The organism is Peribacillus sp. Aquil_B1 (assembly GCF_022603275.1).
GTDB lineage: Bacteria > Bacillota > Bacilli > Bacillales > DSM-1321 > Peribacillus.
In genome coordinates this window covers 519,044-576,714 of sequence record NZ_JAKXEE010000003.1, presented here as the reverse complement: position 1 = coordinate 576,714, position 57,671 = coordinate 519,044, and the positions used below count along the sequence as shown (strand labels likewise).

Genomic DNA, 57,671 nt, shown 5'->3' with positions numbered 1-57,671 from the left:
ATGGCTTCAAGTGCTGTTGGAGGTGCTGCCATTCATAGAACTGCAGAGGGTGCCTTCACGATTGTTACGGGTCAGCCGCTAAGTGCTGTCTTGGCAGCAGTGATTGCAACATATATAGGTAAGCGCCTAATCGGCAAAACGAAGTTGGACATCATGGCCATCCCAATGGGAGCAGTTCTTGTAGGTGGGGTTTCGGGATATGGCCTGGCTCTTGTCACCACTCCGCTCCTAACATGGATAAGCAGTCAAACCACGGCTGCGGTCGAGGGTTCTCCCTTAATCGGTTCCATGGTCATAGCCTTGGTATGGAGCATTTTATTGATGACACCGGCGTCTTCCGCTGCACTGGCGATCGCCCTGCAATTAGATCCCGTTTCCAGTGCTGCAGCTCTAATTGGATGTACCGTTCAGTTTGTCGGGTTCACTGTCATGTCTTATAAAGATAATGATATGGGCGGGTTCCTGGCACAGATGGTCGTTACGCCAAAAGTCCAATTTCCTAACCTGATCAAAAAGCCTTTATATGTAATTCCTCCTTTTGTGGCGGCAATCATCTGTGCACCTATCGCAACCTTGGCATTCGATTTTCAAGTGCCGTATGAGCTTGGTGGAATGGGGTTAAGTTCAATGATTGCACCGATTGCCATCATAACTGGTCAGGGGTTGTACACGTTCTTGGTTTATGTGGCAGTGGGCATGGTATTGCCAGCTGTGATCACACTTGCCTTGCATCGGGTATTGAAGATGATGGGTAAAGTTAAGCCAGGCGATCTTCATTTAGAAGTTTCATAATCAAAGTTTTCTTGGAAACCAGCCTGGTTAAGGAACCGGGCTGGTTTTTATTTATAAAGGGATTAGGGTAAAATGGGGAGGAAAGCATTTGCATAGATAGGATGATATAGATGGGAAAAGAAATAGATATAAAAGTGAAAGCTAAGTTCGTGAGTAAAATCAGCAAGGGTTTTCCCTTGATTGTTAAAGAGTCGATAGCCAACCTTAATGACCTTCAGGAAGAGGGGGCCTTGGTGCGTTTGGTGGATGAAAACAACCGCTTTCTGGCAAAAGGTTATTATGGTAAACAGAATAAGGGCTATGGCTGGGTATTGACCCGAAGAGAAAATGAAAAAATCGATCAATCCTTCTTTAACGGCAAAATCCAGGCAGCATATGAATTCCGGAAGTCTTTTTTTGAAGATGGTGAGACTACAGCTTTCCGCTTGTTTAATGGGGAAGGCGATGGGATTGGCGGTTTAATCATTGATCATTATGATGGTCACTATGTCATTAGCTGGTATAGCAAAGGGATATATTCCTTTAAAGACTACATCATTAAGGCATTGCAGGAAACGGTCGAGGTCAAATCGATTTATCAAAAGAAACGCTTTGATACAAAGGGGCAGTACGTGGATGAAGACGATTTTGTCATGGGCGAACAGCCGGCATTTCCGCTTCTTGTAAAGGAGAATGGAGTCCATTTCGCTGTCTATCTGAATGATGGGGCCATGGTCGGTGTCTTCCTTGATCAACGCGATGTCAGAAGGAAAATCCGGGATGAATATGCCAAAGGGAAAACCGTGTTGAATATGTTCTCCTATACTGGGGCATTCTCCGTGTTTGCCGCTTTAGGCGGTGCTGTTAAAACAACTAGTGTCGACCTGGCGAACCGTAGTTTACCAAAGACGATCGAGCAGTTCAGTGTTAATGAAATAGACCCCGAAGCCCACAATATCGTGGTGATGGATGTTTTTAAATATTTTAAATATGCAGTGAAGAAAGCTCTGAAGTTTGAAATGGTCATCCTCGATCCGCCCAGCTTTGCCAAATCGAAGAAGTTTACTTTCAGTGCCGGAAAAGACTACACAAATCTATTGAAAGATACCATTTCCATTACGGAAGACAATGGGGTCATTATCGCCTCAACTAATTGCAGTACGTTTGATATGAAAAAATTCAAGAGCTTCATTGATGTTGCTTTTAAGGAAATGGATGGAAAATACGAGATCATGGAAGAATTCTCATTACCGGCTGATTTTAAAACAATAAGGGAGTATAAGGAAGGGAACTATTTAAAAGTAGTCTTCATTAAGAAAATTAAAGGGTGAAAAAGGGCGTCCACAGTTCCATTAGAGCTGAGGATGCCTTTTTTAATGAAAAATTGTTTCATGTGAAACGAACGGATCCTCGAAAATCAAAGGTTTGGCCGTTCACTTTTCAAACCTTTCGATAAATGAAAAGGAGGATTCATGCGAATGCTGTTAGCGATGCAAAACTGGGCTGCATAGTAGGTAAGCATGATCAGTGGACCAGAATAGGCAACATCATCGATGAATTTGTTCCAAGATAAAATGGAGTCTGAAATCACGAACAGGACCCCGCCGATGATTGCGGCCGTATTTCCGGTCATGAATGCCGCCCAGCCCATGAGGGAGATGACCGTTACATAACAGATTACAGGGATGATGAGGGTATGTTCACCTTTTTCAATTAAAGAATGTACAATTTCACGGCCAATCCAAGTGGAGTAAATGCAAATCGGAACAATCGTCGCAAATCGAAGCCATGAAAAGCTCCATAGTCTAAAGAATGCTGAAATATAGAAAAGGTGGCCAATCAAGAAGGCGGAAAGCCCGATGACGAACCAGATTAACAAACCATCTCCAAGCATGCAAAAGAATAAACCAAGAAGTATCAAGGTTTGGTAACGATTCCGTCTTCCCACAGTTGTGTAGGCATAGAGCAAAATCAATAACATGGGGATGACCTTGAACATGATTTTAATCATTAAAGGCTCTTCCGGTATAAAAAAAATATATAATAGCCCCGTGATAGTGATTGCGGCAGGTAAGCATTTCATTAACATTCATTTCCCTCCTTCACCTTTAATTCTATGCAAGGATATGGAAACCCTGTCAATTAAAGAACTGTATACAAGAAAGTCGTCAAAATGAAAAAAACTGACTCCCGATTAACCAGGAGTCAGTTCAGTTATAGAATCATACAGCTTCTTTAACGAATGCTTGTTTTAACCAGTTTTTTCCCTCAACAAGCCGTGTGACAAGCATGGCACAAACCGTGTTTCCCGTTGAGTTGAGCAGTGTAGCGGGAGCATCGATGATCGTGGATATAACGGCAATGATCGGCAGGACTTCAACAGGGAAGCCGAATACACTAAGAATCAACATTTCCCCAATCATGCCGCCCCCAGGAATGGCACCCATAACAGCTCCTACCAAAAAGGCAACAGCAAGTATACTTAAAATGCTAGAAATGCTTGTCATATCCTTTCCAAATAAGCTGAATAGGAAAACGATTTTCAATACACCGCCGAATACCGAACCATCTTTATGGGTGTTGGCTCCGAGTGGGATGACAGTCTCCGCTATATCCTTAGGCACGCCCATTTTCTTGACTGATTCAAGATTGACTGGAATGGATGCGGCACTAGAACAAGTTGCGATGGCTGTAATGGATGGTGTCAGGGCATTTTTCCAAAATAGTTTAACTCCATCTTTCCCGCCTGCAATAAAGGCATACAAAGTGAAGAAGCCGAAATAATAAATCAAGGCCAAGACTAGATAAAGAATGAAAGTGCGAGCGTAGCCTTCTAAAATCTGCGGTCCAAGCTGCCCGATAATCGCCGCAAAATAAGCACCAAGTCCAATTGGAGCATAGTACATGACGATTTTGACAACCTTCATCATGACAGCTGTACCCGCTGTCAAAAACTCAGTAATCGGTCTTGCCTTCTCACCGACCAGTGCAGTGGAAAGTCCGATTAGTACAGAGAAAACGATAAGCTGAAGCATATTGCTTCTGGAGAACAATTCTGGGAAATCGGAAACGGTTACCGTGTTGACCAGTTGACTGAAGAAAGATACTTCTTCGATGGTCTCTTCAGGGGAACTGTTTTCCATCAGTTCTTTAATGGCTGTCGTATCTGTGCCTTCCAACGGATTGACAATGGTTGTCCCAATAAATCCAATGACGGCGGCCAAAGCGGCTGTTGTCAGGAATACGAGAACGATACTTCCCATGATTTTTCCGAGACGCTTCATTCCGCTCATATTGGCAATCGCTGAAGCAATGCTGAAAAATACCAATGGCACGATGATCGTGAACATCAGATTTAAGAATAAGTCCCCTAGAGGCTGTATGATCGAGGTTTTATCCCCGAAAACGACACCCGCTATCCCGCCGATAATAATGGCGGTGAGCAGTATTAAAGAGGATCGATAGTTTTTGATAAAACTCTTCATTAAAATTCCGTCCTTTCAGGATGAAGATATCAATAAAAATATACTTCATTATCAACTCTAAAATCAGGTTTGACAATATATTTTTATAGGAAGGAATGTTAAAAGAAGAAATGCAATAAATAATAATGGGGAATGGATGGTGAAAATATGAAGAAGGAGGGATAGAATAGCATTTATTGAGGTGGAGGAAGGCGTTCGGTTGTTTTATGAAGAAAAGGGCCAGGGGAAACCGATTATTTTTATCCATGGTGTGTGGATGAGCAGCCGGTTCTTTAAAAGGCAGCTTCCGTACTTTTCAGAAAAATATAGAACGATCTTACTTGATTTAAGAAGCCATGGCCAGTCAAATCATGTACATTACGGAAATACGGTCTCCGTTTATGCAAAAGATCTTCATGCGTTCATAGGTGAACTGGGATTAAGGGATGTCATACTTGTAGGCTGGTCGATGGGGGCATTTGTCGTCTGGGAGTATCTTAAGCAGTTCGGTGAGGAAAATATTCATTCAACCGTGATTGTGGATGAATTGGCATCTGATTTCAAGTGGCCCGATTTTAATATCGGCGCATTTGATATGGACACGTTGATTGCCTTCATGACTGAAATTCAAACGAATCGTTCCCCATTTTTGCAAAGCTTCCTTGCTTCCATGTTCAACAATGAATTATCTGCAGAGGATGCAAGCTGGATGCTTGGGGAAGTGACCAAAATGCCGGAATCCATCGCCAGTAGCATTCTATTTGACCAATCGATTGTGGACTATCGTGAATTTTTGCCAGAAATCAATATTCCGACACTTCTCTGTTTTGGAAGGCATGAAAAGGTCATTCCTGTAGCTGCAGGGGAACATTTGCATAAAAGCATTCCGAATTCCAAACTAGTAATCTTTGAAGATAGCTGTCATTGTCCATTTATGGAAGAAAGCGATTTGTTTAATGAAACAGTGGATTGCTTCATTCAAAAAGGAGTATAGTCGTACAGGGTAAGAAAAAAGGGGATGCAGTGACCGTGCCTGCACTCCTTTTCATTATGGATATAATTGAATTTTCTTTCAACTAAACGGTTTCGGCAGGAAATAAAGGGAATACTGGTACTAAGGAAGATAGTAGGGAAGGTTAATGGAATTGATAAATTAAATAGGTAATATTTTTATATCCTTTTCACAGGAATTGGGCTATTATGAGGTGGATTTAAATTGGTGTGATCGTTATCTGTTATTGAGAGAAACTCATGCAGGAAGTGATGGAGAGGATAAAATGGATGATCGTTTACCATACAATGAAATTATAGATGTATGTTTACTTGCGGGAAAAATCATGCTTCAGAACGGAGCGGAAACGTCAAGGGTGGAAGATACGATGGTTAGGATCGCTGCAGCGTTTGGGTGCGGTGAATCACACAGTTTTTCGACCCCTACTGGAATTATTTTTTCGCTGGATGGCATGCACCCAGCTTCAAAATTGATCCGGGTTTCCCAACGATCTACAGATTTACATAAAGTGACGCTGGTTAACAGTATATCCCGAAGCATTTCCAGCAAGGAAATGACACCGGAGGAAGCATATTTACGGTTAAAGCAAATCGAAAAGGCCGGGATGGGGTATCCCATGTGGGTACAGGTCTTTGCTGCATTCATCGCGAGCGGCTGCTTTTTAATCATGTTCCAAGGACAGTGGAATGATTTCATCTGGTCCTGTATAGCTGGAGGAATGGGATTCTCATGCCTGCTTTATTTGCACTGGTTACTGGAAGTTCGTTTTTTTGCTGAATTCATCGCCTCTTTAGTCGTAGGATTAGTAGCTATGTTTTTTGTCCAGATTGGAGTTGGGAGTCATTTGGACACGATAATCATCGGAGCGGTGATGCCGCTTGTGCCAGGACTGTTAATTACGAATGCAGCCAGGGATTTAATTGCAGGGCATTTGGTTTCGGGTCTATCCAAGGGTGCTGATGCAGGTTTGACTGCTTTAGCCATTGGGGCAGGAATATCGGCTGCGTTTGTTTTCTTATGATTTTAGGGGAGGAAGAATGATGATTGCACAGCTTATTACAAGTTTCATTGCCTCAGCAGCCTTTGGAGTCATCTTCAATGTACCAAAAAATTCATTGTTTCATTGTGGTTTCGTAGGGATGTTAGGGTGGATAATATATTTTGTTCTGGTTGAAAATGAGATAAACACCATCATTGCAACATTAACGGCTGCATTTATCGTTGCGGTTATCAGCCAGTATTTTGCTAAAAGGTATAAAACGCCGATTACGATCTTCAATGTATCGGGAATCATCCCCCTTGTGCCTGGAGGTTTGTCTTATGATGCGATGAAGCATTTTGTCGGAAATGATTTTTATGTCGCCGTTCAGCTGGCAGCCAAGGTCTTCATGTTGGCTGGTGCCATTGCGATGGGGCTGATCTTTGCAGAAGTCATGAACCAGGTAGTAACTAAGTACAATAGAAGGAAGTTAAGATTGAGAAGCTAGCGGGAATCTTCCTGATGAATATGTTCTAAATAAAGAGAAAGGAGAGCAGGTCGAAAACCCTGATCTCCTTTCTCTTTTTGATATTTTAAAATAATAATAAATCTAGCTTATATAGGATCTTTCATCCCGGTGTTAGCCGTGACCAGGATTTCGTCGTATTTTTTGGCATCAGCTTTCTTGCTTGACAGAAGTGTTCCGGCGATGGCTGCGATAAAACCAATCGGGATGGAGATGATGCCTGGATTGGCAAGCGGGAATAATGGCTCCCCAACGAATATTGCCGCTCCTTCTACAGGTGACCAGACATTGGGACTTAGGAACACAAGCAATAAAGAACTGACCAGTCCAACTATCATGCCCGTGACAGCCCCGGCTGTGTTAAAACGCTTCCAGAATACCGTGAAGACAATGATTGGCAGATTGGCACTGGCAGCGACGGCAAAGGCAAGTGAAACAAGGAAAGCGACATTCATGTTTTGGGCAAATAAGGCAAGGATGATGGAAAGGACGGATACTCCAATGGATGCCCAACGAGCAGCAACGACTTGTTCCTTGTCAGTGGCTTCGCCTTTCCGGATAATGTGGCCATAGAAGTCATGGGCAAAAGCAGATGCTGCCGATAGGACGAGACCTGCTACAACCGCTAAAATGGTTGCGAAAGCAACAGCAGAGACGAAGGCGAACAGGAAGTCACCCCCAATGGCTTCGGCAAGCAGCGGAGCAGCCATATTACCGGCTGCATTCGCGGCAATGATTTTGTCGTATCCAACAAAAGCTGCCGCTCCAAAGCCGAGGAAAATGGTCATTATATAAAAGATGCCAATGATCCACGTGGCATATACTACGGACTTACGGGCTGTGATGGCGTCTTTCACCGTAAAGAAACGGATGAGAATGTGAGGCAGTCCAGCTGTACCGAGTACAAGCGCTAAATTAAGGGATAAAGTATCCAAAGGATCCTTGAATTTGTTACCTGGGTTGAGGAAATCCCCGCCCAAAGGAGTGGCTGTTTTCATTTGCTTGAACATCTCGATCACGCTAAAGTCGAATTTCGCCAACACGATGATGGAGATGATGAATGTACCTGCCATCAATAAAACGGCTTTAACGATTTGGACCCAACTGGTGGCCGTCATACCGCCAAATACGACATATACGGTCATTAAAATACCTACAATGATGACGGAGTAAAGATAATCAATTCCAAGTAAGAGTTTTATAAGGGCACCTGCACCGACTAATTGGGCGATCATATAAAAGGTTGAAATGGAAATGGTGTTAAGGGCAGCAACCCCGCGTACTTTCTTTTCATTGAAACGGGCAGCGATCATGTCTGCCAATGTATACTTGCCAAGGTTACGGAGCGGTTCGGCCACGATATAAAGAACGACCAGATACGCAACGAGAAAACCTATGCTATAGAAGAAACCATCAAATCCAGAGAGTGCGACCATGCCGGCTATCCCCAAAAATGAGGCGGCGGACATATAATCTCCCGCAATGGCCCAGCCATTCTGCCAGCCAGTAAGGCTGCTGTCAGCCGTATAAAAGTCCGCGGTCGTTTTGGTGCGCCGTGAAGCAAAATAGGTAATGATCAATGTTAGTCCGACAATGATTAGAAATAATATAAAAGCAAGTATATTCATTGTGAATTCACCTTTTATCCTTTCGCTTCTTTAACGATTTTTTCTACTAATTGGTCAAATGTCGCAGCTTTTTTGGAATAGAGGATGCATAATGTCCAGGTCATGACAAATTGAGCGAAGGCAAAAATCCAGGCCCAGCTGATTGTCCCGAAAGCAATTGAGTTAAGAACTTTAGAATAGGAAGTTAGTATGGGTAGGGTGAAATAAAAGACCATGAAAAAGATGGATAGCGGGACGATGAAATTGCGTTTTTTCCTTAAGAGCTCTTGAAAAGATTGTGATTGGACGATCTTGGTGTAGTCCGTGGAAGCGCTCGCCTCGGTTTCCTTAGCAATTGAATCGTTTGATGCCAAGTTGGTTCCCCCTTCATCATTAATGATTTGGTTTTCATTACCAATTTCCGATAACAGTATCAGTATATAATTTTCAGAATATATTGTAAATTTAAATGCTGAAAATAAAGCATTTTTCGTTCGACATAGTTTTTTATGGTTACGTACAAGCAAAAGCTGCTTGCTGATTGAAATCAAACACGTGGCCATTAAGGAAAAGTTAAGCTTCTTTCACGATACTGGTTTCAACGAAGGAAATCTGAAAGGAGAAAAGTGATGAAAAAGTTGATAATGATAGGTACGGTTTTAGTGCTGGCGATTGGGGGATGCGCTTGGTTTTTCATGAAGGACAATGCTGAGCCTGTCATTGCAAAGTCGGTGACGGCTACAGTTGAAAAGGGAGATCTTGAAGTTCAAATAAGCGGTTCCGGATCGGTCGCCGCAATCAATAGTGAGGACATCACTTCCTCGGTAACGGATGAAGTGGATGAAGTCCTTGTAGCGAAGAATGAATTGGTTGAGAAAGGTGATGAACTCATTACCTTCACGGATGGAAGTGACCCGGTAACGGCGCCATTCGATGGTACAGTGACAACATTGGATGTAGAAGAAGGAGATCGTGTATCAAGCAGTGAAGTGGTGGCACATGTTACGGATTATAAAAAATTGAAAACCACGATCAGTGTTGATGAATTGGATGTTCCAAGCGTTAAAAAAGGACAAACAGTTGAAATTAAAGCCAGTGCTTTTGAAGATGAAACATTTACGGGGGAAGTGACCAGTGTAGCAAAGGAAGGTACATATGAGAATGGAGTTTCTACGTTCGATGTCACGATCAAAATTGACAAACCCGGCGATATAAAAATTGGGATGTCGACTGAAGTGAGCATTTTGACAAATCGTGTAAAAGATGCTTTATATGTTCCGATTGAAGCAGTCCAAATCGACGGGGAAGAGAAGTATGTGAATATACAACAATCCGGTACAACTGAAGGAGCTGCCAGTACAAAGAAAGTGGTTAAGACTGGGATCAGCAATGATAGGTATATTGAAATAACTTCAGGTCTGGAAGAGGGCCAGTTTGTATCATTGCCTATTACCATCAATGAAAGCTCAACTGGCAGTGACGGCGAAGGAATGAGGGGAGGCCAAGGAGGCGAAATGAGAATGCAGAGTGGCAGCGGAATGCCGAGCGGCGGGATGCCAAACGGCAAGGGAGGTCAGTAAAATGGCGAAACCCATCATAAAAATTAAGAACATGTCTAAATCATATGAGTTAGGCGGTGAAACGGTTAAGGCCCTTCAAGATGTCTGTCTTACAATTGATAAAGGCGATTTCATTTCCATCATCGGACCTTCCGGATCAGGGAAATCGACGTTCATGAATATGATTGGCTGTCTTGACAAGCCTGACAAAGGTGAATATCTTCTTGATGGAAAAGAAGTGGAAAAGATGAAGGGTAATGAGCTGGCTGCCATACGTAATATAAAAATTGGATTTATCTTTCAAAATTTTAACCTGTTGGCAAAACTGACAGCGTTGGAGAATGTCGAACTTCCCTTGGTTTATAGAGGGGCAAGCATGAAGGAAAGAAGGGAAGTGGCCAATGCATGCCTTGATAGGGTCGGTCTGAGTGACCGGAAGAATCATCTGCCGACCCAACTGTCGGGTGGACAACAGCAAAGAGTTGCGATTGCAAGGGCACTTGCCGGTAACCCTCCCGTTTTATTGGCGGATGAGCCGACGGGGGCACTTGATAGTAAAACGAGTAAAGAAGTGCTGCAGATGCTGAAGGAATTGAATGAAAAGGGACAAACAATCATTCTTATAACCCATGATTTGGAAGTGGCAAAAGAAGCAACTCGTGTCGTTCGGATACAGGATGGTCAGTTATTTGAAAATGGAGGTGATTGGATTGAACCTGAGCGAATCAATGAAGATGGCTATACGCAGTATCAAAACCAATAAAGTCAGAGCATTTTTAACCATGCTTGGAATCATAATTGGTGTTGCCTCCGTAATCGTTCTGGTTTCGATCGGGCAGGGTTCCTCACAGTCCGTTCAAGATGAGATAAATAGCCTGGGAACGAACCTGATAACGGTAAGTGTCACGGATACCGACTCCGTGGAGCTGACGAATGAAACAATTAAACAGTTCAAAGAGATAAGCGGGATATCGGAAGTGGCGCCTGTGGTCACTGGACGCGTTTATGCTAAAAATGGAGAAGCTTCGGCACAGGTTTCAATGACCGGTGCAACTTCATCCTACTTATCAGTCAGGGATCTGGAGCTTAGTCAAGGCCGGTTTTTGACGGATATGGAAACGGAATTACGCTCCAAGGTCGTTGTCCTGGGATCAGATACAGCCGCCACGCTTTTTGAAAATCAAAAAGCGGTGGACCAGAACGTTCTCATCGGCGGCGTTTCCTATCGCGTGATCGGTGTGCTGAAATCGGTAGGCACCTCAATGGGATCGAGCGGGGATGATGTAATCATTGCACCGATCACCACTGCCGAGCGGGCTGCAGGCAGCACAACAATCGGAACCGTATATTTAAAAGCGGAGAACGAGAATATCATGGATATGGCGATGTACCAGGTACAAGGTACGATGACCACATCATTCCCGGAACAGAGTGATAACTATTCGGTGTCCAATCAAGAAGATCTGATGGATACAATGAGCTCTGTGTCGGATACGTTCACTCTCATGCTTGGCGGCATTGCCAGTATTTCGTTATTGGTAGGCGGAATTGGAATCATGAATATCATGTTGGTTTCCGTCTCGGAGAGGACAAAGGAAATCGGAATTAGAAAAGCAATTGGGGCAAATCGGAAATCGATTCTTCTTCAGTTTTTAATTGAAGCGATGGTCTTGAGCTGCTTAGGGGGATTGTTGGGAGTTGGAATTGGAGTGGGAATCGCAAAATTGATTTCAGTTTTTTCAAGCTTAACGATTAGTTATTCATGGTCGGTGACATTGTTTGCCTTCTTATTCTCTATTTTAATCGGGATAATGTTTGGCGTATTTCCTGCCAATAAGGCATCCAGGTTAAATCCAATTCAAGCACTGCGTCACGAATGAACATACAAATTGAGAGAAAGCAGGCGATTAAAAGCCCGCTTTCTTTTGCATATGAAAAAGGATAAAATCAACATATATATCACAATTGAAGCGGCTGGGAGGTACCCTGAATGAAGGTTTTGGTGGTAGAAGATAATGTTTCATTATTAGAATCGATCCGACAGATTCTGATGGATGAATATGAAGTCGATACAGCGGATAATGGGGAAGATGGGCTATTCATGGCCCAGCAAAGTATATACGATATCATCATTTTGGATGTTATGCTTCCAGGAATCGATGGATTTGAAATCGTACGGAAAATCAGGGAAGCAAAAATCGATACAAGTGTCTTGTTTTTGACGGCAAAAGATGCGCTTGAGGATCGAGTCAGAGGATTGGAAATGGGTGGCGATGATTATTTAGTCAAGCCGTTCCAGGCACCGGAACTTAAGGCCAGGATTCGTGCCCTGCTTCGAAGGAGCGGCATTATATCGCTTGCGCAGCATGTGAAATACCGTGGTATCGAACTGTTGGAAAAGGAAAAGGATATTTTGATTGATGGAAAGGTCATTAAAATGACCTTGAAACAGTTTGAATTACTGGAGTACTTAATTCAAAATAATGGGAAAATATTGACCCGTGAGCAAATTTTTGACCGCATTTGGGGGTTTGATTCGGATACGACGATTGCCATTGTCGAAGTGTTCATCCATCATCTTAGAAAAAAGCTGGAACCTTTCAATTATCATAAAGATATTCAAACCGTACGCGGAATTGGTTATATGCTAAAACAACCATAAGGGGATCATTATGTTCCAAAAAACACGGCTTCAACTAACATTATTGAATTCTATCGTCTTTATCGTCTTAATAGTCATATTAAGCAGAACGATTTATTTCTATACGGAAGACCAGATCTATAAGGATGTCAATGATTCACTTATAAAGGATTACAGGGATTTCAATAATGGCGGCATGCCAGGCGGACGTCCGCAAGGTGAGTTTCTCTTAGGACCGGGGCCAAGCGTCATCGTTTGGGGACCGGATGATACGATCATTGAGCCAAGACTGAGTGTAGACCATTTTTTTAAGGTCAATGAACAAAAATTCTTCCCTAAAACTTTTGATGACATTGAAGAAATATCAGTGAATGGATACACGTATCGGGCCCTTTCCACCCAGGTCGATACGGGGTATGGAGAGATGGCCGTACAATTCATCAGGAATGTGGATACAGAAAAGGAAATGCTCGATCGCTTGCTGCTCATATTGTTTGTTGGTGGAGGAATTGGAAGTTTAGTGGCGGTGGGCGCTGGCTATCTTCTGGCAGGACGGGCTTTGATTCCGGTCAAGAAATCCTGGGATCAGCAGCAGCAGTTTGTCTCGGATGCTTCACATGAAATTCGAACGCCGCTTGCTGTCATTCAATCGCGGGCTGATTTGCTATTTCAATCACCTAACGCGACAATCGAGGAAAAAGCAGTTGATATATCCATCATTTCGAAAGAAGTCCGCCGATTGAATAAGCTTGTTAACGGACTTTTAACCTTGACCAGAACGGATTCGAATCAAATGGAAGTTAAGAAATCGAACTTTTTCCTTGATGACTTACTTATGGATATCGTGGAACAGTATACGGATATCGCTTCTTTTCAAGAGAAATCAATCATTAGCCATGCTCCCGAACAGGTGGTGTTTCATGGGGATAAAGAGAGAATTCATCAGCTATTGGTGATCTTGGTGGATAATGCCATGAAATTCACCGAGGAAGGCGGGGAAATTTCCCTATCCTGCATCAAGAATGCTTCATCCATCATTCTTACTGTAGAGGATAATGGAGTAGGCATCCCGCAGGAAGAACTCCCCTTGATTTTTAACCGTTTTTACCAAGTCGAGCAATCCCGTTCGGCAAATGAAGGCTCTGGCTTAGGTCTATCCATAGCCAAATGGATTGTAAACACCCATCAAGGGAACATCAAGGTTACAAGTGAGCAGAATGAACGGACCCGTTTTGAAATCACTTTTCCGAGAAATCAAAGGAAAAATTAGCTGCCATCCAATACGAAAAAGACCCTTACTTTCTTCCTTGCTGCTTAAGGAAAAATTAAGGGTCTTTTTAGATAATCATCTTATAAATACATTTATTTTCGGAGGAGAATATTGATGAAAAGACTTGGTAGGTTACACTTTCTGGTTGGAATATTGGTTTCGGTCCTCTTAATGGCCCAAGCAGTCATCGGGATCATGATGTATGTGGATGGCAGCGGCAATGAACCCATGAACCGACAAGCGGTGATGGGTCAGCCTGCCGACCGCAGCAATTCAACAGAATCGGATGATACGGAAGAATCGGCTAATAGCAGTACGGCGACAGATGATTCATCGACGGAAACGGCAACTAATGATACGCAGGGCACTCCACAAGGGGGGCCAAATGGTTCCGGGACTCCAGGAGAAATGCCAAGCGGCGGCGGTTTCCAAGGCAGAGACTCTTTTGCAGGTAAATTCATCGACTTTTATCAAGGGGCAGGTGGCTTGGCCGCATCCATCATCATCTTTGTAATTGGAGTCGCTGGATTAGCGACAACGGTGATATCCAGAAAAACAGCTGCCTGAATAGTCGATATTATTTGAGGCAAGAGAAGGTCCCTTTCGAAGGGGAGCCTTCTTTTTTTATTCACGAAACCCATTATTGTCACTAATTGTTATTTTAAAAAGGGAAATAATAATTGCACTAAAAAAAATATTAGTTTAATATAGACTTCTGGAGAGGTACGTACATGTATTTTGGATGAAAGAGAAAACGTTTGCATAAATTATTTGAGGGTATCCTACTATTAATGCACGAACATTAAATTCACCCTTAGTGGAGGCAGAATAAATGAAATTTCTGATTGCAATTTTAGGACTGCTTATTGTTTTTGGACTAGCTATCTTAGCCAGCAGTGACCGGAAGAAAGTTAAAATTAAACCGATCATCCTCATGGTGGTCATTCAGCTTATTTTAACTTATTTATTATTAAACACGAAGTTTGGTTTAGTGATCATCAATTCGATTGCCGATGGTTTCGGAAAACTTTTAGAATGGGCAAATGAAGGGATCACCTTTGTATTTGGCGGGATTGTAAACGAAGGAGCATCGCCCTTCTTTTTAAATGTTCTTCTTCCTATCGTATTCATCTCAGCTTTAATCGGGATTTTACAGCACTTCAAGATCCTTCCGTTCATCATGAAGTGGATTGGATTCCTTCTTAGTAAGGTGAATGGAATGGGTAAATTGGAATCTTACAATGCGGTTGCATCAGCAATAGTGGGCCAATCCGAGGTTTTCATAACCTTGAAAAAACAACTCGGTGCCATTCCGCCATCTCGCATGTATACGCTTTGTGCATCAGCCATGTCAACTGTATCGATGTCGATCGTCGGCGCTTATATGACGATGATTGAACCAAAGTACGTTGTGACGGCAATTGTTATCAACATGTTTGGCGGATTTATCATCGCATCCATTATCAATCCTTATACCGTAACGGATGAAGAGGATATTCTCCCTGTTGAAGAAGGGGCAGAGAAGCAGTCTTTCTTCGAAATGCTTGGGGAATATATCATGGATGGATTTAAGGTTGCCATCACTGTAGCAGCGATGTTAATTGGTTTCGTTGCCTTAATCGCAGGGATCAACAGTGTATTCGACATGATCTTCGGCATCAGCTTCCAAGACATCATGGGGTATATCTTTGCACCGTTTGCCTTTATCATGGGTATACCGATTTCAGAAACCGTGACTGCTGGCGGAATCATGGCGACGAAGCTGGTAACCAATGAATTCGTTGCCATGCTAAGCTTAGGCGACGCATCAGCAGCCTTGAGCGAAAGAACGATAGGGATCGTTTCGGTTTTCTTGGTTTCATTCGCTAATTTCTCATCAATTGGAATCATTGCCGGTGCAGTCAAAGGACTTCATGAAAAACAGGGAAATGTTGTAGCCCGTTTCGGCTTGAAGCTGCTTTACGGTGCGACTCTTGTCAGCATCCTATCGGCGATCATTGTAAGTGTGATACTTTAAATAACAGATCTAACATAAAAGGGCACTTGGGTTTACTCCTAAGTGCCTCTTTTATATATACAGCAAAGATAGAAACAATTTTGAATTTGAAGGTGTTTGGCTTGCTGGTATATAATACATAAAATGACAGGCGTGAAAGGGGATTTTTAAGATGACGATGGATGGAAAAGAAACAGCTATCTTCGCAGGAGGCTGCTTTTGGTGCATGGTTGCTCCCTTTGATGAAATGGATGGTATTATTTCAGTGACATCAGGTTATACAGGCGGCAAATTTGCCGCACCTAGTTATAAACAAGTGATTGCCGGTTCGACCGATCATGTTGAAGCGGTTCAAGTGGTATTCGATCCAACAATCATTTCCTATAAAACGTTATTGGAGATATTTTGGCGCCAAATTGATCCTACGGATGACGATGGACAGTTCTCGGATAGGGGAAAGCAATACAAGGCAGCCATTTTCTATCTTAATGAACGTCAGAAACAGGAGGCAGAACAATCGAAGGAAGATTTAATGATGAGCGGGAGGTTTAGGAAACCTATTGTTACGGGTATTCTACCCTCGGGGAAATTTTACGCCGCTGAGGAATATCATCAAGAATTCTATCGGAAAAACCAATTTCGCTATGCATTGTACCGTAAAGGCTCAGGACGGGATGCTTTCATTAAAGAAAATTGGCCTAAGGATAATGCACACCTCAGAAAGACCTTAACGGAGAGTCAGTTTCATGTCACCCAGGAAAATGGCACGGAGCCGCCTTTCGATAATGCCTATTGGGATCACTTTGAAGAAGGCATTTATGTGGATGTCGTTTCTGGGGAGCCCCTATTCAGTTCGCGGAATAAATATGATAGCGGTTGCGGGTGGCCAAGCTTCACGAAGCCCATCATGTCGGCAAGTGTCAATGAAAAAATGGATCTCAGCCACCGAATGACCCGGACCGAGGTGCGCAGCAGGGATGCCGATTCCCACCTTGGACATGTTTTTCCTGATGGCCCAAGTCCTAAAGGCACGAGATATTGCATAAACTCTGCTGCCCTTCGATTCATTCCTAGAAATGAAATGGAGAAAGAGGGATATGGAGACTTATTATTACTTTTTAAAATGAAATAACTAGGGAGATAGGGGAACACAAATGGATAAAATAGATGAACATTTATATCGATATATCCTTGATAACTCATCCAAGATTACGGAAAACTGGCTAGCTTTAAGAGAAAAGCAGTCTGGATCCATCTATTCTATAGATTCTAATGAGGAAATTGAAAAGCTGCTTAGGGAACAGAATACATTGACGATCAAGACAGTGACCAGTGCTTTACTTGAAGATAAAACTGCTTTTATTGAAACGATGGAGCAGTGGGCCACACTTGTTGCGAAGAGCAGGGTTGAATCGGACACCCCTATTTACGAAGTGTTGGAAGCGCTTAATAAGGTTCGCGAAACATATTGGACCTTCATCACTGATTATATGCTGATGGATACAAAGATAACGAAGGATACAATCATCCGGTGGAGCGGGCTTATTAATCGTGCCTTCGATCAATTGAACCGTGAGTTCACTGAGCAGTATTACCTTTTGACAAAAGAACGGCTCCTTGCTCAACAGGAGCTGATTAATGAACTGGGCGCACCTGTCATTCCCATTGTTGATGCCATTGCGGTATTGCCGTTAATCGGTGAAATCGATACATATCGGGCAAAGGAAATTTTGAATGGGACTCCAAGCAAATGCATTAGTAAAAATATCACACACTTATTCATCGATTTATCGGGGGTATCCCTTTTAGATACGATGGTTGCCCAACAGATCTATCAATTGATAAGTACCCTGAACCTGTTAGGCATTCAATCGACCATTTCCGGGATTCGTCCTGAGGTGGCCCAGACATCGATTCAGTTAGGTCTTGATTTTAGTCAGGTTTCGACACATAGTACTCTTAAACAGGCCCTTTCCAAGCAAGGGATCAAGCTATACGAGAAAAAATGATATAAGGGTGCAGAAAATGAAAAAGAACCAGATCCGCTAGGAATCTGGTTCTTTTTCGTGATTCTATAACTTGAATGAACTTTTCAACCCAACGATTTGGTTGAAGACCAAGTGATCGGCAGCAGTGAGTTTTGAATCAACATTATAATAGCCATGCCTGAAGAATTGGAATTTATCCTGAGGCTTAGCATCTTTCATATTAGGCTCGACAAATCCTTGTAGAATTTCGATAGAGTCAGGATTTACCCGGTCCAGGAATGATTTTTCTTCCTCTTCATCATTTTCCTTATCCAAGATTAACGGCTGAAAGTTGCGGAATTCTGCTGAAACCGCTTGTGAAGCTTCGACCCAGTGCAACGTACCTTTCACTTTACGGCCAGTGAAGCCCGATCCGCTTTTCGTTTCAATATCGTATGTGCAGCGAAGTTCAATGACGTTACCGGCGTCGTCCTTTATCACTTCTTCACATTTAATGAAATAAGCATGTTTCAAACGGACTTCATTGCCCGGGAAAAGTCGGAAATACTTTTTCGGCGGGTTTTCCATGAAATCGTCCTGTTCGATATAAATTTCACGTGAAAACGGGATTTGGCGTGTGCCCATTTCCGGAACTTCCGGATTGACCTCGGCATCCAGCCACTCTATCTCGCCTTCCGGATAGTTGGTGATGACCACTTTAAGCGGGTTCAGGATGGCCATTGTCCGTGGAGCCTTCAGCTTTAAGTCTTCCCGTACGAAATGATCAAGCATTTGAGAGTCCACGACACCGCTTGTTTTGGCGACACCTATCTCTTGGCAGAATGCACGAATCGCTTCGGGTGTATACCCGCGTCTCCTCAAGCCTGAAACAGTAGGCATCCTCGGGTCGTCCCAGCCGTCCACGAAGCCCTCATCGACAAGCTGCTTCAGTTTTCGTTTGCTCATTACTGTATTGGTCAGGTTAAGACGGCCAAATTCATATTGCTTCGGTTTGCTTTCCATTTCACAATTCTCAACGATCCAGTCATAAAGAGGGCGTTGATCTTCGAACTCAAGCGTACAAATGGAGTGTGTGACTCCCTCGATGGCATCTTCAATCGGGTGGGCGAAGGCATACATTGGGTAGATGCACCATTTGTTGCCGGTATTATGGTGTTCCGTATGGGAGATACGGTATATGACGGGATCACGCAAATTAATGTTAGGCGAGCTCATATCGATTTTTGCACGCAATACTTTTGCGCCGTTTTCGAATTCGCCGCTGCGCATCTTTTCAAATAGTTCAAGATTTTCCTCAACGGTTCTATTGCGGTATGGGCTGTCTTTCCCCGGCTCTGTCAGCGTTCCGCGATATTCACGGATTTGGTCGGCATTAAGGTCGTCCACATATGCCAGCCCTTTATTGATGAGCAGCACAGCTCTTTTGTACATTTCATCAAAATAGTCGGAAGCGAAGAAAAGGTTATCCCAGTCGTAACCGAGCCATTTTACATCTTCCTTGATGGAGTTGACGAACTCAATATCCTCTTTCAATGGATTCGTATCATCGAAACGAAGGTTGGTTTTCCCATTGAAATCATCAGCCACCCCAAAATTCAAAATGATTGATTTGGCATGCCCGATATGTAAATATCCGTTCGGCTCAGGAGGGAAGCGGGTGATGACATGATCATGTTTTCCGGACTCTAGGTCATCTTTTATAATATTTTTAATAAAATTCGAAGAGTTATTTTCCAACTGAATTCGACCTCTTTCATTTATATACTTCCTGTATATATACCATAAATACAGATATTTTTCCATGTTCGAGCCGGAATCACGGTTTATCTGAAACAATTCATCAAGTATTTAGTTTGTACAATCAAAGCCGAAATATCCCTGAGACTTTGATCATGTAATTTAGGGTACGACCTAAATGGATAGTAAAGAAACCAATGAATCCTTTTTCATTCAAAAAAAGCAACACAGGAATTCACGCCTGTATTGCTTTTAATGCAGACAGATTTAAGATTAAAAAACTGTCGTTTGCAAAAATTCTTTTGTACGTTCTTCTTTTGGATTGGTGAAGAATTCTTTTGGCGGTCCGCTTTCGACAACCCTCCCATTATGCATGAAGACAATCCAATCCCCGACCTCACGTGCAAAGCTCATTTCATGTGTAACGACTACCATTGTCATCCCTTCCAAGGCAAGCTCCTTCATCGTGGCAAGAACTTCACCGACAAGTTCGGGATCCAGAGCCGAGGTAGGCTCATCAAAGAGCAGGATATCAGGCTTCATGGCAAGGGCGCGGGCTATGGCAACACGCTGTTTCTGGCCACCTGAGAGCTTACTTGGATAAACATCCGCTTTATCCGATAAGCCGACTTTTGCAAGCAATGCCTTTGCTTCTTCAATTGCTTGGGCCTTAGGGACCTTTTTGACGTGTGTCGGTGCTTCGATGACATTTTCCAGTACGGTCATATGAGGAAAGAGGTAGAAATGCTGAAATACCATTCCGACCTTCTCGCGGATTTTATTAATATCATGGGTACCCGGATTGATTTCCGTTCCTTCAATGAGGATTTGGCCGCTGTCTTTCTTCTCTAAATAGTTCAAACAGCGGAGCAGGGTGCTTTTTCCGGAACCGCTTGGTCCGATCAGGCAGACAACATCGCTATCAAGTACCTTCATATCAATATCTTTAAGTACATGCAGGTTTCCATACGATTTATTTAAATTTCTTATCCGAATCATTTCTTTTTGTTCCATTTCAATTCCCCCTATCGATCACTAATGGACAGTTTCTTTTCGAATAAATTGACGATAATGGTCAGGAAAGCCACTAGAATCAAGTAGTAGACTGCTACAATCAATAAATAAGTCATTTCATCGAAATTATTCGAGCCTAACGTAGTCGCCACATTAAACAGCTCATTCATGGATATGAAGGCTGCCAGTGAAGAATCCTTGAGCCCGATGATGAATTGGTTGCCAAGCGGCGGCAATGCGCGGCGGAAGGCTTGAGGCAAGATGATTCTCCTTAAGGTAAGCGAATTGCTCATGCCAAGGGAGCGTCCGGCCTCCATTTGACCTTTGTCGATGGATTGAATCGTACCACGTAGAATCTCTGAGATATAAGCTCCATTATGGAAGGCCAGGGCAAGTGACGCCGCCCAGAAGTCCGGCAGTAAGAAGAGATTGCTGATACCGAAATAGAGTATGAATATCTGTACGATTAAAGGTGTTCCACGTACCAGGAATACATATGTATCTGAAATCCATGCAAGAATTTTTATATTGGATATTTTTAAAAGTGCAAAAAGCAACCCGATGACGATACCTACCAATATGGAGACTACCGTCAGTTCCAATGTGAGGAGCATGGCTCGGATGAATACGTCCGAGGAGCTAAATAATGTATCAAAAAAATGTGAAAAACTTGGCAATGTAATGACTCCCTTTCTATCAATCTTTATTCAGGCTTAGTTGTGATGTCCTCACCAAAGTATTTTTTGCTGATTTTCGCAAGAGTTCCATCTTCCCGGAGGTTTTCAAGTGCTTCGTTGATGCGTGCAAGCAGCTGAGGGTTGTCGTTAGGCAGTACGATGGCCTGCTCGCTTCGTTCGATCAATTGCCTTCCTTCGATGTCGAAACCTTCCTTGGTCGCTTCCTTGCCGGTTACGAAGTCGGTGATGACGGCATCATGTCGTCCTCCGCTCAATGCTTTCAGGGCGGTGATATCACTGTCATAGGTTTTTACATTGGTTGTATATTTTTCTGCTGTGGTTGCGTACGTAGAGCCTTTAGAAGCCGCAACTTCCTTACCCTTTAAATCTTCAACCGTTTTAATATCACTATCCGAACGGACGAAAATTTGAGGACCTGAGTAGTAATAAGGGGTCGAGAAGGCAACATGTTTACTTCGTTGTTCATTGATTGTATGACTGGCAACCGCGGCATCTGCCCGACCGGTTTTAACACCTTCCACAATACCTTTGAATTTTATCCGTTTAGGTACTGGCTCCAGATCCAGTTCCTTTGCTATTGCATCGCCGACTTCAATATCAAACCCGGTTACAGTCATGTCATCATTAACATAACTGAATGGCTTGAATTCGCCTGAGGCAGCGAAAACAAACTGGTCCTCATTGATCAGCTTACTCCCATCCTCCAGCTGGTCCTTTTCAGCACAGCCGGACAGAAGGCCAAGAACAGCCAGAATGGATACAATGAATGTAACTGATGATTTCATGATAATTTCATTTCCCCCTTTGAAAAAACTAATAGAATGGTCTATACCCTTATAAAGCAGTGAATAACCTTATTAACTAGGGAAAATAAAACTGAAATAAAAAAGGTAGTCCAAATCATACCGACATTTCATTCAAGAATCCCCCTTCACTATGCATTTCATAAAGGTTCTCGGCCTTTGCCTTCATTTCCTTTAAATTCACAAGTTATTTATTGGAAGAATGATAGTGCCTATTAATAGAGGATGAGAACTGATGGTTTCTTTTCATTCTCATATCTAGGTCACTTCTACTTTTTTAGCTTGACTAAAACGTTAGTAAAAGATCTTCGGGAATCCTTATTTATTAAGCAAAACAATCCAATATAAAAAAGTCGACCGTGATCAGGCCGACTTTTCCGCGATTAAAACCTATGAAATATGAATAGAGGATAGCTTTATAAAAAGGAAACTCCATTTGATTTTGCAAGTGTTACTAAAGTAGAACTAGTGACTCTTGGAATAAAATACCCTTATTTCATATCATCCCTTTCTCCTTATTTACTCAAAAATGAAACCCATTGTTCCAATGTTGGAACTTTAAACAATTTACTTTTATATACGATTAAATTATTACAATTCGGGCTGAATTAAAAGCTGATGCATCATTTAAATCCCATGTATCAAGTTCAAAAGAAGGAAGAATTAAAGATCAATTCATTTGTCATGCTGTAAATTTATTAACAATTTACAAGTCACCTTGGAACTTAGTACCTTGGCGACCAGATTTATCGCTAGCATTAACCTATAAAAACAAATGTAACCCAGAGTAGTAGGGCTACATTAATTTTTATTTGAAATAAGAGGTGATTTCATATGTTTAGCAGTTCCAATCAAGCGATATTTGATCCAGGTTATATTTTTTTACTGTTAATTATTTTAGGGATTGTCTATTTAGTTACTTTGCGTTAATTGTAGTTACTATAAAATTAAACGCTCTAACTATAAGTACTCCCTTATATCTTTTTATCTCTAGCGGCAAGTCTAGGTGAAAAAACGAAATAAATAATAAAATAAAAAAGTATCTCTAAACTGAGACACCTCGTTTCAATATTAGTCATTTTTGCGATTACTGCCCCCCCTATTAAAGTAGGGGGGTCTTTGCATTCAATCCCGAATTGATTGACTGACTTTAATTTTGGCCATGAATTGAAGTATAATATAGCAAAATAGAAGAAGGGCAGTTGGGAAAATGGTGAGCAACTTTGTGCAAGAGCAGTTACAGGAATTTCGCGAAAGAAATCAAGATAGAGGCCGTTTGATTATAAAATGTCCGGACCAGCCAGGAATTGTTTCGACAGTTACGGCTTTTCTTAAAGAATATGATGCAAATATTGTTGAATTGAGTCAGTATTCGATGAATCCTGAGGGCGGAACCTTTTTCACCAGGATCGAATTCGATTGTCCAGGATTGAAGGATAAGGCAGAGGATATGCAACGGGCATTCCAGGAGGTTTCGACAGCATTCTCGATGCAATGGACATTTAACCATGTCAGTGATCTGAAGAGGACGGCCATCTTCGTTTCGAAGGAGCCTCATTGCCTTCTGGAATTGCTATGGGAGTGGCAAAGCGGGGATTTATTGGCTGATATTGCGCTGGTCATCAGCAATCATGAGGATACGAGGGAAATTGTCGAATCGATGGGCATCCCGTTTTATTATATTCCTGCCAATAAGGATATACGTAAGGAAGTGGAGACTAAACAGCTTGGACTTCTGGAAGAATTCAAAGTGGACCTTATTGTATTGGCGAGGTATATGCAGATATTGACGCCGGATTTCGTAGCGGCCCATCCGAACAGAATCATCAACATCCATCATTCATTTTTACCTGCCTTCATTGGAGCACGGCCTTATGAACGAGCTTATGACAGAGGTGTTAAGCTGATTGGGGCGACTTCTCATTATGTGACGAATGATTTGGATGAAGGTCCAATCATCGAGCAGGATATTGAACGTGTTGACCATCGTGATTCTGCCGGGGATATGAAGAAAATCGGTCGTTCAGCTGAACGCAGGGTGCTGGCACGTGCCGTTAAATGGCATTTGGAGGACCGCGTCATTGTTCATGAAAATAAAACGGTAGTCTTTTAAAGTGAAAAACCCCCCTATGGGCTACCAAGGGGGGTTCCGTTTGCGACAAAAGGAGGGCCGGAATGCTCCATCCTCGTACCATGATTATATTAGAATACTGAATTATCCGTCATGCTTCTTACTTGATTATACGAATGAAACCTTCACTAGATTGAAGAAATTTGCGACACTCCTGCCGAATAACTGGCTAGCCGAGACACCGGAGACGCTTGTCGGCGAGGAGGCTTGGCAGACAGTCGGCGGAAAGGGAGCGGATTTCTGAAATCAGCTGAAACTTTTTTGAAAGTAAACTGGTTTTTCTCTAATATGCCTACAGTCTGAATCCCCCTTTGGGTTTGCCAAGGGGGGGTTTTTAGGATGGAATGTAGTGAGTGCTAGTACGTGTATTCCACCCTTACTGAGGCAGTGATGTTCAATTCACCAGGCTGAATCGGGGTAGTCGCCATTTTTGAAAAGGTACTTGTTTGATAAAGCATTGGGGTTGCCGTTTCGGATAGCTCTTCAACCTTATTAGGGACTGGGTTCAATGAGATTCCCAGTGTTCGAGCCATGGAGAGTGCTTTTTCATATGCATTTTTTAAAGCGAGAGAAAGTGCCTGGTTATAGTATGCTTCTGGATTGGATAAAGAGAAGCGGATGCTGGTGATTGAATTGGCGCCGCTTCTGACAGCCGTGTCGATTATGCTGCCTATTTTTTCGATGTCGGTCGTTTGGGCTTGTATGATGTGCTGGACTTTGTAGTTCTTGAATAATTCCTTTCCGTCAATATAATCATATTGCGGATCGATTCTGTAATCACTCGTTTTCAATTGCTCTTCGGGAATGCCTGCGGATTTAAGTGATGCGATGACATTTGCGATTGCTTGGGAATTGGCTTGCTGGGCCTTTTGCGGGTCCTTATCCTCTGTTATGACTCCTAAGGTGATTGTGGCTTGATCCGGAGCGGCAGATAGCGTCTCTGAGCCGGAAACCTTCAATGTATGTTCATCGTTGCGGTAATAATCCCTTTCGGGGGCATTGTATTCTTGATTCATTTTGACACCAGCCTTTTTAAAGAGATAATCTCACCCCTATTGTACGAATTATGAACGGGAAACATGATTGAAATATCCCCTTTGTCATTAATTCATCGAACAATCACAAAAAAAACACTCGGCCTGGACCGAGTGCACATTACTTATGAATGACTTGAACCCTGCCCACCTGGCCATCAGTCAATCTTACTTTAATACCATGAGGGTGGGTGCTGGAGTTGGTTAAAATATCCTTTACAGTGCCGCTTGTCAGTTTTCCGGTGCGTTGATCTGCTTTAAGTACAATGTCCACAGAGGCACCTGGGGTAATATCTTTCCGGTTTTTACCGTTCATGTTCAATTCAATCCTTTTCAGAGTTATTTGCAGCCATTCAACCATGCAGTAACTTCAGTATAAGGAAAACGGCGGGCCCAGTCGACTATTAGATAAAATCACAAATTGGCAGTCAGCGAATTTTCTTCAATGGTTCGACAGCAGGGCCATTCAACACTTCACCAGCGATGGAGTAGCGGGAGCCATGGCATGGGCAATCCCAAGTACGGTCGCCGCTATTCCAGGCAACTTCACACCCCATGTGTGTACATGTGGAATCAACGATATGAAGCTGGCCATCATGATCACGGTAACACCCAGCTTTGTCTCCATTCACCTTCACGATTGCTCCTTCATCAATTCCTATGTCTTCCGGCGTTTTATGATTGACAGCCAATTTGCCTTTGATCAGATGCTTCGCCACATCAGCATTATCTTGAAGAATATTCTTCACGCCTTTTAAACGGGCAGGATCATACAATTCCGCATACCGGTTATCTCTTTGTAAAATCCGGTCAGTTAAGATCTTGGCGGCAATCGATCCGTTCGTCATTCCCCATTTCGCATAGCCGGTAGCTATCAGGACGTTTTGCTGATTGGATGTCACTGGACCGACGAAGGGGATATTATCTGGTGTCACAATATCCTGTGCCGACCAGCGGTAGGGAATGTCTTTCACATCGAAATACTGGGCACTGAAGTCCTTCAGTGCTTCATAATGCTCGATCGTCGAGATTCCCTGGCCTGTTTTATGGCCATCTCCGCCAACAAGTATAAGTTTTTCCCCATTGTCCAATTCGGTATAGCGAAGGGAGCGGCTAGGGCTGTCGGCACTGTAATACATCCCGCCTGGATACTCCTGTTCAGTCTTGATGCCAAGCACATAGGACCTACTTACATGAACACGGGCAAAGTATAAGCCCTTTTCATCATTAAAGGGGAAGTGGGAGGCAACGATGACCTGATTGCTTTTGATTGTATGTCCAGTATCGGTCTGAACGGTCGGTGGATCGCCGTCTTCGATCTTCATTGCCGTTGTCCGTTCATAAATGGTGCCACCGCTCTCGAGAATGGTCGAAATGAGGGCAGTCAAGTATTTTAACGGATGAAACTGTGCTTGATCTTTCATTATCACAGCAGCTTTACAAGGAATGGAGAAAGGGATATTCTCCGCATAATCCCCGCGAATGCCGAGCTTTTGATAGGCTTTCAATTCATTTTGAATTTTGCTTTTATATTCCTCAGTATTTGCGTACACATAGGCATCCTGTGCAGTCAAATTACAATCAATGGAATGTTCTTCTACCAAGTCTTTGATCAGCTTCATTCCATCTGCGTTGGCTTCATAATAAAGTTTGGCCTTCTCGACACCATGGTCAGTGATCAACTGGTCATAAATCAAGCCATGCTGAGCCGTGATTTTTGCCGTAGTGTGTCCTGTCGTTCCAGTAAGGATTTCGCCTGCTTCAATCAGTGTGACTTTAACCCCTTGTTTAGCTAGTAGATAAGCGGATGTGATTCCGGTAATTCCGCCGCCCACTATTAAGACATCAGTGGTTATGTCTGTATCTAGTTTAGAAAAAGAAGGGAAAGTTAACTCACTGCGCCAATACGGTTCCGGAAATCGGGGAAGGTCTGTATTTTTTTCAGTCATTTGAATACCTCCATACAGTTCATTAGTTGAATTGTCCATTTATTACCATACCCAAATCCGCTATTTATACGCTTATTTTTGTAAGAAGAAAGATTAAAAAATTACATTATTTGGTTTGTTTACAAATATGTATACATGTAAACAAAAACAGATGAATTGTACACAAATATGTATACATGTTTACAAACACGTACACATGGCTATATATAAGGTGTATACATGCTTGCTCCTAATGTATACAAAATGAATACAATTCGACAAATGAAAGTAAAGCTACAGCTAATGAAGCATCGACTATTGAGAGTGCTCCACCTAATTTTTTCTATGAAAAAGGGGATGTTTTTAGATGAGTTCTAGAATCGCAGCAGTAGACGTAGGAAATGAAGCAATTAAAACTATATTTGCCAAATGTCATTGCAAAAGACATGAAGATCGGCCAGTCATAGGAATCGAAGAACTCGATGTAAAAAACCTTGGAAGGGATACATATTAGAGTCCATTCACCAGCCTTGCAAGGCAATAATGCCATTTATCATGTCGGAAACTTAGCGACAAAAAGTGAAAACCCAACAGAACTAGATTTGGGGAGCAGTAAATCAGAGGAGGACCAAACATTAGTATTTGCGTATACATAAGCATCTTGTACATTCAATAGAATGTTCTTCTATCAATCCTTTGATATCTCCGTTCCTTCAGTGTTGGCCTCATATAGTATAGTCTGGCCTATTCCTCATTGTGATCAGTAATAGATTGGTCGTAAATCCAGCCGTGCTGCACCGTGATTTTGCGGTTGTGTGGCCTGTTGTTCCAATAAGGGTCTCATCTGCCTCAATGAATGTGGCTTTCACACCTTGCTTGGCTAGTAGATAAGCAGATATGATTCCGGTAATTCCGCCGCCCACTATTAAGACATCAGTGGTTATGTCTTTATCTAGTTTGGAAAAAGAAGGGGATGTTAACTCACTGCGCCAATTCGGTTCCGGAAATCGGGGAGGTCTGTATTTTTTTTAGTCATTTGAATACCTGAATTGTACATTTATTACCATACTCAAATAACCTATTTATACGCTTATTTTGTAAGGAGAAAGATTAAAAAAATACATTATTTGGTTTGTTTGCAATTATGTATACATGTAAACAAAAATAGATGCATTGTACACAAATATGTATGCATGATTACAAATACGTACACATGGCTACATATAAGGTGTATACATATTTGTTCCTATTGTAAACAATTTGAAAACAATTCGACAAATATAGCTACAACTTATGAAGCATTGACTAATATAGAAACCTTTTCTATGCTTAATAGAGTGCTCCACCTAAATTTTTTTATGAAAAAGGGGATGTTTTTAGATGAGTTCTAGAATCGCAGCAATAGACGTAGGAAATGATGCAATTAAAGCTATTTTTGGAAAGCTAGAGTCTGAACTATATATACCAAATGTCATTGCAAAAGACATTGAAGATCGTCCGGTCATAGGAATCGAAGAACTCGATGAAAAAAACCCATTGGAAGGGTTACATATTAGAGTCCATTCACCAGCATTGCAAGACAATAATGCCATCTATCGTGTCGGAAATTTAGCGACAAAAAGTGATAACCCAACAGAACTAGATTTGGGGAGCAGTAAATCAGAGGAAGACCAAACATTAGTCATGCTTTTTGCGGCTATTGCATTGGATGCTGCCAAGCAAGGGAATAATGATAAGTTCAAAAAAGTAAATAACGTTGTCGAAGCGAATTATACGCTGGGCACAGGTCTACCTCTTCGGGAAGTTAAGGAAGGGAAAGACGTTGGGTACCGTTCGAAGCTACTGGGATCCGTTCACCAAGTAGAATTTTTAATTACACCTAAATACCAAGGTATTAAGGTTAATATCAAATTTGATGAAGTGAAAGTCTATCCAGAAGGCTTCGCAGCATACATAAATTTGGTTATGGACAATGATTTGAATATCATTAACCGTGAATTGATCGATAGAAGAATCCTCATTCAGGATATCGGTGGACTATCGACAGATATCGCGGTCATTAAAAATCGTAAAGTAGACGATGATAAAGCACAAGGATTCAATTTGGGAGTAGCTGAAGCCCTTGAATCAATTCGTGAGGAAATCAGGAAGAAACATGGTGTCGAGCTGGATAGCAGGCGCGATGTCGTCGAAATCATCACGAAGAAAAATGATCGCAACCATATTATGGTTCGCGGAAGCCGGACAAGCGTCCATGATATCGTTGACCGTATTTTGGGAGAACTGGCCAAAAAGCAATATCGCCATCTGCGCAACGTATGGCAAAAAAATTCACAAACGGAAATCTGCTATTTTGTAGGCGGGGGATCGATTGTCCTGAAAGACTACTTGAAAACATTGAATCAAAATTTCGATGGCTACAATATAGACTTTTTCGAAGATGAACGGGAAAGCGTTTGGATGATGGCCAACGCCTATTATAAATTGATTTCGGATTTTAATCGCCGGAATTCAAAGGAACAGCAGCAATCCCACCAAAAGAAGAAAGAACAAAGATCAGGTGCTGTTAAATAGGTGAGAGAATGAAAAAAACAGCTTCTTCTGAAATCAAAAGAGGACAAGCCATCACTTTTCGTATCCCTTCGGATGTATCAGATTATACGTTAAGGCAGCTGCAGAAATTGAAGGAAACGGAAAGAAGGAATTTTTCCAGTAAAATTGCCGAGTATGTTCTCGATGGAATCGGACAATCGACCCATCAGGAACGGGAAATGATTGCCCTGCCCATGCCGAACAAGCTTAGCAAATCTCAGCGTGACTGGCTCAAGCATTCCCACTCAGAAGCTATGCTTGGAACGATTATGTATCACCTTTTATCCGATCCTTTACGCGCTACGGCCTTGCTTGCCTCTTTGAACAATAATGTACTGAATGAGGAATTGTATGTGCAGGCCGAGCCTGAAGAAAAGGAAGTTGAGGAGATTCAGGAAGATCTGCCTAAGAAAGATTTGGATGACTTCGATTGGAATGATTTGGGTGAATCGGAACAACAAGTTGAAGAACCCGAACCTGTGGAGGAAAATCTTGACGATCTTCTGGGTGATTTTCTTGATCAAATGAATCAATGAACTATAGGAGGATATTTGACGACAAGTTGGATATCCTCCTTTTTTGGCGGAAGAAATAAAAAAAACACATACCTTTTTCAATTAGGCATAAAAAGAGTACATCAAGCTTCAGCCTTTTCCCGGCCAACATCGGGGAAAGGCTTTTTCTTTTGAATGACACGTCCCCTTTGTAATCGCCGGAAACAGTCCTTCTTAGAATAAAGCACGCTTCAAACGGCCATCACTTTTCAAAAGTGCCCCAAACATAATCCGGTTTATCCCCTTTATAATTGAAGTTTTTTGTATGGGAAAATTGTCGAAGGAACTATACGTTTAAGCGACTGTTCCAAGATTAGCACATCTTATGTTGATATTGAGAAATGCACATCTCGAATCCCTTGTAACATTAGATATGCCCCCCTCTTTTTTAGTCAACTAGTGTGTCCTGGTTTCTGCCCTGGAATATGCAAAACAACTGTAAAAAAATGAATAAAAGATATGGGAGTATTCAGATGAAGCGATTATATGAAATAACAGGAATATCTGCCTGCAAATGACTATGCCATCACTTCTTTGAACATGAAAAATAACGGTATTGAAAGGGATAACATATTGACCGAAGTTGGGCCTGAAATCCATGTACAAGACAAAACGGTTTATAACCGCCTGGATGACTGGATTGCCATCTCGGCCTTCCTTGACTGGAACAAACCTAATGTGATGAAAAAGCAGGTGTAAGGAATGGCAGTACAAGATGTTAGTGCGTTTCAAAGTTAAAACGCCCCATTCTAAAATAGGGACATGCCTCACCTATATTAAGTGTTACATTTGTTTTCTGGGGTGAATGCAATAGGGAAAGCATTACTCTGTAAGTCAAATTGAATCACATTGGGTAAAAGAGGAAGTGAAAAAGTGAAGATTCTTTATTTGCATCAATATTTCAATATCGATAAAGGCAGTACCCGATCTTATGAAATAGCTAAATTTTTAGTCTCTAAAAATAATAAAGTCACCATCATCACCGGAAAATCCGTAGATTCGCGTGAGGGAATAAAGATCATCTCAACCAAAACTAAATATAAACAAGAATATAGTTACCTGAAAAGATTATTATCGTTTGTTCATTATATGTATAAAAGTTTTTTCATTGGGGTGAAGGAGAAAGGGGTAGACGTTGTTTATGCTTCCTCGACCCCTTTGACAATTGGGTTGATAGGTATGCTTCTTGCTAAGGTGAAGCGCAGCGAATTTGTGTTTGAGGTAAGGGATTTATGGCCAGATATACCTATTGAGTTGGGAATCATCAGACATGGATGGTTAAAGAGGATTTTATTGAAGCTAGAAAGCATGATTTATTCTTCAGCTGATAAAATCATCGTGCTTTCGCCTGGAATGAAAGAAGATTTATTGAGAAAAGGAGTTAAACGGGAAAAAATTGCTACGGTTACTAACTTTGCGGATATAAACTATTTTTCTCTAATTCGTTCCGAAGATAAAGAAGAAGCATTGGATAAATTGGATTTAAAAGCGAAGTTTATCTGTTTATATGCAGGCACATTAGGATTTATCAATAATATCGATTATATTTTACAGCTTGCCGAAAAGACGGATGACCCCGATATTGTCTATCTAATTGTAGGGGATGGAAAGGAAAAAGAACGCTTAATTCAAGTGAAAGAGAGCAAAAAATTAAACAACGTCATTTTCTTGGATCAGGTATCTAAAAAAGAAGCTTACTTATTAATGGCCGTCTCTCATATAGGTCTGTGTTTTGTACGTGATCATGAAATATTGGATAGGAATAGTCAAAATAAACTTTTTGATTTTTGGGCTGCCGGAAAACCAACATTAATAAACTATAAAGGCTGGCAGCATGAGGTCATGACAAAATATGATGCAGGTCACGGTTTTGAATATAGTGAACGATCAAAGATGATAGAGTATGTAAAATCAATGAAAAGTGACAACCGAATGTATCTGAAAATACAAGAAAATATAGAGCGTTTAACCCTGAATTATGAGAAAACCAAATTGATTTCAAAACTGGAGAGAACACTGTCGGAATTGGTTGATAATGATCATTGAATATTCATGAACAATGGGTCATTCAGAATTTGATATATTTGTCTGCATCTCACTTAACGTCTATTGAAAGATCTAATTTTGGAAAAAGGATGGAGTTCCATGGAGACTATCGTAAATACAAAGCCAGTGATAACAGGTTGGGTAAAACGGGAATACCTTAAGAACATTGAGCGCATTTTGGATTCTGGCAGGTTAATTTTAGGTGAGTATACTCGGAAATTTGAAGAAAGCGTCAGACAATACAATGATTCTAAGTATGCTGTCGCCCTTTCCAGTGCAACAGCCGCCATTGAAATTATTTTAAAGTATCTAGATGTTGAAGGCAAAGAAGTGATCATGCCAAGCAATACGTTCATTTCTCCAGTATATGCGGTGAAAAATGCGAAAGGAAGGGTCGTTCTTTGTGACATAAATTTAGAGGATTTCAATTTGGATTTAGATAGCCTGAAGAACGCCGTGACTCCTAAAACGAAAGTTGTCCTAATTACGTATATTGCTGGAAGGATCCCTGATAACATCTTTGAGATTAAAAAGTTTTGTGATGAGAATGATCTTTATCTAATCGAAGATGCTTCACATGCTTTTGGTGCCAGTATAAATGGATATAAAGCAGGCACAATTGGATTTGCTGGGGTTTTTTCAATGTACCCCACTAAAATTGTTACAAGTGCGACAGGCGGTGTCATTACATCGGATGATATAGATTTAATAAAATACTGTGAGCTGTTAAGGCACCATGGGAATGAAAATGGTGCAGTCAATCAAGTATTATCCGGTGACATGCTTCTTAGTGAATTTAATGCATTGCTTGGTTATCTGCAAGTTCAGGAAGCTTATGGGATGATCCAGGTCAGGCAGGAAATCTTCAGTTTCTATAAAGAAAATTTGAAAGAGGTTTTTCATGAGCACGGTCTCTACTTCCAAGCTTCATCAGACCACAATATATCTTCATTTTATAAAATTATCGTCATGTCTAAAAGCAAAGAGCAATGCGAAACATTTAAAAAGCATTTAAACGAGTGTCATATAAGCACCGGGCATTGTTATGGGGTCCCATTACATTTACAGCCCACATTGCTAGAGGAATATCCCCTTGCATCTCTCCCGAATGCCGATAGATTTCGGGAATCTCATTTCACGTTGCCATGTCACTTGGATCTGCCAGATGAGGATCTGAAATACATAGTAGCGAAATGTAAACAGGCAGTGGAACATGGCGATTAAAAATAGGATTGGAGTGGTGGGGTCAGGTCCAATAAGCTGTGCCATGATTGATGCCATTAATGAAAGTTCAAATGGAGAGGTGATGGGAATTTGGGGGAGAAGATTCCATTTTGCCAAGGAGCTTGCAAAAGAAAAAGGAGTTTCTAAAGTTTATGGATCCTTGAATGAAGTGTTTGAGGATGATGAGCTGGATACTGTTTATATAGCCACTCCTAATGCCTCCCATTATGATCAAGCGATGGCAGCCATTGAGCATGGAAAGAACGTTATTGTGGAGAAAACGGCATTCATGACAGCAAATCAGGCCAATCGGGTTTTCGATGCTGCAGAAGAACAAAATGTTTTTGTGTTTGAGGCAGTAAGATCCATCTATGAACCCAACTTTCAAATTTTAAAGAATGCTATGAAAAAGGTAGGGAAAATCCATGGGGCAACCCTAAAGTACCAAAACTATTCCATGCAGTATTCGGCCTTATTAAAAGGGGAGAAAGCTCCACTTTTCGATGAAAATCATGGTGGAGGGACCTTAAGAACGATTGGAATTTATCCTATTTATGCGGCCATTCAATTATTTGGTGTTCCCGTTAAAAGTTATTATTTTAAACAACTGATCGTAAAAAACATTGATTTAGGCGGTACGTGCATTTTTGAATATGAAGATTTTAAAATAACGATGTTGATTTCAAAAATTAACTTAACGAATGATTCAATATCGGAAATTTACGGAGAGAACGGAACATTAAGTTTTCACTCATTATACGATATCCGCACAATAAGTTACCGCAGTATCATTAATGACATGGAAGAAACGATAAGTGAGCCTATCAGTGATAATAGTTTGCTTTATGAAATCACTGAATTTTCAAAATGGATTTTAATGAAAGATGTATCGGCCTACATGGAACAAAAGAACATGACGCTTAAAGCGATATCTATCATTGAACAAGCTTTAAATGGAGGAACAGGATGAAAAAAATATTGCTAGTAACAGCGCACCCGGATGATGCGGAAATTAGTATGGGCGGTACCATTCGTAAGCTGTTGAACCAAGGACATTACATTATCAACATCATATTTTCCATCCCTTCGAATATCGAGGTCAGGAAACAAGAGGCAATAGAGTCATCAAAGAATTTCGGATATGAGGTACAGTTTTCTAAGTACTGTGAGGGTAATAACGTTGAGGATATCCCTCTTCATAAATTAATAAACGAGCTCGACGATATCATTGAAAAGATGGATCCAGACGAAGTCTACACACATTGGATGCATGACAGTCATCAAGATCATCAAAAGTTATCAAAGGTGGTAAGAAGCTGTTTCAGGAAAAAACAGTTCACCATATATGAATTCGAACAAATCAATCAAAATAATAACATCGCTGCCAATCAATTTCACCCAAATATTTATAGTGATATTACAGAGTTCATGGAAGATAAAAAACGTATGATTACCGTGTTCCAATCACAGCTAACCGGTTATATGGGGCATTATTTAGTGAATGCGGAGCATATCGGCAGTTGGAGGGGTTCCCAAGTGAATTGCAAATACGCGGAGACATTCCTATTAATTTTTTCAAAAGAGGTTTTGTAGGTGGAAAAAAAGAAGATAGTCACAGTTCACCAGCCCAATTTCCTGCCATGGATTGGTTTGATTCATAAGGTTTTCCAATCGGACGTTTTTATATATTTGGCCGATGTGAAATACTCTTCAAGTAATTTTCAAAATAAAACATATATTCTAGGTGCTGATGGAAAAGAGTCAAGGCTAACCGTACCGCTTCAAAAAAAGCCTGAAATGTTACATGAAAAATTAATCAGTTATCATTCCCCAAATCAAAAATGGAAAAGGAATCATTTGAAGCAAATATCGGAAGTTTATAAAAAAACTCGGCACTTTCAAGATTTTTTCCCGCTGTTGGAAGAAGCATATCAAAAAGAACACGCTTTGTTAGTCGATTTGAATATTCATTTATTTGAATTGATTTTAAAGTATTTAAACTATGAAGGAGAAACACACTTTTCCAATGATTTTAACACTTCCTTTGGAAAAACAGAGAGATTAGTCAGCTTAGTTAAGCAAACCGGAGGTACATGCTATTTAAGCGGGAGAAGCGGAAAGGATTACTTGGAAGAAGAATTGTTTCATAAAGAAGGTATTGAAGTCGTTTATCAAAAGTTCATACATCCCGTTTATTATGTGAAAAATGAAAAAGAATGTGTAAAAAATTTATCGATTCTAGACTGGATCATGCACGATCCGGCGGATCAAATAAAAGAAACGTTAATGAAAGATAAATTAGTCAAATCAGAACAATGTAAATGAGTATATAAAATAGAGATGTGGCGTGGTTGAAAATATGAAAATGAAAAATGAATTTATAAATAAAATCCTTTTATTATTAACAGGGAATTCACTTGCACAGCTTATTCTATTCGCTAGTTCTCCCATACTGACAAGAATATATACTCCAGAAGATTTTGGTGTATTTTCAACCTATACGTCACTTTTGGCCATTCTCATGTCATTCTCATCTCTTTGTTTAGAAAAAGCGATTCCTTTAGAAAAAAAACATAGTAATACGGTTCACTTGATGTACGTTAGCATGTTTACGATTGCCGTCGTTTGTATCCTGAATATAGGTTTAGGCTTCCTTAATCTATCATTATTTCGATTATACGGTATAGAAGCTTCGATTATGAATGACCTTTTCCTTTCAATTGGCCTGTTTTTTGCTGGAATCTATCAAGTGATGAGTTACTGGATGTTAAAAGAAGATAAGTTTAAAGGGCTAACTCATTCTAAACTGCTTCAATCGATTAGCAATGTAATAAGTCAGTTCTCACTTATTTCCATTAATCATGTGACTCCAGGAATAGGTTTAATAGCGGGAGATATGATTGGACGGGGAATAACCCTTGTGTACATTTGGCGTTATTTCTTAAAGCGAATGCATTGGCCGAAAGTGAACTATAGGAGAATCGGTTATTTGCTTAAAAAACATGAGAAATTCGCCAAGTACTCCACATGGTCAACTCTCTTAAGTTCCTTATCTATACAAATCATTTTTTTGTTATTGATGCGTCTATACGGACCAGACGTGACAGGGCATTTTTCCATGGCTACAAAAACGATCGGTTTACCTATTAGTTTGTTGGGAGCGAGTATTTCGACAGTATTCTATGCCGAAGTGGCAAAAAGCATTTCAAATGAATCAGGAAGAGTTTTACATTTGTATAAGAGCATTATTACTAAAACGGCCATGTTAGGTGTGCCGATAATGGTAATTTTGGCATGGATGGCACCCGGTCTCTTCAGCTTTGTTTTTGGAGAAGAGTGGCGTGTTTCCGGCGAATATGTGACATTGATGTCATTTATGTTTTTAAGTCAAGTGATTGTCATGCCAGTTTCCCAAATATTGTTCTTAATCAAAAAACAAAGGACTCAGCTCTTATGGGATGTTTCAAGGCTATTGCTGTCATCTATTGGAGTACTGGTCATTTTCATTTCAGGGGGTTCAGCTGAAGCAGCCATCTTATACTTTAGCATTTGTATGGGGGCCAGTTACTACTTTTTTGCTCTCCTTGGCTATAGGGCGATACATTCCATAGATCGAGAGGATAATCTGAAAAAATGAAGCTGATTCAACTGGGCCTGGTAGGATTATACGTCTGGTTACTGGATATATCCTACGTTTACTTTATTTCCCCTGATTATGCTTATATGGGGTATATATATCGGCAACATCCAAGTGCTGTCATGATAGTAATTTCCATGTTTTTTATTATATTGCCAGCCATATTCATAAAAAAGGAACTGGATAAGCCGTCGGAACTCGTTTTCTGGATTTTGTATTTTATTGTCTATATACCGGTAGTATGGGTTCCGAACTATTTATTTACACTGCAGCCTGATTTTATATATACGAATGTTCTTTTGTTTTTTTGTTTACTTATCATTGGAAATGTAAATAGATTGCCAGCCATGAAGATTACACCTCCTAATGTTAATCTCGGTCTATTAAAAATCATTTTTGTTATAACATTATTGATTTTTTTTCTTTACATCTTCAAAGTTTCGGGGGGGATTAGTCTAAAGCCTCCTATAAATTCTGAGGATATCTATGATAAGCGAATGACTTTTCGAACAAAACTAACCCCTCTTGCAGGCTATATTATACAGTGGCTTGCCAAAGTATGTAATCCATTAATCGTGACCATTGGCTTATGCAAAAAAAAATATACCTTTGTGGTTATCGGACTAGGGCTGCAATACCTTTTGTACACCGTCAATGGCTTGAAATCGACTCTTTTATCGACTGGATTATTAATCATTGTATTTATTGCTTTTCGGAAGAAGGGAAGGGATTTTTCCATACTTTTTTGTATAAGTCTTTGCTCGCTGTTAGGAATCAGCATTTTTCTGGATTTTATCCTTGATCAGGCATATTTTTCTAATTTGTTTGCCAGAAGGATGATCATCACACCGGGCTTGCTGACAACCTATTATGTAGACTTCTTTTCAACTCATCCAAAAGCCTTGCTATCGTATAGCATTTTAGAAAAATTCATAGATCCTGTTTATGAAAAGAGTCCGCCATACATTATCGGTACAGAGTACTTTGGCCGACCTGAAATGGCAGCGAATGCCAATATGTTCGCTGATGCTTTTGCTAATTTCGGTTATATTGGATTCTTGGTTTATACAGTGATCTTGGCAGCGATATTATGGTTTTATGATAGCCTTACGCAAAATGAAAAGTGGCAAGGTGTCGGCATAATCCTGTTTGTTGTTCCTGCATGGTGTTTAGCGGATACTGCGCTTACAACAACGTTTGTGACAGGCGGGATGTTTTTTACTTTCATTATCATGTATTTATTGTTAGGGTCAGATTTACAAAAGGGAGATAACAGATGAAGTTATTTTATAATATTAGTTCTGTGCACCCATGGAATGATACGAGGATTTATTTTCGGCAAGCCTTTTCTTTTGGAGAAACAGGAATGTACAAGGTGAGGCATATAGCGATAGAAAATAACCTAATTCCTGATCATATACCGGCCAATATAGAAGTTGAACTGTTGCCTAAGAGATCCAGGAAGGGACGTATGTTAAATTGGACTGCTCTCTTCCTCAAGATTAAGAAGGATAAACCTGATGTGATTCAGTTTCATGATCCGGAGCTGCTGATTTTAATGAGTATCATTAGGAGGATTCCCGGTTATCATCCAGTCATTGTTTATGACATGCATGAAAATGTCCCAAAGGTCCTTATGAGAAAAAAAATCCCCGGAATTGCATTGAGTATGTATCGTCATTTGGAGAAACGATTGCTAAGTGCATGCAGCGGGGTCGTATTTGCAGAAATGACGTATAAAGAGGATTATAAGTTCTTAACTTGTCCAACAACAGATGTTTACAATTACCCCAAAATTACTGAAATGAAAGAAAACAGAAGAAAAGAAGATGTTTTCACCTTTATCTACCTAGGAAGCATCTCTGATATACGTGGCGGGGAAACCATGCTGCTTCTTGCAAAAAGATTAGTAGAATTAAAGAAAGTGTTTCATATGAAGATCATTGGAACGGGCAGTGAAGGATACATCGAAAAATTGAAAACATTCATCCTGGACAACAACTTAGAAAATTATGTCAGTCTAGAGGGTGTAATGGCCTTTGATAAAGCATTCGAATCCATCCAGAAGGCACATGCAGGCATGGCATTTTTAGTTCCTGATCCTAATTTCTTGGGTGGTAAAACAACAAAGTGTTTTGAATATATGGCCGCTGGCATTCCATTTATGGTTTCTGATTTTCTTATTCAAGATGTACTGGATAAATGGAGCTGTGGAGTGTCGGCCGATGTAGCGAACATGGATGATATGGTTCAAAAAGCGGTTTATTTACTGGAATCCCCAGCCATGGCAGCGAAAATGGGGAAACGGGGAAAGGCTGCATATAGACAAGAATATAATTGGGAGAATGAAGAGGAAAAACTACTATCCCTGTTTGATGAATTAAATTCATGCTCCTAGGAGGTTTGCTATGGGATTATTTAAATGGTTAAACAAATTGGCGTTTATTAGTAACTGGGGGAGACTCGGCGGAATCCACGGAATAATCGTCATGTTTGTTTACCGGATAGGCAATATAATTTACTATAAAGTAAATGTTCCAATCTTAAAACAAGTATTATGGGTTTTGTACCGCATGATTGATTTGTTAATTATAAGACTCTTCATGAACTGTGAATTTCCTGCGCAATCTCAAATAGGAAAAAAATTACATATCCCACATGGAGCTAAAGGCATTATCATCAATCCGTATACTAAAATAGGGGATCATGTTACAATATTGCACCAAGTAACGTTCGGGCAAAGTAAAGAAAGCAGAAAAGCTCCTGAGGTTTGCGATTATGCATATATTGGAGTGGGCGCTAAAATATTGGGCGGCATCCGAATTGGCAATAATTCGAAAGTGGGAGCCAATGCAGTTGTTTTGACATCCGTTCCCGATAATTGCACGGCAGTTGGAGTGCCAAGTGTGATTAAAGGTAAGCAGAAAGAAAACGTTATAAAATAATTGCACGTTAACAAATAAAGGAGTGATCAATTAGTTTAATTGATCACTCCTTTTTATTATCCCATGGTGTCCTTCTTGAGATGATCAAGCCAGGAAAATCAGTTGATAAAGAAATAGAGCAGCAAACATGTACACGAACGGATGCACTTCACGGAATTTTCCTCTTGCCATTTTTAAAATGGGGTAGGCGATGAATCCGAGTGCGATCCCGTTGGCGATGCTTGATGTCAAAGGCATGGCGACAATGACCAAAAAGGCTGGGAATGATTCATCAAAGTGTGTCCAGTCAATTTCATTAATGCTCTTAATCATCATGCTTCCCACGATGATCAAGCTAGGTGCCGTGATTGCCGCTACATTTGAGACAGCTCCTATCAGCGGGCTGAAGAAGGCGGTTATTAAGAAAAGGATGGCCACCACCAACGCGGTTAACCCTGTCTTGCCGCCCGCTCCAACACCAGCTGATGATTCAACCGAGGCAGCGGTCGGGCTTGTACCGAACATTGCGCCAACAGTAGTGCCGACGGAATCTGCAAAGAAGGCACTGCCGGATTTTTCAAGCTTATTATCCTTCAGCAATCCAGCTTGACGGACAATGCCCAATAAAGCACCGGTCGTATCGAATAACATTACAAGCAAAATGGAGAAGACGACGCCATAAAGCCCGTAGTTAATGACATCGGCGATAGATGTGATGGGATTGGCGACTATAATCCCTTCAGGTAATGAAGGGGTGGAAACGAGACCGTTAATTTCCAATTGGCCTGTAAAGAAAGCGATTATGGCAGTCACGATCATTCCGATGAATATCGCTCCCTGCACATTGCGAACGATCAGTACGATCGTTATGACCAAACCAACCAATGTAAGCGCCACACTGGGATCCCTGAAGCTTCCGAGGGTAACCAGGTTGGATTCATGCTGTGTGACGACACCTGACAAACGAAGTCCGATGAAGGTGATGAAAAGCCCGATTCCGGCACTGATAGCATGTTTCAAGTTATTTGGTATGGCCTCGATCAATTTTGAGCGGAAAGAGGTTAGGGATAAAAGGATAAAGATGATGCCCGTAACAAAGACTGCAGAGAAAGCAACTGTGTATGAGATATCATGGGTTCCTAATACCGAGTATGCAAAATAAGCATTCAATCCCATTGCCGGTGCTATGACAATTGGGTAATTGGCTAAAAGGGCCATGCATAGGGTACCGACTATTATTGCGATTATGGTTGCTGTAAATGCCTGGTCGAATGGAACACCGGCATCAGAAAGGATCATGGGGTTTACAACGATGATATAAGCCAGTGTTAAAAAGGTTGTAAGCCCCGCAAGTACTTCCGTCTTAATATTTGAATTCCGTTCTTTTAATTTAAACATGCGGTCACTCCTTTTTTCTATACAAAAAATCCTTGCAAAAATCTACAAGGAGGAGATGCTTACCCTTTTTCAAGTAAGTAGCTCGATGATAATAAATCTTATAAATTATATTAGAAAAATAACTAAAGTACAATAGCATGAAAAATTTTAAGGTACAGGTTTTCTCGAAAATAGATAATGATATACTAACAAATAGCTTAAACTAAGGATAATGACATGAAGTGAACGAAGCTGTTACCATTAAAGTGGATTTATCAGTCAATTAAATGAAGAAATTCAGAAAGTAGGCCCATACATGACAGAATTCATCGACCTTGGCGTCAGCCCGGCGATTAATAAGATATTAAAGCAAATAGGAATATCCGCCCCTACCCCGATTCAGGAGAAATCGATACCAGATATCCTTGCTGGAAGGGATGTCATCGCGAAGGCGCAGACGGGAACGGGGAAGACTTTGGCATTTTTGTTGCCAATCCTGGAAAAAGTCGATCCCGCCGCGTCCCACATACAATCACTGATCGTCACGCCAACCAGGGAATTGGCTTTGCAAATCACTGCTGAATTGAAAAAATTCGCTGATGAAATCGAAGGGCTTCAAGTGCTTGCAGTTTATGGCGGACAGGATGTCGAGCAGCAAATGAAGAAGCTGACAAGAAACATCTCCGTGGTGGTCGCCACGCCAGGCAGGTTATTGGATCATTTACGAAGAGGCACCATCGATCTCTCACAAACTGGGACACTTGTACTTGATGAAGCTGATCAAATGCTTCATATTGGGTTTTTACCAGAAGTGGAAGAGATCATGGGACAGCTTCCAGAGGAGCGCCAAACGCTGCTCTTTTCAGCGACGATGCCTGAACAGGTGCATCAATTGGCAAAACGCTACATGACCAAACCATTAACTGCCGCTGTGAAGGCTGAGCAAGTAACGGTCGAGAAAATCAGGCAGCTTGTCATCGAGACGACAGATCGTGCCAAACAGTCTTCATTAATCAACATGATCAAAGAAGAACAGCCATACCTTGCGATTATATTTTGCCGTACAAAACGGCGTGTTTCGGTTTTGAATGATGCCCTGAAGGCAGCTGGATTCAATTCTGAAGAGCTTCATGGTGACCTTTCACAGGCTAAGCGGGAACGTGTGATGAAAAACTTCAGAGACGCAAAGCTTCAATATTTAGTGGCAACGGACGTTGCTGCACGAGGACTTGATGTAGAAGGCGTGACACATGTGTTTAATTATGATGTTCCCGAGGATGCAGAAAGTTACATTCACCGAATTGGCCGGACGGGCCGTGCTGGTGAGAATGGCTTGGCTGTAACCTTCATAGCAACGAAGGATCTTCAGCTTTTAAGCGATATAGAAAAAGGGATCTCCATGAAAATCGAAAGAAGGACGATTGAAGGAGTGAAAATGTTCCAACCTGATGAGGTGAGGCAAAAAAGGAAGCGTCATGAAGACTCTTCTGATGAAGGTACCCGCCGACCGCGTTCGGGAGGGGGAAGAAAGCATCGTGAACGGATAGATACGAGAGGACCGAATCGGGGCAGTCACCGTTCTGTAAACCAAGCGGATAATCGTGAAGTCGAGAGGGAGAAACCACGGGGAGGCCGGATGGAAAACAGCCGCGGACCCAAACGTGACGATTCACGGGGAAGCCGTTCGGAAAACGGTCGTGGACCTATTCGTGAGGATTCACGGGGAGGACGTTCGGAAAACGGTCGTGGTCCAAGGAGAGAGAATCCGCGGGGTGGCCGCTCGGAAGAAAGCCGTGGACCAAAGCGTGACAATCCGCGAGGAGATCAAAGAGACAGCCGTAAATCTACTAGTACCCAAGGTGCAAGTAATCGCAGAGGTGGATCTGGAAGCTTTTCTAATAGAGGGAGAAACCGGTAAAAGGGGGAGACGGGAGTGGAGAAGCCTTGGTTGGCAGAATATCCAGTTTCGCTGGAGCTGGCAGGGAAATTGATCATGCTGCAGTTTCCGGAAATTGAGTTGAAGGAGATCAAGCAACTTGGGGAGGGTTTCGATAACACGGTGATACAAATCAATGGGCAATTTGTATTCCGTTTCCCCCGCCGCCCTATTGCAGTAACGTTGATTCAGGTGGAAAATCAGCTTTTGCCATCTATTGCAGGCACTTTTCCGCTAGCTATCCCTGAACCGATCTTTTTTGGGAAACCAAGTACCCTGTATCCTTATCCTTTTACTGGTTATAAAATGGTAAAAGGACATTTGCCTGTAGAAGAACCAGAGGCAAATAAGGTCGAATCGGCAAAAAGGTTTGCCCATTTTTTGAAGGTTCTTCATAATTTCCCTGCGGATAGGGCTATGCGTTTAGGTGTGCAGCCTGATGGGATGTTGAGGCTTGATGTATCCTATCGAAAGAAATCACTTATGGAAAATGTCTCAAATCTATTAAAGCTAGGATACTTTGAACAGGCACAGGCGGTTAAGGATTTTGTTGAAGCCTTAGGCAAAATGGATGTTCAGCATCCGATTTCACTCGTTCACGGAGACATTCATATCCGGAATGTTTTACTTGATGACGAAGGCGTTCTCGCAGGTATCATTGATTGGGGAGATGTTCATATCGGGAATCCAGCCATTGATTTCTCCTTTTTATACAGTTATTTCCCAAAAGAGGCGCGCAGAGCTTTTTTCGAAATCTATGGTGAAATCGAAAAGGAAACAGAGAGCTTAGCCCGGTTCAGAGCCGTATATATGCTGGTTACATTACTCGTTTATGGCATAGACCGCCACGATGAAGAGCTGATTGCCATTACGAGTACCGGTTTGAAATTTGCTATAGAAGAATAATCGTCATGCTCTTTTGATGTTTAGGAGGTACATATGAAGGCAATTTATTATGATACAATCACCTTAATGGCGAACATGTTGGATCAAGCTAATATTCCATACCAATATACAGGTCGATCTGCTCTGTACGTACAAGGAGTGGATATCGATGAATATAAGAAAATCAGCCTGGATGTACAATGGGATGTCTTTAATGAGGCTTTGGATCTTTTTTCCGAATACTCCCCAACAAAGCCTGAAAGAAGTCCTGAGACTGCATTCTTTCTAATGGATGTCGAGGGGGTTTCTGTCACTGTTCGCTGCCGGTTTAACACGACCATTAAAACGGACCCTTATCGTTTGCCCATAAAGATGGGGAATATGGAAGTTTGGTGCAGGTCGTTATACAGTTATTTGTACGAAGAAGAAATGAGAAAGTACAGTGCCGAGATTCATGCTTACTTATCAGCCGAGCAGAAGGGGTTCACAGCGGAAAATGAACAGGCGTGGAACCAGAATAATTATTTAGCGCTTGTCAATCGTTATGGAGATCCCGTGGAATTGGCATCTAAAATCAAGCAAAACCCAAAATGGAGACTGCACCCTTTTTATAAGTATATGGGGGATGTATCCGGTAAAAAAATCACTCATTTGATGGGATCGAACGGTGTCAAAGCAGTTGCCCTTGCCATATTGGGAGCTGAAGTGAAAGTTGTTGATTTTTCCCAGGAAAATGCAATGTTTGCAAATGAGCTGGCAAGCGGTGCCAATGCCTCCATCGAGTATATCGTTTCGGATGTCCTTTCACTGTCATCCGAGCATGTATCAGGGAATCAGGATGTCGTTTTAATGGAGCTCGGTGTGCTTCATTACTTAATAGATCTGCGGCCGTTATTTGAAAAAATTAAAATGATGCTGAAACCTGGAGGCCGATTCGTACTGCATGAATTTCACCCGATTTCAACAAAGCTCATTACTTCAAACGGTAAAAAACATAAAATCACAGGCAACTATTTCGCTCCGGCAATCGAAAACAATGAGGTCGCATTTTCTAAGCATATGCCGGATGAGGAAAAAGGGAGCCTTTCAAGGGTTGTACAGCGTAAATGGACAATTGGGGAACTTATAACGTCAATAGGTCAATCAGGGCTGCTTATTAAAGTACTCGAGGAAGAACCGAATCATAAAATCCATGATATTGGGCTTCCGAAAACATATACTTTGGTGGCGGAACGAGTTTAAGTTGAATGTTGAGGAAATGATAGCTGGGTGAAGGAGCCTTTTTAGTGACGGATTTAGCAAGGTACCATACAAATGGAGAGCCGGTTTTTGATTTTGGAAGATGACTTGTGTATAGGGTAGATCCATTCTCTTCATTTATTTAAATAGAACTCAAAAAAACCAGTATGAATATGTATACTGGTTTCAGACTGTAGACAAACTCGAGGTAAAGCGTGTTTGCCTGCAGTTTTTTTAATTAAAAACGTTCCAGTCGTTTTAGAAATCCGCTCCCTTTCCGCAAAGCAAGCATCTAGGGGGGCTTGGCTAGCCAGTTATTCGGCAGGAGTGACCCCAGGCGCCAAAGACCGCCCACAGAAAGCGAGTGCTTGGAATGGAAATCAACTCAAATTTTACAAACCCTTTTTCCATTGCTGATAGTTGCCTTTAGGTTAGAACCTACATTAGCGTAAATGGTTTCCGAAATGTTGGGAATCCTTTAAATGTTGTAATTCTTCAAAAAGTAATTCTGCAGCTTTTGGAGTCAGAATGATGGAACCATCTCCGAGGATAAGGTTTTGACTGGATACATCTCCTGTTAATAAACATGCATTTTGCGGTTCATACTTTTTAAGGATTATATGTTCGTCATCTATAAACACTTCAAGTGAGTTGCTTATCTCCAAATCCAGCATCTTTCTTATTTCACTAGGTATGCAAAATCTACCTAATGGATCTAGTCTCTGTACAATTCCAGTGGACTTCATATCATGCTCCTCTCTGGCTGGATCCAAGGTTACGGAATATTTCTTCCAGAGATGGTTCATTGACCTCAAGCCGATAGATATCCACTTTTGTATTGGAAAAGGCTCGATTAATGACAGGAATGCTCGATTCTTCAGCTACTACTAAAGATGTATTTTCTGTTCCCCACTCAATATCTTTTCCAATTTTCTCGAAAATTTGTTGTAACCCGGCTTTATGCTCAATAGGAATCTTCCCGTGTTTCACCTTAACTGTTAATTGAGATTGATACTTATGTCTTAATTGTTCCATGCTTCCCTGAGCTTGAATAATCCCTTTATCCATTATTGCAATTTCATCACAAAGCTTTTCAACCTCATTTAGGTTATGAGATGTTAAAAATATTGTTTTCCCCTCTGCAGCTACATTTTTAATTAAGGAATGGATATTTAGAACCGCGTTTGCATCTACACCAGAAGTTGGTTCATCGAGAAAGATTAAATCAGGATCATTAATGAGGGCTTGGGCGACACCTAATTTTTTCTTCATCCCAAAAGAATATTTCTTGGTTTTCGTTTTAATTGCATCTCCAAGTTCGACACGTTCTAATAACGCAATTAAATCAGCCTTTGAACGTTTTACACCTAATACATTTCCTAAAAACTTTAAATGTTCAAAACCGGTCAGGTCGTCGTAGAAAGTGGAGTAATCAGGAAGGACGCCAATTCTTCGCTTGATTTTATCTTCTGTAATCTCACTTGAGCCAAGAATTTTAAAATCGCCGGAGGTAGGAGTGGTTATGCCCGTTACCATATTAATAAAGGTTGACTTACCAGCTCCATTTTTACCCAAAAAGCCAAATATATGACCCTGGGTAACATTTAAATCAACCTTATTGACAACGGTATGATCTCCATACTTTTTTGTTATTTGATTTGTTTCAAAAGCATACATTAGAAATCCCTCTTTCTAAGAATTATTATGCTTGATAAGAGAAAGACCAGTGACAAGATTGGGATGAAATAAACATAAAAGGACTGTTCCTGCCCAACATAAAAGTAAGGAGTTAAGTAACTAAACACCCTTAGGATGATTATTTCTTTTGAAACCATACCCCAAATGCCCAAAACTGGCAGTGTAATCGATAAAATGATCCCTAAAAATATACTTAATCCAGGTTTATTAATTAAGGTTGAGATAAATAGGAACAGGGCAACAAAGTAGGTAATAAAAATGACTGATTCAATCAATTCGGCAAAGTAGAATGTTTTTGCAAAAGGAACCACCATGATTAAAGAAAGTAAAATACATACAAACCAGAATAGAGAAACCCCTAAAAATTTCCCGATAACAATCTTGTCCCTCGACAGTTTCGTTACTAAAAAACGCATGGTTCGAGAATGGGTCTCTCGATTTATCACATCATGGGATAAGCTCGTCACAAAAATAGGACCTGCGAGCAACAGGAGAATATAAAGACCCCCCATATAGGCATTATCAAGACCTACATCCTGTAACTCAGAGCTCCATTTACTAAGTAACTTCGCTGACCCTAATGTAACGCCAAGCATAAAAATAATAATAATAATTGAGCGGATACTCTTGAAAAGACTCTTGAATTCTCGTAAACATATCGTTGTCATCGTGACAGCCCCTTTCACCGCTTATTATAAGAGCGCAAGATTAACATTTACATAAAGGTACATTAACGGAACCTTAAAATTGTTAATTTTGGATAAATAAAGCATGTGATTCGTGATATATTTTTAACCAGAGGTGATAAATGTGCATGCATCAAGAATATTAATCGTCGATGATGAAATGACGTTGGTTAAGATGGTCAAAGTGTTATTGAAAAAAGAGGGTTTTACGAACGTCGATGCTTCATATGTTGGGAGAGATGCACTCGACTTAATTGAACATAATGAATATGATTTAATTTTGCTGGATGTCATGCTTCCGGATATGGAAGGGTTTGATATCTGTTCCATCATTAGAAGAAGGTCGGATGTTCCGATTTTTTTTCTCACTGCCAGAGGTTCGGATTTTGATAAAGTATCAGGATTTGCATATGGTGCTGATGATTATATAACGAAGCCGTTTAACCCATTAGAACTAGTTGCCCGAATTAAAGCTCAATTGAAAAGAAATAATAAGAATCTTAGTTTGACTCAAGTAAATGATAGATTCGATAATGGCGTCTTATTCATTAATTACAATGAGGCTGTTGTAAAAGTGAACGGAAAAGAAATAAACTTGTCGGCACAGCTTTATCAGCTTCTGACTTTCTTCGCCAAGTCTCCTAATCAGATTTTTTCAAAACAACAGCTTTATGATAGGGTGTGGGGGGCAGACTCCTATGGAGATGAAAATACGGTTATTGTGCATATGCGAAAGCTAAGGGAAAAAATCGAACAAGATCCTAGTAATCCAAAGCTTTTAATTACAGTTCGAGGCATTGGGTATAAATTTGTGAGCAAATCGGTCAAATGAGTGTTACACAGCATCTGATAATTAAATTTATTGTTCAAATTGTCATGGCTTTAAGTTTCTTAATTTTCTTTTCAGTAATTGGCCTTCTCATTCTAGCTTTTTCCATTGTTGAACAAGATGCAAAGGAGGATTTTTCTAAAACTCCAGGTGATTTTCTGCAGCAATCCATAAAGGTAAATGACGGGCAAGTAAGCGTAAATGAGAATATCAAGGAAAGCATTCTTAAACAGGATGGATGGCTCCAGATCATTGATGAAAAAGGTGAAGTTCAGTTTTCTCTGAACACACCTAAGAGCCTTCCATCAGCCTATTCAAAACAACAAATAATTGAAATGACATCAAACCAATCGAATGAAAGGACGTTTTGGTCCCTCGATATAAAAAATCAATCATTCATTGCTGTATTCGGTTCGAAGCGAACTTTGGATGAAATCATCAGAGTGGTTAGAGAACAGATGGGGAAATCAGACGAAAAACAGTTGGTGACCGAACGAATCAAAAAAGTGTTATCCAAGGAAAAGGCTAATCTTTACATTTATGATGATCAGAGTGAGTTAAGGAGAAAGTATGTAACGAATGAAAATCTAGCAGAACCTTCCTTGTTTCAGATAGTTGATTTTCAAGATAGCTACTGGGAAAAAACAGAGAACATCGCTACTTACTATAATAAGTCGTTAGGCACATCTTATGTCGTAATAGCTCCCAATAAAAACTACGAAGAACACATGTTCAGTTCAATTAATATTAATCAAACAGTACTTAAAGGGCTAGTTATTACCCTCATAGTCATGCTGCTCATTCTATTTATGATTTCTTGGTGGTATGCTCAAAAGTTTGGAAAGCCGATTATCCATATCATTCGCTGGCTTCAATTGCTAGCCAAAGGCGTCTATAAGGAACCACTGGGGAAACGTAAGCAATTGGCATACAGTCTGAAAACAAACGGAAATCTTAAATCGTCTTTTAAACCGTTTAAAGAGGTCATAAATTCGTTGAAAAAGCTGACAAATATGCTTAAAGAAAGTGAATTGCAGCAGAAAAAAATAGAACAAACGAGAGAAGAATGGATTTCGGGACTTTCACATGATTTGAAAACTCCTCTAAGTACTATCTACGGATATGCAGTGATGCTGAATTCCTCTGATTATAATTGGACAGAGGATGAAGTTCGTGACTTTTACTTATCGATTGAACAGAACGCATCCTATATGTCGGATCTCATAGAAGACATCAACTTAACCTATCGCATAAAAAACAATGCGCTTCCGATGTATAGGGAAGAGGTTGATATCAATTACTTTACTAAGGAAGTTGTAAATCAATTTTTTAGAACGAGTGTTGAAAAACATCACTTTTATACCGTCGACGTTGAAGATGAGCCCATTTTCCATAAAATTGATAAAAAGTATTTCAAGAGAATTATTGTGAACCTGTTAAGTAATGCAGCAAAATACAATCTTGAAGGAACCTCAATTGGGGTGATCGTAAAACAAGGAGAAGATTGTTTCAGCATCCTTGTTCAGGACAATGGAATGGGCATGGACGAATATACGAAGCAAAATTTGTTTAATCGTTATTATCGGGGCACATCTGTAGCAGAAGATACTGACGGAACAGGGTTGGGACTTGCTATAACAAAACAACTGGTCGAATACCATAATGGAACGATCGAAGTCGAATCTGAAGAAAATAAGGGTACAAGGATTACGCTCCTTTTCTTGAATTAGGCCACCATGTTGATGCTGCTTGGGATCTAAGTAAGAACAGGTCCCCAATTTAGCCTTTTAAAGTAAGATATATATTTTTATGTAAAATGTTTTTTAGAAGCTTGTAGAGAGAAATGACAATTTTTCTCTACAGGCTAAAAGAAAAGAAACGTCATAGAAGGAGTAATTCTTTTAATGGAGAATGTTATTTTGAAATGCTTTCACAACAATGCCGACTCGTGTATGTACTTCAAGTTTCTTGGAGATATTACTAATATAGTACTCTACCATTCTCTGCGAATAGTTTAATTCCAGTGCAATTTGTTTATTTGGCACTTCACTGGCAATAAGCTGAATAATACGACTTTCTACACTATTAAACCCCACTTTTTCATTTTTCACGAAAACACTCCTCCATTCATTGCTAAACAAATACTACCAGAGTTATTAGTTGATTTGGTCATAAAGGTCCAAGTGGGTCTTAACTACGCTTATTTTATCCCAATTCACAAATATTCTGCCCTAATTTGCAATATTTGCATAAATTATCCTGAAAAATGATGTTAAATTACTCATTTTATGGTATTTTTGTAAAGTTAAGGAGGAAGTTTGTCGTGTTATTGTCGATTTTCGGTGGGTTTTTGGAAACGGTAGTCATTATCCTTGTAGGGTATCGACTGATTGGTATTTCTTTAAAAGATAAAATGATCCCGATATGCATCGTAAGTTTTTATGGAAGTATCATTCTGTTAATGGTAAAAGAAACATTGCCTTCGATAACTTACCTACTAGTAACAATTTTAGCGATTGGGTTTCTGCTGACTTTTGTCACAAACCTGAATAGTTTTGCATCAATTATAGCTGTGTTGCTAGGATGTCTTTTATTGTTAATCTCAGAGGTTATCGGATTCACGCTCTTTAAAGAATTCCCATATATACATTCTTTGAGTGCTTTACCTTTAGTAAGGGCCATTCCACACCTTGTGATAATGGTAATATTTTATGTGATCTTGAGAAAATCGAATTATTATATTCCGATACCAGTCAAGAAAAAACAAAATAAAAACGATGCTATTCTATCTGTTTTAGTATTCTTATTTGGCCTTCTTTTTTTGTTTTACATTTTCGTTTTTGAATTCAAACAGTTAAAGTTTTTAAGCATAACATCAGCTATAGTATTAGTTTTAATTACAATTTCTTTATTGTATATAATCCGTTATCATATGGTGAAAAAAATTGAGGATCTGGCTGTTTCCTTAGATGGTCAATATGAAGAAGACATTTCTAAACATATCACGACAATGCGTTCGCAGCGACACGACTTTATTCATCACATATTAGCGCTGAAACAAATGCTGAACAGTGGAAAATACAATGACTCAGTAGACTATGTTAACTCAGTGCTAGAAGAAATATCCTACGTAAGCGATGTATTGCCGATAGCTTCAGAAGCTGTTGGGGGGTTATTACTTTCCTACAAAGAGAAGGGTGCCAAAAAAGGCATCAACATGTACTACTACATTGCAGATGATTTATCTTCCTTTCCATGTAAAATTTATGAAACAAATAAGATATTCGGAAATTTACTCCTTAATGCAATTGAAGCCGTCGATCAATTAGAAGAGGAAAAGAGATATATCAACATGAAAATCCAAAGAAACGATATCCATTATATTTTAGAAGTAAGCAACTTTATAGAGGATGGAACTTTTAAACATATTGGTAGTATATTCGATCAAGGCTTTACGACTAAAACAGACGCATGCAACACTGGACAGGGTTTGGCCATTGTTGAAAGTCTTGTCATGCAGTACGGAGGACATATATACCCGGAAGTCATAGATGACATGATTACGTTCATTGTAAAAATACCGCATGGAGGGCAATATGTATAAGCGTTTCTTACCGAACTTTTTGGCAACGAACATCTCAAACCTGGTTGTCTCCGAGAATCCGCAACTCGTACAAAGTAAAGATAAAATCCGCTATGGGCTTGAATGGATGATATCGGGGATGAATCAAATCATTTTGGTCAGTTTACTTGTTTGGCCTTTAGGGATTTTACCTGAAACCATGATGGGCCTGCTTTCAGGGGCTCTCCTTCGAATGTTTTCAGGGGGTGCCCATTTCAAAGGGTATTATTCCTGTCTTATTCTTAGCACGTTGCAAATTATTTTTCTGACATTAATTTGCGTACATTATACAGACGTTCTTTCATCCTATAAGATTCCATTTATTTTATTATTACTCATAAGCTTTTTGATTACTGTTCAAAAAGCACCTATATTACATAAAAAAAAGCACCTATTCACAAGAAAAAGTACGTTAAAACTGAAAATGAAGGCTGTGACCACGTTCATTCTATGCATGGGATTGAGCGTTTTTCTACCTCAAACCATGATGTATTGTGTATGGTTTGCTTTAATTTTCCAAGGACTTTCCTTAACGGATTTTTGGGGGAAAAGCGTCTTAATTTTAGATGCTTTTATATATAAAATTACCTTAAAGGGGTTACATTGATTATGTTGAAATTTCTAACTTTTGCTATTGGAATGATATCGTTATTTTTTAATTCGATTTCCTCGATGAGTAGTTGTTTTTGGTTTTCCTACGAGCCAGAGCTACCAGATGAAGAAAACTAGGAGTATATGATGGGATTTATACGTCTTGCTGTTATTGATGATCAGGAACCAATCCTTAATGAGATTAAGGGATTTGTGAATAAATTCCCAAATGTAAATTTGATATTTAGTACAACTGATGTGAGCGAATTGTTTAATGCTATCGATCAAGGGCTGACCATTGACGTAATATTATTAGATATTAATATGCCTGTGTCCAATGGGTTTGACATTGCCCATTACCTGAAAGAAAATCACCCCCAAATCAAGATTATTTTCATGAGTGCCCATCAAGACTTCGCTTTGCAGGGTTACAAATATTACCCTGAAGATTTTTTAACTAAGCCCATTAATATTGTTAGACTAAAGCAGACGCTTGATCGCCTTAGTTATACGCATAAAAAGATAAGAAGAATTGGCGTAAAGGCGAATGGGAAAATATCTTTAATCGATACCTCCAACATTCTCTATATTGAGAAAAAGGGGAGAAAAACATTTATCCACCTAAAAGATGCAGAGACTGTGGAATGCTCGGAAGGCTTAAATAAGTTAGAAGACATTCTTAATCAGTGTAATTTTTACCGAACGCATCAATCGTATTTAGTGTCGATTGACCAAATTGAATACATAGAATCGGATAATTATATGAAGTCATATAATGTGAAATTACATCACTGCAATCACAAGATTAACTTAAGCCGACACAAATTTACGGCATTAAAAAATCTAATCGAACAACATTTCTAATTTTTAAAAGGTGCCAAAAAGCAGGGTTAACCTTTCCAGACTGTAGACAAACTCGATGAAAATCGAACTGTCTACATTTTTTTTTGCTTTGTACAATTTGAAAGTTGCCTCCAGGCACTAGCTTTTCGCGGGCGGTCCGCCCTGGGCGCGCTTATCCCGCAGGAGTCTCGCATCCCCGCTCTCAATCTACTGTTTCTTAATTTCTAAACAAAATAAAAGGCGCAGCTCCTCATGGAGTACGCCTTTTTTAGTGGGAATGGAAGTGGGTGCAGTCATTAAGTGCTTTTATTTATCACTACTTACGGTATCTTTTTTCTTTGTTGATTGTCGAAGCAGGTAACTGATTAAGAAACTAGATCCACCCGTTATGTAAAAGATGATGGCCCAATCTTCTGCCTTTTCAACTCCAAAAAACCTTAGCGTTAAACCAACGAAACTTAGTACAAAGATAATTTCGAAAAATACGGTCAGTTTCTTCACTATAAAAACTCCTTTTCTAAGTTTAAAAGCTGATTATGTATAACATGGATTTTTGCTCTTGATTATAGCGTTTAAAAAACCTCTTTCTCCATCCGGGAGCAACGAAATGACTAATCCATGAAAGGAAATTTTACCATAATTTACATTGGAATTCCATGAATGTAAAAGGATTTGCGGAAAGACGAAACCGTTGAGGGAGAGGGTTTTCGTGTTTCCGAAACATTGCCTTTTTTCCCTTTTTTTTCATATTTTCTTTTGTATTATTAAATCAAGATATCGTTAATGACATTAGGAAATTTTAAAAAAACCAAAAGGTGGATGATTAAAAATGTTAAGTATCGCTATTAAAATTTATAACGCAATCTCAAAATACGGATCAAAAGCATGGGCCGCAATCAAAGCTGGAGCGTCGTCAGTATACAATGCAGCAAAAGCTGCATGGGAAGCTGGATACTGGGCTTTCACTAAATGGTTAGCATCAAACGCAAGTGCACTATATGCAATTTATGATGCATTAAAAGCTGCTGGACTAATAGACTAATTTATTAATTTAACTTAAGCAACAAAACCTAATACTTATCCTAATGTCATTACTTTATCTGTAATTTCTGGTACGATATAGATACTAAGAGTTAAATTGGATGTGATTGCGATTAATAGTATAGAGGTTCATCATCTAAATAAGAGCTTTGGTTCCAAGAAAGTATTAGACAATTTAAATGTAACTATTGAACGTGATTCAATAGTAGCGATAGTAGGAAGTAACGGAATTGGAAAAAGTGTTTTCTTAAACTGCTTATTGAATTTCATGGAGTATGATTCTGGTGAAATTAGAATTTTGAATGAAAATCATAATAATCATAACTTCCTCAGAACAGTTACTTCGTTCGTTTCGGTTGATAATCAACTGCATTTGGAGAAGGTCACCGGAAAAGAGTATTTTGATCTTATAATTTCTATATACAACCTTCCAGAACAATCAGTTGTTGCTAAATATACATCCCTTGCAGAGGAATTGAATGTCATAAAAGAATTGGATTCCACATTTAGTTCTTTATCTTTCGGAACCAAGAAAAAAATCCAATTGATCGGTAGCATTCTTTATGATCCTAAGGTATTGGTATGTGACGAAATTTTCGAGGGCTTGGACCATGAGGCAGTTAACTGGGTAAAAGCATATTTTTTAAAACGAAAAGCAAATCGGGAAGCAACTTTATTCACAAGTCATATCATGGACCATACATGGGATATTTCCGACTGCATATATCGATTGGAAGATGGAAAGCTTCATAGTCAAAAAAATGAAGAGATGACAGAGAGGGCAGCAGAATGAATTTTCATTCATACAGCAAGCTATACAATATCTATACCGAAGAAAAGAGTCTAAACCAAAAGCAAAAAGCTGTAAAATTGTTATTCACAGCTCTTTTTTGGATTTCTTTGCTCTTTACCCTTTTGTCTTTTTTTGATGTACATACGAGTACGGTAATCTACTATTATATCATTGTGCTGACTGTAATCGAGTTATTATTGCTTTTTGTGTTTATGGCGTTATATGAAAGCACAACTTATATCATAAGCTTTTCCAAAACCATTCCGATTAAGCCCAGCCAACTCTTTTTTTATCATTTGATTAAATCTAATCTAACAGCAGAAATTGTTCTGGAGCTTACAATTGTGGTTTCTTTTCTTTTATTTTACGGGGCACCAGCGCTAAATATCCTATTGCTACTATTCTTTGTTTTCTCATTGAAGTTTCTTCGGACATATTCTGAGTTTTTCATCCTATGGTTTAAGAAGTATCAGGTTCGATTTCCGTACTTTTCAGCCATTGCCCTTCTCATCGTTTTAATTTTTTATATTAATTCAAGTAAGCTTTCGCCTTTGTTATCCAAATTGGATTTCACGATAACAACCATTTTGCTTATTCTCTGTATGTTTTTAGTGATAACGTTTATCACTTATCCAATTATTGTTGGCGGATTAATAAAAGAAAAAGGCACCAATCTAGATTCCCGGAAGTTCAATCTTGTCACAAACCGGGTATCTACAAGGATAGTGAATATCCTCATACGGAATAAAGTTATAAATGGTCTTATAAAGTACAATTTTTTCAGGCTACTGAGAGATGTTAACTATATTAGTAAACTCATTACGATAAATATTACGGTTATCGTCTTTAATTTAATTAGTATGTATTTACCTTTCATGAAAATTGAAGATATACATACTAATTATTTCGTGGATACCATTTATATTGCCTTTATCGTTAACTTCCTGAATTTAACCAATATCAAAATTGAATACAAATTGCATCAAAAGCTTAGACTTAACTTATTACCTATTTCATTAAAAACGGAACGAATGGCTATAGACATTACGAATGGTTTTTTTCTGATTGTAACGTTTACGATTCTTCTTCTATTAAAAGTATTGGTAGAGGGCATTCCCTTTTTATTGATACTTGATGGCTATAAGGCCTTCTACTGTTTTCTAATGTTAAGCTTAATCATAGATTGCTTTTATAAGTATGAAATTCCAAAGAAGATAAAGGCTTTGATGATCGTTTCGTATATGGTTATTGGAATCAGTATTGAAACGTTATTTATTATTAAAACAATTTTTATAATTCAATTGACTATAGTCGTTATATTGACACTGATCCTTTACTTCCTAAGGTATAGAGAAAAACCAAAAAAACAAAAGGTGAGCAACTACCAATATAATGGAAATTGATGAAGGTACGGGGAATCTAATGGCCAATCTCCATGCAGAAGGAAAAAGAAAAAACTCAATAGCATTTACCTTCAGACTGTAGACAAATTCGAAGAAAGCGAGTTTGCCTACAGTTTTTTTCTTTAAAACGTCCAGTTGTTTTCGGAAATCCGCTTACTTTTTGCCGACTGCCTGCCAAGCCCCATCAAAGCAAGCATCTTGCGGGATCTCTTCTATCCAGTTATACGGCACGGATGCCGGTATCTTTACGTTGAAGATCGAAATGAGTTTAAAGAGAATATCCTTTGGCTTTTCAGAAATCGTGACTTTCCGAATAAAAAGGGATGCCGCGTTCCGCGACATCCCCGAAAAAATTAATTTTGTGCTGACCATTCCTCTACATCCCATACTTTGGTTACCCAATCTTCATAGAAATCAGGTTCATGGCATACAAGGACAATCGTTCCTTTATACTCTTTCAATGCACGCTTCAGTTCTTCTTTTGCAACGACATCCAAATGGTTCGTCGGTTCATCGAATAACAGCCAATTGCTTTCGGTAAGCATGAGTTTACATAGGCGGACTTTTGCTTGTTCTCCACCGCTTAAATGGCT

60 protein-coding genes and 1 pseudogene (2 of these 61 running past the window's edge) are annotated in these 57,671 nt (G+C 40.1%); 41 read left to right on the top strand and 20 right to left on the bottom strand.

The genetic code is table 11. The annotated features are described in order from the left end of the window. Positions 1-792 carry the 3' portion of a PTS transporter subunit IIC gene (locus MPH60_RS20960; protein ID WP_101224027.1) on the top strand. 201 nt of this gene lie to the left of the window's left edge, so the window shows 792 of its 993 coding nt (coding positions 202-993); the start codon falls outside the window, past its left edge; it ends in the stop codon at positions 790-792. 110 nt (positions 793-902) lie between these two features. Further along, positions 903-2,102, top strand: a complete 1,200-nt coding sequence (locus tag MPH60_RS20955) for a class I SAM-dependent rRNA methyltransferase (RefSeq protein ID WP_241589469.1) — start codon at positions 903-905, stop codon at positions 2,100-2,102. 86 nt (positions 2,103-2,188) lie between these two features. Here the strand turns inward: MPH60_RS20955 and MPH60_RS20950 are convergent, their stop codons facing one another. Together MPH60_RS20950 and MPH60_RS20945 are read right to left on the bottom strand one after the other, a co-directional pair. After that, positions 2,189-2,860, bottom strand: a complete 672-nt coding sequence (locus tag MPH60_RS20950) for a lysoplasmalogenase (protein WP_241589470.1) — start codon at positions 2,858-2,860, stop codon at positions 2,189-2,191. 133 nt (positions 2,861-2,993) lie between these two features. Beyond that, positions 2,994-4,256, bottom strand: a complete 1,263-nt coding sequence (locus MPH60_RS20945; RefSeq protein ID WP_230176049.1) for a dicarboxylate/amino acid:cation symporter — start codon at positions 4,254-4,256, stop codon at positions 2,994-2,996. A gap of 166 nt (positions 4,257-4,422) precedes the next feature. Between MPH60_RS20945 and MPH60_RS20940 the strand changes: the two genes are divergently transcribed. The 3 genes from MPH60_RS20940 (at position 4,423) to MPH60_RS20930 (ending at position 6,734) form a co-directional block, all read left to right on the top strand. Next, positions 4,423-5,229 (top strand): alpha/beta fold hydrolase, encoded by an 807-nt coding sequence (locus MPH60_RS20940; RefSeq protein WP_241589669.1) that lies wholly within the window; start codon positions 4,423-4,425, stop codon positions 5,227-5,229. A 283-nt stretch (positions 5,230-5,512) separates the two neighbouring features. Beyond that, positions 5,513-6,268: a threonine/serine exporter family protein gene (locus MPH60_RS20935; RefSeq protein WP_207438687.1), complete on the top strand. Its 756-nt coding sequence runs from the start codon at positions 5,513-5,515 to the stop codon at positions 6,266-6,268. 16 nt (positions 6,269-6,284) lie between these two features. Next, a complete protein-coding gene (locus MPH60_RS20930; protein WP_241589471.1) occupies positions 6,285-6,734 on the top strand; it encodes a threonine/serine exporter family protein in 450 nt (149 codons plus the stop codon). A 107-nt stretch (positions 6,735-6,841) separates the two neighbouring features. On the opposite strand, the gene MPH60_RS20925 is transcribed toward MPH60_RS20930, so the two are convergent. Both MPH60_RS20925 and MPH60_RS20920 read right to left on the bottom strand, forming a co-directional pair. Next, positions 6,842-8,380, bottom strand: coding sequence for a solute symporter family protein (locus MPH60_RS20925; protein WP_241589472.1), 1,539 nt, complete (start codon positions 8,378-8,380; stop codon positions 6,842-6,844). A gap of 14 nt (positions 8,381-8,394) precedes the next feature. After that, a complete protein-coding gene (locus MPH60_RS20920) occupies positions 8,395-8,733 on the bottom strand; it encodes a DUF485 domain-containing protein (protein ID WP_241589473.1) in 339 nt (112 codons plus the stop codon). Between the two features lie 255 nt (positions 8,734-8,988). Between MPH60_RS20920 and MPH60_RS20915 the strand changes: the two genes are divergently transcribed. The 9 genes from MPH60_RS20915 (at position 8,989) to MPH60_RS20875 (ending at position 17,834) form a co-directional block, all read left to right on the top strand. Further along, the gene (locus MPH60_RS20915; protein WP_241589474.1) at positions 8,989-9,939 is read left to right on the top strand and encodes an efflux RND transporter periplasmic adaptor subunit; all 951 of its coding nucleotides are present in this window, start codon (positions 8,989-8,991) and stop codon (positions 9,937-9,939) included. Between the two features lies 1 nt (position 9,940). Beyond that, entirely contained in the window at positions 9,941-10,681 is a 741-nt protein-coding gene (locus MPH60_RS20910; protein WP_245406229.1) for an ABC transporter ATP-binding protein, read from the top strand. After that, positions 10,614-11,798, top strand: coding sequence for an ABC transporter permease (locus MPH60_RS20905; protein WP_241589671.1), 1,185 nt, complete (start codon positions 10,614-10,616; stop codon positions 11,796-11,798). The genes MPH60_RS20910 and MPH60_RS20905 overlap by 68 nt, the downstream gene beginning before the upstream one ends. 110 nt (positions 11,799-11,908) lie before the next feature. Then, positions 11,909-12,580 (top strand): response regulator transcription factor, encoded by a 672-nt coding sequence (locus MPH60_RS20900; RefSeq protein ID WP_241589475.1) that lies wholly within the window; start codon positions 11,909-11,911, stop codon positions 12,578-12,580. A gap of 10 nt (positions 12,581-12,590) precedes the next feature. After that, a complete protein-coding gene (locus MPH60_RS20895) occupies positions 12,591-13,829 on the top strand; it encodes a sensor histidine kinase (RefSeq protein ID WP_241589476.1) in 1,239 nt (412 codons plus the stop codon). Positions 13,830-13,943: 114 nt separating this feature from the next. Beyond that, positions 13,944-14,396 carry a hypothetical protein gene (locus MPH60_RS20890; protein ID WP_241589477.1) on the top strand — a complete coding sequence of 151 codons (453 nt, stop codon included), beginning with the start codon at positions 13,944-13,946 and terminating at the stop codon, positions 14,394-14,396. Between the two features lie 265 nt (positions 14,397-14,661). Further along, a complete protein-coding gene (locus MPH60_RS20885) occupies positions 14,662-15,846 on the top strand; it encodes a NupC/NupG family nucleoside CNT transporter (protein ID WP_241589478.1) in 1,185 nt (394 codons plus the stop codon). A 151-nt stretch (positions 15,847-15,997) separates the two neighbouring features. After that, entirely contained in the window at positions 15,998-16,957 is a 960-nt protein-coding gene (gene msrB, locus MPH60_RS20880; RefSeq protein WP_241589479.1) for a peptide-methionine (R)-S-oxide reductase MsrB, read from the top strand. Between the two features lie 22 nt (positions 16,958-16,979). Next, positions 16,980-17,834 (top strand): STAS domain-containing protein, encoded by an 855-nt coding sequence (locus tag MPH60_RS20875; RefSeq protein WP_241589480.1) that lies wholly within the window; start codon positions 16,980-16,982, stop codon positions 17,832-17,834. Between the two features lie 63 nt (positions 17,835-17,897). On the opposite strand, the gene MPH60_RS20870 is transcribed toward MPH60_RS20875, so the two are convergent. The 4 genes from MPH60_RS20870 to MPH60_RS20855 form a co-directional block, all read right to left on the bottom strand. Then, the gene (locus MPH60_RS20870) at positions 17,898-19,550 is read right to left on the bottom strand and encodes a glutamine--tRNA ligase/YqeY domain fusion protein (RefSeq protein WP_241589481.1); all 1,653 of its coding nucleotides are present in this window, start codon (positions 19,548-19,550) and stop codon (positions 17,898-17,900) included. 273 nt (positions 19,551-19,823) lie between these two features. After that, on the bottom strand, positions 19,824-20,564 hold the full coding sequence (locus MPH60_RS20865) for an amino acid ABC transporter ATP-binding protein (protein ID WP_095390614.1): 741 nt from the start codon (positions 20,562-20,564) through the stop codon (positions 19,824-19,826). A gap of 11 nt (positions 20,565-20,575) precedes the next feature. Further along, complete coding sequence (locus MPH60_RS20860; protein WP_048685680.1) at positions 20,576-21,241, bottom strand: amino acid ABC transporter permease; 666 nt, start codon at positions 21,239-21,241, stop codon at positions 20,576-20,578. 26 nt (positions 21,242-21,267) lie between these two features. Then, complete coding sequence (locus tag MPH60_RS20855; RefSeq protein ID WP_230176058.1) at positions 21,268-22,047, bottom strand: transporter substrate-binding domain-containing protein; 780 nt, start codon at positions 22,045-22,047, stop codon at positions 21,268-21,270. A gap of 605 nt (positions 22,048-22,652) precedes the next feature. Between MPH60_RS20855 and MPH60_RS28000 the strand changes: the two genes are divergently transcribed. The 3 genes from MPH60_RS28000 to MPH60_RS20845 all read left to right on the top strand — a co-directional run bounded on the left by MPH60_RS28000 (position 22,653) and on the right by MPH60_RS20845 (position 24,440). After that, complete coding sequence (locus MPH60_RS28000; protein ID WP_442957026.1) at positions 22,653-22,856, top strand: DUF2599 domain-containing protein; 204 nt, start codon at positions 22,653-22,655, stop codon at positions 22,854-22,856. A 422-nt stretch (positions 22,857-23,278) separates the two neighbouring features. After that, the gene (purU, locus tag MPH60_RS20850; RefSeq protein WP_241589672.1) at positions 23,279-24,178 is read left to right on the top strand and encodes a formyltetrahydrofolate deformylase; all 900 of its coding nucleotides are present in this window, start codon (positions 23,279-23,281) and stop codon (positions 24,176-24,178) included. A 40-nt stretch (positions 24,179-24,218) separates the two neighbouring features. Beyond that, a complete protein-coding gene (locus MPH60_RS20845; RefSeq protein WP_241589482.1) occupies positions 24,219-24,440 on the top strand; it encodes a hypothetical protein in 222 nt (73 codons plus the stop codon). Between the two features lie 112 nt (positions 24,441-24,552). Here MPH60_RS20845 and MPH60_RS20840 read toward each other — a convergent pair whose 3' ends face one another. The 3 genes from MPH60_RS20840 to MPH60_RS20830 all read right to left on the bottom strand — a co-directional run bounded on the left by MPH60_RS20840 (position 24,553) and on the right by MPH60_RS20830 (position 27,179). Next, positions 24,553-25,212, bottom strand: a complete 660-nt coding sequence (locus tag MPH60_RS20840) for an SIMPL domain-containing protein (RefSeq protein ID WP_241589483.1) — start codon at positions 25,210-25,212, stop codon at positions 24,553-24,555. Between the two features lie 139 nt (positions 25,213-25,351). Continuing rightward, positions 25,352-25,546 carry a YwbE family protein gene (locus tag MPH60_RS20835; RefSeq protein WP_034316239.1) on the bottom strand — a complete coding sequence of 65 codons (195 nt, stop codon included), beginning with the start codon at positions 25,544-25,546 and terminating at the stop codon, positions 25,352-25,354. 112 nt (positions 25,547-25,658) lie between these two features. Continuing rightward, positions 25,659-27,179: an FAD-dependent oxidoreductase gene (locus MPH60_RS20830; RefSeq protein WP_241589484.1), complete on the bottom strand. Its 1,521-nt coding sequence runs from the start codon at positions 27,177-27,179 to the stop codon at positions 25,659-25,661. Positions 27,180-27,525: 346 nt separating this feature from the next. On the opposite strand from MPH60_RS20830, the pseudogene MPH60_RS20825 reads away from it, so the two are divergent. Then, positions 27,526-27,808, top strand: a pseudogene (locus MPH60_RS20825) (ParM/StbA family protein); the annotation flags it as partial. A 75-nt stretch (positions 27,809-27,883) separates the two neighbouring features. Here the strand turns inward: MPH60_RS20825 and MPH60_RS20820 are convergent. Next, positions 27,884-28,081 (bottom strand): NAD(P)-binding protein, encoded by a 198-nt coding sequence (locus MPH60_RS20820; RefSeq protein ID WP_241589485.1) that lies wholly within the window; start codon positions 28,079-28,081, stop codon positions 27,884-27,886. Positions 28,082-28,538: 457 nt separating this feature from the next. On the opposite strand from MPH60_RS20820, the gene MPH60_RS20815 reads away from it, so the two are divergent. The 12 genes from MPH60_RS20815 (at position 28,539) to MPH60_RS20765 (ending at position 40,156) form a co-directional block, all read left to right on the top strand. Continuing rightward, on the top strand, positions 28,539-29,732 hold the full coding sequence (locus MPH60_RS20815; RefSeq protein ID WP_048680510.1) for a ParM/StbA family protein: 1,194 nt from the start codon (positions 28,539-28,541) through the stop codon (positions 29,730-29,732). Between the two features lie 8 nt (positions 29,733-29,740). Then, a complete protein-coding gene (locus tag MPH60_RS20810) occupies positions 29,741-30,286 on the top strand; it encodes a hypothetical protein (protein WP_241589486.1) in 546 nt (181 codons plus the stop codon). A gap of 591 nt (positions 30,287-30,877) precedes the next feature. Then, complete coding sequence (locus MPH60_RS27845; RefSeq protein ID WP_272492791.1) at positions 30,878-31,003, top strand: hypothetical protein; 126 nt, start codon at positions 30,878-30,880, stop codon at positions 31,001-31,003. A gap of 174 nt (positions 31,004-31,177) precedes the next feature. Next, positions 31,178-32,350 (top strand): glycosyltransferase family 4 protein, encoded by a 1,173-nt coding sequence (locus MPH60_RS20805; RefSeq protein ID WP_241589487.1) that lies wholly within the window; start codon positions 31,178-31,180, stop codon positions 32,348-32,350. Positions 32,351-32,449: 99 nt separating this feature from the next. Further along, positions 32,450-33,574: a DegT/DnrJ/EryC1/StrS family aminotransferase gene (locus tag MPH60_RS20800; RefSeq protein WP_241589488.1), complete on the top strand. Its 1,125-nt coding sequence runs from the start codon at positions 32,450-32,452 to the stop codon at positions 33,572-33,574. After that, a complete protein-coding gene (locus MPH60_RS20795) occupies positions 33,564-34,544 on the top strand; it encodes a Gfo/Idh/MocA family protein (protein ID WP_241589489.1) in 981 nt (326 codons plus the stop codon). The genes MPH60_RS20800 and MPH60_RS20795 overlap by 11 nt, the downstream gene beginning before the upstream one ends. Further along, entirely contained in the window at positions 34,541-35,167 is a 627-nt protein-coding gene (locus MPH60_RS20790; RefSeq protein ID WP_241589490.1) for a PIG-L deacetylase family protein, read from the top strand. The genes MPH60_RS20795 and MPH60_RS20790 overlap by 4 nt, the downstream gene beginning before the upstream one ends. Then, positions 35,168-35,899 (top strand): WbqC family protein, encoded by a 732-nt coding sequence (locus tag MPH60_RS20785; RefSeq protein WP_241589491.1) that lies wholly within the window; start codon positions 35,168-35,170, stop codon positions 35,897-35,899. 34 nt (positions 35,900-35,933) lie between these two features. Continuing rightward, positions 35,934-37,211 (top strand): oligosaccharide flippase family protein, encoded by a 1,278-nt coding sequence (locus MPH60_RS20780; protein ID WP_241589492.1) that lies wholly within the window; start codon positions 35,934-35,936, stop codon positions 37,209-37,211. Beyond that, positions 37,208-38,491 (top strand): O-antigen polymerase, encoded by a 1,284-nt coding sequence (locus MPH60_RS20775; RefSeq protein ID WP_241589493.1) that lies wholly within the window; start codon positions 37,208-37,210, stop codon positions 38,489-38,491. The genes MPH60_RS20780 and MPH60_RS20775 overlap by 4 nt, the downstream gene beginning before the upstream one ends. After that, positions 38,488-39,609, top strand: coding sequence for a glycosyltransferase (locus tag MPH60_RS20770; protein WP_241589494.1), 1,122 nt, complete (start codon positions 38,488-38,490; stop codon positions 39,607-39,609). Before MPH60_RS20775 ends, MPH60_RS20770 begins: the two co-directional genes overlap by 4 nt. A gap of 10 nt (positions 39,610-39,619) precedes the next feature. After that, positions 39,620-40,156, top strand: coding sequence for a serine O-acetyltransferase (locus MPH60_RS20765; RefSeq protein ID WP_241589495.1), 537 nt, complete (start codon positions 39,620-39,622; stop codon positions 40,154-40,156). A gap of 84 nt (positions 40,157-40,240) precedes the next feature. On the opposite strand, the gene MPH60_RS20760 is transcribed toward MPH60_RS20765, so the two are convergent. After that, a complete protein-coding gene (locus MPH60_RS20760) occupies positions 40,241-41,533 on the bottom strand; it encodes an NCS2 family permease (RefSeq protein WP_241589496.1) in 1,293 nt (430 codons plus the stop codon). Between the two features lie 295 nt (positions 41,534-41,828). On the opposite strand from MPH60_RS20760, the gene MPH60_RS20755 reads away from it, so the two are divergent. From MPH60_RS20755 to MPH60_RS20745, 3 genes are read left to right on the top strand one after another with little or no spacing between them, the layout of a single operon-like run. After that, positions 41,829-43,430, top strand: coding sequence for a DEAD/DEAH box helicase (locus tag MPH60_RS20755; protein WP_241589497.1), 1,602 nt, complete (start codon positions 41,829-41,831; stop codon positions 43,428-43,430). 15 nt (positions 43,431-43,445) lie between these two features. Further along, positions 43,446-44,354 carry a phosphotransferase gene (locus MPH60_RS20750; protein WP_241589498.1) on the top strand — a complete coding sequence of 303 codons (909 nt, stop codon included), beginning with the start codon at positions 43,446-43,448 and terminating at the stop codon, positions 44,352-44,354. 33 nt (positions 44,355-44,387) lie between these two features. Next, the gene (locus MPH60_RS20745; protein WP_241589499.1) at positions 44,388-45,575 is read left to right on the top strand and encodes a class I SAM-dependent methyltransferase; all 1,188 of its coding nucleotides are present in this window, start codon (positions 44,388-44,390) and stop codon (positions 45,573-45,575) included. A 440-nt stretch (positions 45,576-46,015) separates the two neighbouring features. On the opposite strand, the gene MPH60_RS20740 is transcribed toward MPH60_RS20745, so the two are convergent. From MPH60_RS20740 to MPH60_RS20730, 3 genes are read right to left on the bottom strand one after another with little or no spacing between them, the layout of a single operon-like run. Then, positions 46,016-46,318: an AbrB/MazE/SpoVT family DNA-binding domain-containing protein gene (locus MPH60_RS20740; RefSeq protein WP_241589500.1), complete on the bottom strand. Its 303-nt coding sequence runs from the start codon at positions 46,316-46,318 to the stop codon at positions 46,016-46,018. A gap of 1 nt (position 46,319) precedes the next feature. Next, complete coding sequence (locus MPH60_RS20735) at positions 46,320-47,249, bottom strand: ABC transporter ATP-binding protein (protein ID WP_241589501.1); 930 nt, start codon at positions 47,247-47,249, stop codon at positions 46,320-46,322. Continuing rightward, positions 47,249-47,938 carry an ABC transporter permease gene (locus MPH60_RS20730; RefSeq protein ID WP_241589502.1) on the bottom strand — a complete coding sequence of 230 codons (690 nt, stop codon included), beginning with the start codon at positions 47,936-47,938 and terminating at the stop codon, positions 47,249-47,251. The genes MPH60_RS20735 and MPH60_RS20730 overlap by 1 nt, the downstream gene beginning before the upstream one ends. Before the next feature lie 142 nt (positions 47,939-48,080). Here MPH60_RS20730 and MPH60_RS20725 point away from each other — a divergent pair, with 142 nt between their 5' ends. Together MPH60_RS20725 and MPH60_RS20720 are read left to right on the top strand one after the other, a co-directional pair. Then, entirely contained in the window at positions 48,081-48,788 is a 708-nt protein-coding gene (locus MPH60_RS20725; RefSeq protein ID WP_241589503.1) for a response regulator transcription factor, read from the top strand. Further along, the gene (locus MPH60_RS20720) at positions 48,785-50,515 is read left to right on the top strand and encodes a sensor histidine kinase (RefSeq protein ID WP_241589504.1); all 1,731 of its coding nucleotides are present in this window, start codon (positions 48,785-48,787) and stop codon (positions 50,513-50,515) included. The genes MPH60_RS20725 and MPH60_RS20720 overlap by 4 nt, the downstream gene beginning before the upstream one ends. Before the next feature lie 171 nt (positions 50,516-50,686). Here the strand turns inward: MPH60_RS20720 and MPH60_RS20715 are convergent, their stop codons facing one another. Then, positions 50,687-50,896, bottom strand: coding sequence for a response regulator transcription factor (locus MPH60_RS20715; protein WP_214744359.1), 210 nt, complete (start codon positions 50,894-50,896; stop codon positions 50,687-50,689). 212 nt (positions 50,897-51,108) lie between these two features. Here MPH60_RS20715 and MPH60_RS20710 point away from each other — a divergent pair, with 212 nt between their 5' ends. From MPH60_RS20710 to MPH60_RS20700, 3 genes are all read left to right on the top strand, one after another. After that, positions 51,109-52,389 (top strand): sensor histidine kinase, encoded by a 1,281-nt coding sequence (locus MPH60_RS20710; RefSeq protein WP_241589505.1) that lies wholly within the window; start codon positions 51,109-51,111, stop codon positions 52,387-52,389. Beyond that, entirely contained in the window at positions 52,382-53,014 is a 633-nt protein-coding gene (locus tag MPH60_RS20705; protein ID WP_241589506.1) for an accessory gene regulator B family protein, read from the top strand. The genes MPH60_RS20710 and MPH60_RS20705 overlap by 8 nt, the downstream gene beginning before the upstream one ends. 128 nt (positions 53,015-53,142) lie before the next feature. Further along, on the top strand, positions 53,143-53,862 hold the full coding sequence (locus MPH60_RS20700; RefSeq protein ID WP_241615861.1) for a LytR/AlgR family response regulator transcription factor: 720 nt from the start codon (positions 53,143-53,145) through the stop codon (positions 53,860-53,862). 285 nt (positions 53,863-54,147) lie between these two features. Here MPH60_RS20700 and MPH60_RS20695 read toward each other — a convergent pair whose 3' ends face one another. Then, the gene (locus tag MPH60_RS20695) at positions 54,148-54,342 is read right to left on the bottom strand and encodes a hypothetical protein (protein ID WP_241589508.1); all 195 of its coding nucleotides are present in this window, start codon (positions 54,340-54,342) and stop codon (positions 54,148-54,150) included. A gap of 328 nt (positions 54,343-54,670) precedes the next feature. Here MPH60_RS20695 and MPH60_RS20690 point away from each other — a divergent pair, with 328 nt between their 5' ends. The 3 genes from MPH60_RS20690 (at position 54,671) to MPH60_RS20680 (ending at position 57,078) form a co-directional block, all read left to right on the top strand. Next, positions 54,671-54,883, top strand: a complete 213-nt coding sequence (locus MPH60_RS20690; protein WP_241589509.1) for a hypothetical protein — start codon at positions 54,671-54,673, stop codon at positions 54,881-54,883. 102 nt (positions 54,884-54,985) lie between these two features. After that, the gene (locus MPH60_RS20685; protein ID WP_241589510.1) at positions 54,986-55,675 is read left to right on the top strand and encodes an ATP-binding cassette domain-containing protein; all 690 of its coding nucleotides are present in this window, start codon (positions 54,986-54,988) and stop codon (positions 55,673-55,675) included. Then, on the top strand, positions 55,672-57,078 hold the full coding sequence (locus tag MPH60_RS20680) for a hypothetical protein (protein ID WP_241589511.1): 1,407 nt from the start codon (positions 55,672-55,674) through the stop codon (positions 57,076-57,078). Before MPH60_RS20685 ends, MPH60_RS20680 begins: the two co-directional genes overlap by 4 nt. Before the next feature lie 153 nt (positions 57,079-57,231). On the opposite strand, the gene MPH60_RS20675 is transcribed toward MPH60_RS20680, so the two are convergent. Continuing rightward, entirely contained in the window at positions 57,232-57,450 is a 219-nt protein-coding gene (locus MPH60_RS20675) for a hypothetical protein (protein WP_241589512.1), read from the bottom strand. Continuing rightward, positions 57,432-57,671, bottom strand: the 3' portion of a protein-coding gene (locus tag MPH60_RS20670; protein WP_034316019.1) for an ABC-F family ATP-binding cassette domain-containing protein. Its footprint extends 1,311 nt past the window's final position; 240 of the gene's 1,551 nt are visible here — the last part of the coding sequence; its start codon lies off the right edge, out of view; the stop codon is at positions 57,432-57,434. Before MPH60_RS20670 ends, MPH60_RS20675 begins: the two co-directional genes overlap by 19 nt.

What these genes read in the sequence shown, in the direction of transcription:
- MPH60_RS20840 (WP_241589483.1), bottom strand. Translation starts at nt 25,212, where the DNA reads ATGAATCAAGAATACAATGCCCCCGAAAGGGATTATTACCGCAACGAT.
- MPH60_RS20910 (WP_245406229.1), top strand. Translation starts at nt 9,941, where the DNA reads ATGGCGAAACCCATCATAAAAATTAAGAACATGTCTAAATCATATGAG.
- MPH60_RS20675 (WP_241589512.1), bottom strand. Translation starts at nt 57,450, where the DNA reads ATGGTCAGCACAAAATTAATTTTTTCGGGGATGTCGCGGAACGCGGCA.
- MPH60_RS20680 (WP_241589511.1), top strand. Translation starts at nt 55,672, where the DNA reads ATGAATTTTCATTCATACAGCAAGCTATACAATATCTATACCGAAGAA.
- MPH60_RS20775 (WP_241589493.1), top strand. Translation starts at nt 37,208, where the DNA reads ATGAAGCTGATTCAACTGGGCCTGGTAGGATTATACGTCTGGTTACTG.
- MPH60_RS20810 (WP_241589486.1), top strand. Translation starts at nt 29,741, where the DNA reads ATGAAAAAAACAGCTTCTTCTGAAATCAAAAGAGGACAAGCCATCACT.
- MPH60_RS20700 (WP_241615861.1), top strand. Translation starts at nt 53,143, where the DNA reads ATGATGGGATTTATACGTCTTGCTGTTATTGATGATCAGGAACCAATC.
- MPH60_RS20925 (WP_241589472.1), bottom strand. Translation starts at nt 8,380, where the DNA reads ATGAATATACTTGCTTTTATATTATTTCTAATCATTGTCGGACTAACA.
- MPH60_RS20835 (WP_034316239.1), bottom strand. Translation starts at nt 25,546, where the DNA reads ATGAACGGTAAAAACCGGAAAGATATTACCCCAGGTGCCTCTGTGGAC.
- MPH60_RS20875 (WP_241589480.1), top strand. Translation starts at nt 16,980, where the DNA reads ATGGATAAAATAGATGAACATTTATATCGATATATCCTTGATAACTCA.
- MPH60_RS20745 (WP_241589499.1), top strand. Translation starts at nt 44,388, where the DNA reads ATGAAGGCAATTTATTATGATACAATCACCTTAATGGCGAACATGTTG.
- MPH60_RS20815 (WP_048680510.1), top strand. Translation starts at nt 28,539, where the DNA reads ATGAGTTCTAGAATCGCAGCAATAGACGTAGGAAATGATGCAATTAAA.
- MPH60_RS20915 (WP_241589474.1), top strand. Translation starts at nt 8,989, where the DNA reads ATGAAAAAGTTGATAATGATAGGTACGGTTTTAGTGCTGGCGATTGGG.
- MPH60_RS20945 (WP_230176049.1), bottom strand. Translation starts at nt 4,256, where the DNA reads ATGAAGAGTTTTATCAAAAACTATCGATCCTCTTTAATACTGCTCACC.
- MPH60_RS20890 (WP_241589477.1), top strand. Translation starts at nt 13,944, where the DNA reads ATGAAAAGACTTGGTAGGTTACACTTTCTGGTTGGAATATTGGTTTCG.
- MPH60_RS20720 (WP_241589504.1), top strand. Translation starts at nt 48,785, where the DNA reads ATGAGTGTTACACAGCATCTGATAATTAAATTTATTGTTCAAATTGTC.
- MPH60_RS20950 (WP_241589470.1), bottom strand. Translation starts at nt 2,860, where the DNA reads ATGTTAATGAAATGCTTACCTGCCGCAATCACTATCACGGGGCTATTA.
- MPH60_RS20905 (WP_241589671.1), top strand. Translation starts at nt 10,614, where the DNA reads ATGGAGGTGATTGGATTGAACCTGAGCGAATCAATGAAGATGGCTATA.
- MPH60_RS20760 (WP_241589496.1), bottom strand. Translation starts at nt 41,533, where the DNA reads ATGTTTAAATTAAAAGAACGGAATTCAAATATTAAGACGGAAGTACTT.
- msrB (WP_241589479.1), top strand. Translation starts at nt 15,998, where the DNA reads ATGACGATGGATGGAAAAGAAACAGCTATCTTCGCAGGAGGCTGCTTT.
- MPH60_RS20955 (WP_241589469.1), top strand. Translation starts at nt 903, where the DNA reads ATGGGAAAAGAAATAGATATAAAAGTGAAAGCTAAGTTCGTGAGTAAA.
- MPH60_RS20885 (WP_241589478.1), top strand. Translation starts at nt 14,662, where the DNA reads ATGAAATTTCTGATTGCAATTTTAGGACTGCTTATTGTTTTTGGACTA.
- MPH60_RS20705 (WP_241589506.1), top strand. Translation starts at nt 52,382, where the DNA reads ATGTATAAGCGTTTCTTACCGAACTTTTTGGCAACGAACATCTCAAAC.
- MPH60_RS20935 (WP_207438687.1), top strand. Translation starts at nt 5,513, where the DNA reads ATGGATGATCGTTTACCATACAATGAAATTATAGATGTATGTTTACTT.
- MPH60_RS20740 (WP_241589500.1), bottom strand. Translation starts at nt 46,318, where the DNA reads ATGAAGTCCACTGGAATTGTACAGAGACTAGATCCATTAGGTAGATTT.
- MPH60_RS20930 (WP_241589471.1), top strand. Translation starts at nt 6,285, where the DNA reads ATGATGATTGCACAGCTTATTACAAGTTTCATTGCCTCAGCAGCCTTT.
- MPH60_RS20900 (WP_241589475.1), top strand. Translation starts at nt 11,909, where the DNA reads ATGAAGGTTTTGGTGGTAGAAGATAATGTTTCATTATTAGAATCGATC.
- MPH60_RS20830 (WP_241589484.1), bottom strand. Translation starts at nt 27,179, where the DNA reads ATGACTGAAAAAAATACAGACCTTCCCCGATTTCCGGAACCGTATTGG.
- MPH60_RS20690 (WP_241589509.1), top strand. Translation starts at nt 54,671, where the DNA reads ATGTTAAGTATCGCTATTAAAATTTATAACGCAATCTCAAAATACGGA.
- MPH60_RS20730 (WP_241589502.1), bottom strand. Translation starts at nt 47,938, where the DNA reads ATGACAACGATATGTTTACGAGAATTCAAGAGTCTTTTCAAGAGTATC.
- MPH60_RS20865 (WP_095390614.1), bottom strand. Translation starts at nt 20,564, where the DNA reads ATGGAACAAAAAGAAATGATTCGGATAAGAAATTTAAATAAATCGTAT.
- MPH60_RS20795 (WP_241589489.1), top strand. Translation starts at nt 33,564, where the DNA reads ATGGCGATTAAAAATAGGATTGGAGTGGTGGGGTCAGGTCCAATAAGC.
- MPH60_RS20755 (WP_241589497.1), top strand. Translation starts at nt 41,829, where the DNA reads ATGACAGAATTCATCGACCTTGGCGTCAGCCCGGCGATTAATAAGATA.
- MPH60_RS20895 (WP_241589476.1), top strand. Translation starts at nt 12,591, where the DNA reads ATGTTCCAAAAAACACGGCTTCAACTAACATTATTGAATTCTATCGTC.
- MPH60_RS20735 (WP_241589501.1), bottom strand. Translation starts at nt 47,249, where the DNA reads ATGTATGCTTTTGAAACAAATCAAATAACAAAAAAGTATGGAGATCAT.
- MPH60_RS20790 (WP_241589490.1), top strand. Translation starts at nt 34,541, where the DNA reads ATGAAAAAAATATTGCTAGTAACAGCGCACCCGGATGATGCGGAAATT.
- MPH60_RS20780 (WP_241589492.1), top strand. Translation starts at nt 35,934, where the DNA reads ATGAAAATGAAAAATGAATTTATAAATAAAATCCTTTTATTATTAACA.
- MPH60_RS20800 (WP_241589488.1), top strand. Translation starts at nt 32,450, where the DNA reads ATGGAGACTATCGTAAATACAAAGCCAGTGATAACAGGTTGGGTAAAA.
- MPH60_RS20770 (WP_241589494.1), top strand. Translation starts at nt 38,488, where the DNA reads ATGAAGTTATTTTATAATATTAGTTCTGTGCACCCATGGAATGATACG.
- MPH60_RS20765 (WP_241589495.1), top strand. Translation starts at nt 39,620, where the DNA reads ATGGGATTATTTAAATGGTTAAACAAATTGGCGTTTATTAGTAACTGG.
- MPH60_RS20855 (WP_230176058.1), bottom strand. Translation starts at nt 22,047, where the DNA reads ATGAAATCATCAGTTACATTCATTGTATCCATTCTGGCTGTTCTTGGC.